This is a genomic window from Paraburkholderia sp. BR10141 (assembly GCF_056155635.1).
In genome coordinates this window covers 115344-171897 of record NZ_JBMIQH010000015.1, presented here as the reverse complement: position 1 = coordinate 171897, position 56554 = coordinate 115344, and the positions used below count along the sequence as shown (strand labels likewise).

The window sequence follows — 56554 nt, the reverse complement described above, 5'->3', positions numbered from 1 at the left end:
CTTTCACATCGCCGCCGTCGGAGAGGAAAACATTGGCGGGCTTGAAGTCGCAATGCACGAAGCCGCGCTCGTGCGCGTAGGCCAACGCCTGCCCCATCCCGGCAATGATGGGCCGCGCCTTTTCGAATGGCACGCCCGCGAAACCCGGCGCGCGCAGCAGCTTGCTGAGCGGCTTGCCCGAGAGATATTCCATCGTGAGGTAGACGAGCGGCCCGTCGCGGTCGAAGTCGTACACCGTGACGATATTGCGGTGCGCGAGCGTCTGCGCCTTGCGGGCTTCACGCTGCAATGCGATCAGCGAAGTCGGCTGGCCGCGGAACTGCACGTTCAGCACCTTGATCGCGATATAAGGCTTGCGATCCGAAGCTTCCAGCTTGCGCAAATCGAGCGCCTTGTATACGGTGCCCATGCCACCCACACCCAGACATTCTTCGAGCACGAAGCGACCATTGAGCGTATCGCCGATTCCCTTCACGTGGTCCGCATCGTCACCTGTGGTGGCGCTACGCGCAGCGGCCAGGGCTTCGTGAATGCGAGTGGAGTCGTCGACGGCCGCCGCGTTGTCCTGGCGATGTTCGATGCGGCGCAGGACCTCGGCATACACGGCATCGGGCAGCGGATGGACCGTTTGCGTCGCGTCCACCGCTTCGCGCAGGCGAGCGCAATTGGCCGCGTCGACCGCGAGCACGTGGTCGATCTCGGCGAAGAACGCCTCGCGTGAGAGCGCCCCGCTCTGGAATGTCTGGATCAGCTGCGCAAGGCTCATCATTCGTATGCCTTCAACTCAGCTTCAGGATGGCCGAGGCGCTTTGCGTCACACGTTCCCGGCGCACGATCGCGCCGCGTGTAGCTGCTGCCGCGATCCCCGTCGAGTCCGCTGCAGCGCGGTCTCGTCATCTTTAAAGCATACAGAGTCGCCGCCGGACCTGCGCGCACCGTGATCTCAGCCGGCGCGCGCCTGCAACCATGCAACAAGGTCTGATGAGAGATTAATCTGCGGCACGGCGCAGTGCAATCGGTGCCTGAACCAGGCCTTTGGCTCGCACGTGTTGCAGCGAATCCAACGAGCGCGCCACGCGCTGTTGGGCTTCCACCATCAGCGTTTTCGCGCGCAAGTGCCGCCACCTGTCCCGCACACACCGGCTGGCTTGCCGCAAAGCCCCGTCGCACAAGGCGTCGAGCGGTTCGTGAGGCTGGCGCGAAGCCGCTGGCACAGCCTGTGCATCAGGAGGAGCGAGCCCGCAAGATACTGCAGCTCAATCGCCAACTACACCGTACTGCCCTTCTGGAGAACTGTCATGAGCAAGCTGATGATCGCCGACTTGAGCGTCGCGCAAGAACTCGACCGCAAAGCAATGAGCGCCGTTCGCGGCGGTGGCGGCCTGAGCCTCTGGCCCGGCTACTACCCGGCGCCGTCGTTCAAGTACGACACGACGAACTTCACCGCCCAGCAGTTGATCGGCCAGACGAACACCATCGAGAACAACGTGGGCAACGACGTCGCCTTCGCGCAGAACATTCACGCGACGGTCAACCCGGTGCAGACCGCCCACAACACGATCAACTTCTGATCGTCCCGCCGGCGGCGCGGCCGCACGCTGCGTTCATTCGCGTGCCGCGCCCGCCCGGGTCCACCCGCCCTATTCATCAGCAACTGGAGGCTCATCATGAGTTCCCTCGTTATCCGCGAGCTGGCTCCCGGAACGGCACTCGACCGCCGCGCCATGACAGCCGTACGCGGCGGCAACGGCAGCTCTTACGGTGGCTATGGCTCGATTGCCAACATCACCGTCTCGCCCAACATCGTGCAGAACATCTCGCAGGTTCAGGTGGTCGACGTCGCCGCGCTCAATAACATCGGTTATATCGGCGCTGGCTTCGGGCCGCTGAATCTCAAGGTCAATCCCTCGCAATACGCGAACACCGGCGTGACGTTCTAGCCGCTGCCGCGAAGGGAAAATGTAGACGGCGCCGTGAGGCGCCGCCTGCTTGTTTACGTGCGCCGCGCGCCACCGCCTATACTCGAACGACACCCCTCGAGCCCAATCCGCTATCGTGGAGCAGACCATGAGCATTATCGTCATCAAGGACCTTCCGGAAAGCGTGGAACTGGACAGGCAGGCAATGGCCGCGATCGTGGGCGGCGCCCGCGTCGCTTCGCAGCGCACGCTACTCGTGCCGCGGCCGTTTATCGGCGTACGTGTGGAGATCGAAGGCTCGCCCGCGCAGCGAGGGCCGGCAACCGTCCCCGCGGCGCGGCCCCGCCCGACGCTGCTGCGTTGAGTTCACGCAGCGCGTGCGGTCATCGCCGGACGCGTGCTGGCAGGCGGAAATACGCACCACGTGCCGTCGTCGTGACGGAAGAAGAAGATTGCAATCGTGCGCGCCGGATGCACTGCCTCGACGCAAACATAGCGCAGCCGTTGCTCCTGCGTGCGGCTGAAACGTACTACACGGGCCGGCACGCGCGCGTTGGGTGCAAGCCACTTGTCGACGAGAGTGCGCAGCGAGGTTTCGGCGGAATTCATGGTGATCTCCGATGCAAGTAGCGGCGATACGTGTCGTATTGGTCTCGACTGGATATGGCGCTTACACCGCGTGCGCGACGTACGTGTCGCGGCTGGCCTGCACGCGGCGCGCGTGAACCAGCGCGCGCACCGCGCGCAAGCCGGCCAGCGGATGGGCAATGCAGGTGCGGACCTGGTCGCTGCGGCCCTTGCCGTCCACGCACCAGGTGCAGAAGTGTTCGCAGTTGTTGCTGAGCAGTCGATAGCGGTCTTCGCCGAGACGCGAGCGCGCCCGCGCGACGGCTTCGCGGCCCACGAAAGCTGCGCACGGATGCGCGACAACGGCGACTTCGTAGCCGGCGGCGAAACGTTCGAGCGTGACCTCTTCGATCGGACCGCGATGCAGCGATACGCACAAGCCGGCGTAATGAACGACCCGCCCACCGCCGACATAGATGCCGTGATGGCTGTAGCCCGCGCGACGCGATACGAGATGCGCGCCGAGCGGCGGTTCGTCTGCGTGCATCGTCGGTCGAAGGTCGGGGCTCATGGCTGCATCCGTCTGGCGGGTTGCCGGCTTCCTGTGCTGCTCGACGTTTGCCGGTTGCCAACTACCCTGCATCAGATATGCCAGGCGGCCGATCACGGTTCTATAAGGCGGAGCGGGATAATGTGCGCGCTGGAGGCGCTCGTGTGTCGGCGTTGCACCAACTCGTGTGCTTCGATTGTGTCGGCGTCGAACCATCGGGTCGCCGCCAATCCGGCTCAGGAAGCGGCACTGTGTATGTGTCGGAGTCCTGATGACGACAGGCACGCAACGTGTTGGCGAGCGCACGACCATCGCACCGCGACCGCACGAGACGCGGGCACGCGCGGACCGCGCTCCGTGAGTGCGATGTCATATGGGGCAAGCCTCACGGGGAGATGGCGCGCGAGCGCCGCGTTTCGCCGAAAAATGGCATGCTGCTTGCAAGGTATGGTCGGAACGCCGCGGACCTGCGGCTATCATCTTGACGGAGACCTGTCATGACCTCGCTCGCCATCACCGACCTTCATCTGCAATGCGATCTCGACCGCAAGGCCATGTCGTTTATCCGGGGCGCAGGCGCGCCGTGGGTATTCGGCTGGATACAGCCTTACGAGCCCGCGCAGCCTTCGCCGCTCGGTCCGATCATCAACCTCTATCAGACCAACAACACGTTCTACGCGAATCAGGTCGTCAATCAGTACCAGACGCTCGATGTGACCAATTCGGCGTCGAACTCGAACGTTGCGGTAAACGTGGGCCAGAACGGCAGGAATAACGGACTCGTCGCGTAGCCTATGGAGGCTCGATCGTGACAGGCGGATTGTTATGGAGCTCGGCATCGCGCACGGACGTAGGCCGTGTGCGCGCGCTCAATGAGGATGCATGTCTCGATCAGCCCCAACGGGGCTTGTGGGCAGTCGCCGACGGCATGGGCGGGCACACGGCGGGCGATCTGGCCAGCGGCATGATCGTGCGCGCGCTTGGGGCGCTTGCCATACCCAACACCCTCACCAGTTTCTCGGCCACGGCGCGCGGTACGCTGCAAACAGTGAACCACCAGCTGCGCGAAGAAGCCGCGCGGCGCGGGGTTCGCATGATAGGCAGCACCGTTGCCGTGCTGATAGCGAAGGGGCGCGAGTTTGGCTGGCTATGGGCGGGCGACAGCCGCATCTATCTGTACCGTGATGCACAGTTCGAAGCGCTCACGACCGACCATAGTTACGTGGCGGAGCTACAGGCGCAGGGGCATTTGAGCGCCGAAGCGGCGCGCCACCATCCATCGCAGCATTTGATAACACGGGCCGTCGGTGCGGCAGACTGGCTTGATCTGGACGAAGGCCGCATCGTCGTGCGCGACGGAGACCTCTTTTTGCTGTGTAGCGACGGCCTGAGCAATGAAGTGCAGGTTCCCGAGATGGTGCGGGCGCTCGAGGCTGGGGATTGCCAGCATGCCACTGATTTGCTTGTTGAAATGGCCTTGCAGGCTGGGGGGCGGGATAACATTACCGCTGTCGTTGTGAGGGTGGATGATCCGGCTGCGTCGGATCGGACGCTCGTTAATCCTGCTGTCGGGCGTTAGTTTTTTGTTTTTGTTTTTGTTTTTGTTTTTGGTTTTTGGTTTTTGGTTTTTGGTTTTTGGTTTTTGGTTTTTGGTTTTTGGCCTTTCCTTGGTTCCGCTTCGGTACCCCGGCGTCGCCCCTGTGTGGGGCCGCACCTCCTTTCTTTGCCGCGGTCGTCACGCCCAGAAGCTCTTTGCACTTTGCAGTTCGCACGCGGCCAGACCTCCGTCCGGCTCGCGCGGATGGCGTGCGAGCCGGCGCGAACACCGGCGAACGGTTCGCACAGCCCCCCTGTACCTGGCAATCCTTGACGATTTATCTGGCTGTTCCTGGGAGCCCGGTCAAAGATCGGGCGATTGAGCATTGCTGGCCAGCTCCGTTCAGTGTACTTCTTGCGTCCCAACGCCTTTTTCGCGACGTATCCGGGAGGTTTTCGATGTCGTGGCTCATGCCGTTACAGGCTTATGAATTGAAGCTGGCGCCCCATCCGGCGCCATTCTCGATAGTGAAGTTCGCGGGCCATGACCGGATCAGCCAGCTCTACGAGTACGAGATTGAATTCACAAGCCCGATAGCGGGTCTTCCGATGGATCAGGTACTCGGGCGTCCAGCCCGGTTCATCATCGATCCGGTCGACCCGAACATGGGCCACCTGCAACGCATGTTTGGCGAGAACGCTGAAAAGTTCAGCAAGAAGCCGCCCGCACAGGCCGCCCACGGCATCATCACGAAGTTCGATGAGCACGAGACCTCCGCCGACGAGACGCGCTACCGCGTCAGGCTCGAGCCTGCGATGGCGGACCTGAACCGTGGCAGGACAAGCCGGCTGTTCCAGAAGCAGTCGGTCGAAGAGATCATTACCGACACGCTGCGGCACTACGGTTACCGGGCCGGTGTCGATTTCAGGTTCAACCTGCGCGGTACATACAAGCGGCACGAGTACATCACCCAGTACCACGAGACGACGTTCGCGTTTATCCAGCGCATCTGTGCGGAAGAAGGCATCTGGTTTCGGTGGGAGCAGAAAAAGGATTACGCGGTGATGGTGTTCGGCGACGATCTGGATGCGTACGCGCGCAAGCAGCGTACGGTGCCGCATCGTCGTGATTCGGGCCTCGAGAGCGTGGGTGCCGACTCGATCAAGTCGCTGCGGCGGCGTACCCGGCGCGTGCCACAATCCGTGCGCCTGCACGACTACAACCATCGCCAGGCCGACGTCTCGCTGCTGGTCGAGGAGAACACGGCGCGTGGCGACAAGACCACCAACGCCGTCGACTATCACTGGGGCGAGCACTACGAGACGCCGGAGGAAGGCCAGCGCGTTGCCCGCCTGCGGCACGAGGCTCACCTCGCGAGTCAGGTGACGTTTATCGGCACCGGCAATCCGTTCTGGCTGGAAGCCGGGGAGGTCGTGCTGGTCGACCCGGTTCAGGTCGATGCGAAGCACGGGATCTTCATCACGTCGGTACGCTCGCACGGTGGGCGCAACAAGTCGTACCGCGTGACGTTCGAGGGGATTCCTTCGGATCGGGTCTGGCGAACATCCATGGACACGATCGCCAAACCGGAAATCAGGGGCGTGCTCCCGGCCCGGATCACGTCGCCCGGAAACTACAAATATGCCTATCTGACGGAAGAAGGCTGGTACGTCATCAAGCTGCCGTTCGATCTGGACGAATGGAGCCCGGGTGGCACGAGCCGGCCGGTGCGCTTTGCCAAGCCCTACAGCGGCGACAACTACGGTCACCACTTCCCGTTGATCGACTCCGCCGAGGTCGTGCTCGAATTTACGGCCGCGGATCCAAACCGGCCCATCATCATCGGAGCGCTGCATGACAGCCTGCATCCCGATCTCGTCAACAACCTGAACAATACCCGCAATCTCATTCGCACGGCCGCGCAGAATGAGATGCGCATGGAGGACAAGGAAGGTGTCGAGCATATTCACCTGACGACGCCGTTTCAGACTAGCGAGCTCAATCTTGGGCATATGGTCGACGGCAGTCGCAAGGAGCGGGGAAAAGGTGCGGAGTTGCGCTCCGATGAGCACGTCGCCGTGCGCGGCGCGAAGGGGGTGCTCATTTCCGCTGAGGCACAGCCCGCCGCGAACGGGCAGCAGTTGAACATGCAACGAGCCGTTGGCCTGCTGGAACAGGCGATGCAGCAGATGGAGGCACTATCCGAAGCTGCCACGACTGCACAGGCGGTTGCCGCCGACTATGAGCGTCAGCGAGAACTTCTTGACGGGACGCTGAAAGATCTGAGGCAGGCTGGGGTTCTGCTCAGCGCGCCAGATGGGATGGGTCTGGTGTCGGGTGACAGCCTTCAGTTTAGTGCCCAGAGAAACCTGATCACGACGGCCGGCGGTAATGCCGACATCGGTGTGCTAAAGCGGTTTACGGTTGCGGCAGGGGAACTGATCTCTCTCTTTGCCCAAAAACTCGGGCTGAAACTAATTGCGGGTAAGGGGAAGGTGGAAATCCAGGCACAGAGCGACGACATGGACTTGATTTCCGACAGGAACCTGCAGATCAGGAGTGCCAATGGACGTGTCACTATCGAGGCAAAGGAAGAGCTCATTCTCAAATGCGGTGGATCGTACGTCCGGATTTCATCGACTGGTATCGAGGACGGAACGAAAGGTAACCGCACCATCAAATCGGCGGCCTTCAGCCGGCAGGGGCCCAGTTCACTCGCGCAAACCGTCAACAGCTGGAAGCACGCGCCCTTCGACGAAGAGTTTACGTTGAAGTGGCCCTTCAGCGATGAACCTGTGCACAACCAGAAGTTTTCGATTATTCGTGATGACGGCAGCGTTATCCAGGGAAGCACGAATGCTTGGGGCAAGATGAGCCTGCAGCGCGGGCTGGCTGCTGAAAACGTGCGCCTTCGGATTGACGGTGAGTCAGCATGATCCTGACCACGCGTACAACGCCGCATGCCAACATTTGCTTTGACAAGGGAACACCTGGACATGGCCACAACTGAACGTATCATCCCCGCGACCATATCGGACGACGGATCTGTCCACTACTCATCCGTCATGTCAAGGCCTGACGACAGTACGGCTGTGTGCTACATGGTCCCTACTCGGGCTATTCCCGTGATCTTCGTCCCGGGGGTAATGGGAACCAACCTTAAGGCTGTGAAAGGACCGAAAGCAAATAAGCCGGTCTGGCTGGTCAATAGCAAAGGAAGCGTTGGAGCTGATTGGTTTCTCCGCGGGCCAGAAAAACGGAAGTTGGAACTCGATCCGGCAAACACCGACGTCTACCAAGATGGTGAAATTCCGACGGGGACCGCACAAGGTGCGGCGGAACTGCATCGGCGAGGCTGGGGCACCGTGGCGAAGATGAGTTACGGAACGTTCCTTCCCTTCCTGGAGAATACACTGAACGATGCGCATGAGTGCAAGGGAGGGTTCCGGGCGGCCCTCATGAAAGAACTTGTAGCTGAAGCACCGGGCGTCAGTGTGCTCTCACATGATGAAGTTGCGCTGTCATACATGTATTACATGCCAGTTCACGCGGTCGGATACAACTGGCTCCAATCCAACTCGGATTCGGCAAAATATCTTGCGGCCAAGATTGCAAAAATTACCGACTACTATAAAGATCAGGGGAAGGTTTGTGAGAAAGTGATTATCGTCACGCACTCCATGGGGGGGTTTGTCGCACGCCATTACTCGGAAGTCGATGGACATCGTGACAAAGTATTAGGAATTGTTCATGGCGTCATGCCGACAACGGGTTCAGCAACGGCGTACAAGCGGGTCACGAGCGGCACCGAAGGGGAGTTTTCGTTGAGAGAGACGCTAGGAGGAGATCGTGCAAACATGACCGCCGTCTTCGCGCAGGCACCGGGCCCGTTGCAGCTCCTGCCAAGTGTGGAGTATGGCATGGGGTGGCTCAAGATCCGGGACGGAGCCAGTCTCTTCACCCTGCCCGAGTCCGATCCCTATGAGCAAATCTATCTGCAACGAGGGAAGTGGTGGGGATTGGTCGATGATACGTTAATCAATCCGCTGGATCCGAAAAAGACAAGCATCGATGCGGACTGGACGGGATACCAGCAGTTAATCAACACCAAGGTCAAGCCATTTCACGAGGCGATGCGCGGCAAGTTTCATCCTGCTACTTATGCGTTTTATGGTGATGATGAAAAGCACAGGACATGGGGGGACGTGGTCTGGAAAAGAGCAGCGAGCCCGCAAGGCGCATTTGGCAAACAGAATGACCCGATAACCGATCTGCTTGACCGAAAATTGCTCAACGATGATGGGACGGGAACGCAATATATTGACAACATGACTGGTCCTTACCACGTACGCGAGAAGTTCGCTTTGCAGGATGCGGCGGAGAATGGAGACGGCACGGTTCCGATCCGATCCGGTCGGGCTCCTGCGGGGCAATCCGGTGTGCAGGCCTGCGTGGCCTATCCGGATGTTGACCATGAGGGCGCATACAAGAACCGGCCCCAGCAACTCTTCGCATTGTGGGCGATTACCCGAATTGTCGGGAACGTCAAGGGAACGTTACTGGAATATAAATGTTGAATATTCGCGCGGGCGCATGGCTGTTCGTGCTTCCAATTCTGGTCATTTCCGCCTGTGGGCGTCAGCCAGCCACGTTGAATGAACAGGAGAAACATAAAGTGAATGAACTGACACTGAACCTCAAGCCCCGGTGCATTGGCCGATATGTGATTGATATGCCGATGGACGCGCTCGTCTCGGGCGGAGCGAAAGTTCAGGGCGTTATTATCGAGCCGAAGGCCATGACGCACGAAGAGTATCTGGGTGAGGTCGCGAGGCGCAAAGTTGAACTCAGTGGCACCAAAAGTATCGACGCGTATCCCTTCCTCTACGCCGATGATCAGGTGGATGGTCCGGATACGCACTACTTTCTATATCGTGGGAACGTGAGCGACGGTCCCGCGAATCGCGTTTTTGAGGTGTACAAGTGGGATCACGGCTACCGCTTCAAGCTGGGTATCGTGGGCATTGACTTTCTTCATCCCGATCAAACGGACGCCCCGTCAATCAAGGCGATGGCGGTCAAGAACGATGTGCCCCAAAAAACTCGCCTCATTTTCGACATCGTTAAAAGGCTACGTTGGCGGGCCGAGGATGAGATTCCCGCAGAGCAAGGTCTATGCTTTCTCGGTGCATTTCTACCGGGGAAAGCGCGCGCCGAGGAATATGCCTGGGCGCAGTACGTGTTGATCGGGAATCGCGACGTGAGCATTGGATTCGACAGCGATTCCAGTATTCAGGAACCCAACACGCTCCTGCAACGTGGCGATCAGATTGATGCCGGCCTGAAATCCATTGGAGGAGGAACCATACGGAAGGGTAAAGTCGCATTGCCTGGCATCGACGCTGAGGAATGGCTCGTCTCCGATAAGTCGGATAGGGGTGTACCAAGAAGCACGCTGACGCTTGAGGCGAATTCGATGACGAGTAGCGTCGAGGCGCCACTTCTGACGCTCGATTTTCAGACAGGTTCGCCAAACGCTTTTACTGATAGTCCAGTCGACGCGGCATCCATGAGCGAAGGTGAAGCGGTTGCCTTGTGGGATGTCATTTCCCGCTCCCTGCGCCCGCGTCCCAATGGCTTCTAAGGGGGCGACGATGGGCATCGACTTTTCACATTTGCCACCTGAGGAGCCTGTACCCGATAACGCACCATCGCGCCTGCGCTGGACCCTTGTCTTTTTTCTGATCGTGATCGCCGGCGTTTTCGTCGTGCTGTTTCTCTGGCCAAAGGGCGAACCGACCCAGACGCTCTGGTTCTGGACCTGCGTGTCGGTCTATCCATTCGGTATCGCCGCATTCGTGGTCTTGCGCCGCTATAGCGTTTACGAGGGGCGCCGGCTTGACGCCATCGCGTGGAACGACGCCCGCGAAAGCTACGTGAACGATGTATTTGAGCGGGCCAGCCGACCGCTGGGAGTTCTTGCTTCGACCGTCAGGTTTGCTAGCGAGGCGAAGGACGACGAATTTGGCAAATTGCTTGACGGATCCGTCAAGCTCGAGCCGCAGACTGCCCTTAAGCCGGACGCGCCGCTGGTCAATGCTCGCTGGTTCGAAAAGCCGGACAGGAACAAGGACGGAGTCCCTTTCAGGAACGACGACGAGCGCCGCTGGTATGTCCTCGCATGGGCATTCAGCACGGTGACCGATACGGTTGCTGCAGCGATACGTTCGCTGCCACCGGATTTGGGGTTGAAAGTTCAGGTGATGCTGCCGGACATTGTAGACACAGACGAAGCGCTGGCGATCTGGAAGAGGCAATGGACGTTGTCGGACCTCCGCCCGGTTCAGGTCAGATTCATGCCAGAGCCGTCCGACCTGATGTACGCCGACGCGTGGCTTGACCGGGTCAACCGCAGGCTCGACGAGGAGGCACGGCTTGTCGTTTGCGTGAACCTGAACGCAATTTGTCAGGCGCTCCCTCTTGACGGGAGTGCAGAAGTCGTTGTTGCGCTTCTCGTTGCGCCGGAAGCGATATGCCAGAAATTCGCACTCGCGCCGATCGCGATGTTCCATCGGCCGAACGGGACAGATGACTGTGCCATAGACGACGCGCTTGCGCGTACCCTGCGATGGGGATGCAGCAAGCCCGCAGAGATGAAACGGATCTGGCAGGGCGCACTTCATGGTGCCGGCGCCAATGCGGTAGTCAAAGCTGTCGTCAAGGCAGGTATTGGCGCAAAGATGGCGGATATCGACTACATGGTTGGTCATGCCGGGACGGCGGCGCCGTGGTTTGCAGTGGCGTGCGCGGCCATTGGCGCGATGCACGATGGTGCGCCCCAGCTTGTTGCGACGGCTGGGAAGACCGGAGCCTGTTTTTCGGTTGTTCGAAACACGGGTTGACGAGAAAGCGTCTATGAGACTTCACGTGTCCGGCCCGGTAACGACCTGGCACGCCTCGCAATTGACCCCATCAATCTGGAATCACATCATGGTCAGGCGGTACGACATTCTGCAGGGCGACAGGACGACGGCGGATGGCACTGTAGTGTGTGGCGATCGCAACGACAGGGTTGGCGAGCGCGAGCAGACCTACGAGAGAGACAAAAGTATGGTTTCCTGAATGACAGTCGACAGGTTACATTGTGTGCGATGGTCCGCGCGGGTCAATGAGGAGACCCGATGGCAGGGAAGGCGCACTGAGCGATGACCTGTGCGTGTGCAGGTGTGACCCTTCCCCACGTCTGCTTCCATCGCAATCCTCATCTTACATGGATGTTTGAGCGTAGGCCAATACTGCCGGTGCCGCTTCACTTCTGACGACAGACCATCGGCTTCGCCGTCTGGCACTGCAACTTCACCTTCGACTGTAACGAGATATGCTACGCAAGTTCCAGTCCGACTTTCTAATTGCCCGCGCGCATCTTTCTGACCGGCAGCGCGAAGGCTGGGCCGAAGGCCATGGCGAGCAGTGCGCCGCCGCTGCCGCCGGCAGCCATCGCCGCGGCGAAGCACGCTGCAATGCCCCTGCCGCAAGGCATTGTCCCGGAGGCGCAATGATGCTGGGCGAACTGTTCAGGAGCCTCTTTCCGGCTGGAGACCGCACGGTGAAAAAACTGCCCGCCGCATCAGCCAGGCTAGAGGCTCCCGGGCATGAACGGCCAAAAGCGCCAAGAGCCACGACAAAAAGCACCGCTCGGCACCCAGATCAAGACCCCTTCTCATGATTCACCTTCTCGGCATGCCGAAAATCCTTGGAATGAATCCCATGCTTCTTGAGCAGCATCTGCAAGTGCGACCGATTCATATCACAGCGCCGCGCCAGCTCCGCGACCGTACCTCCGGTCTCCTGCAAGCCGCGCTCGAGAAACGCCCTCTCGGCCTCATCGCTAGCAGCACGCTTGGCATCGCTCAGTGAAAGAGGCGCGCCTGCCGCCTCGGCCTCCGCCACCCGCAAAGCCAGTGCAGCGGACTTAGGCCGAATATCATCGGGCAGATGCTCGATATCGGCCGTCTCACCCGCAAGACACGAAAGCCGATACACGAGATTACGCAGCTCGCGAATATTCCCCGGATAAGCATACGTAAGCAGAAAATCGCGCAACTTGGGCGTCAGCTTCATAGGCCGCCGCTTGAGCTGCGCAGCAGCCTCGTCGCCGAAATAGGCAATCAACAGCGGAATCTCGTCGCTGCGTTCTCGCAGCGCAGGCAGCGTGACATGAATCACGCTCAACCGATAAAAGAGGTCCTCGCGAAACTGCCCCTGCGCCGCGAGCTCGCGCAAGTTGCGATTCGTCGCGGCGACGATGCGCGTATCGACCCCGATGGGTTCATCGGAGCCCACCCGCTGAATCTCGTGCGATTCGAGCACACGCAGCAGCTTCACCTGCCCCTGCAGCGGCAACTCACCGATCTCGTCCAGAAAGATCGTCCCCGTATGCGCGCTTTCGAACTTCCCTTTGCGATCGCTCGACGCCCCCGTGAACGCCCCTCTGCGATGCCCAAACAGTTCTGATTCGAGCAGGTTCTCGGGTATCGCGCCGCAGTTCACTGAGATGTACGGTCGGTCGGCGCGTGCACCGTTGGCGTGGATCACCTTCGCCATCAACTCCTTGCCCGTCCCGCTCTCGCCGTCGATCAGCACGGGCAGATCGGTGGGCGCCGCCTTTTCCGCGATCTCCAGCGCTGCGATCAGCTTCGGGTTGTCGCCGAATATGCCTTCGAAGATGAAGCTGCGCTCGATCAGCGCCTCGCGCCGCCGGTGCGCTGTGGGCGCGAGGGCATCCGGCCTTGCCAGCGCATCGAGCGCTTCGGGCGCCTCTGCCGCCGCTTCGACGAAGCGCTCCTTGCGCGAGAGTTGCATGACTTCGTCGCGCAGCGCGTTCGACTGGTTCAAGAGCTTTTCGATATCGGTGCGTTCGAGCCGCGGCGCCCAGCGCAGCGTCGAGCGCAGGATCTCGATCTTCTCGAGCAGCCCCGCATATGACACAACGGAGCTGCCGAATCCGTGCGGATCGAAGAGTTTCATGACGCCCCCAGCTGCTTTTGCACGAGCTGGTAATACATGCCCTTGCGCTCGACGAGTTCCTCGTGCCGCCCCTGCTCCACGATCGCCCCTTCGTAGAGCACGAGGATCTTGTCCGCCCGCATGATGGTGCTCAGCCGGTGCGCGATAATGAGCGCCGTGCGGCCCTGGAGTATGTCGTGCATGTTCGAGAGGATGTTGCTTTCCGACTGCGTGTCGAGCGACGAGGTGGCTTCGTCGAACACCAGCAGGCGCGGGTCGTGATAGAGCGCCCGCGCAATGCAGAGGCGCTGGATCTGCCCGCCCGAAAGGCCCATGCCGCGCTCGCCCACCACCTGCTCGTAGCCGAGCGGCATCTTGCTGATGAACGCGTGCGCATCGGCCATGCGCGCCACTTCCTCCATGCGCCGCCAGTCCGGCGTTGCATCGCCGCACGCGATGTTCTCGGCAATCGTGCCGGAGAACACGAGGTTCGTCTGCATCACGTAGCCCACCTGGGCGCGAAAGTACGCGTGATCGATCGCGCTCATGTCGTAGCCGTCCACGTTGATCTTGCCTTCGGTCGGCGCGTAGAAGCCCACCAGCAGCTTCGCGAGCGTCGTCTTGCCGGAGCCGCTGCGCCCCACGATCGCCACCATCTGGCCGCGCCCCACCGAGAAGCTGATGTTCTCCAGCACATACGGCGTTTCGTTGCCGCCATAGCGGAAATACACGCCGTTGAATTCGATGTCGCCCTGCAGGTCGGGAAGCAGCACGCGCGAACCGAGGTCGGCGGGCTTCTGCTCGGGCTCGATGTCGAGCACATCGCCTAGCCGTTCCATCGCGACCGCCGCGTCGTTCATGAGGCTCCAGAGCCCGACGAGGCCCATGAGCGGCGCGAGCACGCTGCCCATGAACGCATTGAACGCAATGAGCTGGCCGATGCTCAACTCCTGATCGAGCACGAGCGTGGCGCCCGCCCAGAGAATCACGATCGTGGTCGCCGCGTTGAGCAACTGGCTGCCGAGACCCACGAGAATATTGAATGCCTGCGCGCGATACTGCACTTCGAGCGACTTCGCGTACTTGCGCTCCCACTTCAGGCGCACCGCTCTTTCTATGCCCATGCCCTTCACGGTTTCGACGCCGCCAAGCGTCTCCATCAGCATGGAGCGCGCATCGGTGGACACGGCAAAGACCTCGCGCGCGTAGCGCTTGATGCGCGGCGTGGCAATGGCGGTGAGCGCCATGATGGGAATCACGAACGCGATCAGCAGCAGCGTCAGCTTCACGTTGTAGAGGAACATGATCGTGAAGTAGATGAAGATCATCAGGAGGTTGAGCGCCGTGGTCACCGTCGATTCGGTCAGAAACGCGCGTATCGTCTGGTTTTCCTGAAAGCGCGCGAAGATGTCGCCTGTTTTGCGGCGCGCGAAGAACGAGAACGGCAGCGACATGGTGTGCTTGAAGAACTGCGACATCATCGCGAAGTCGAGACTGCGCACCATGAAATTCGACAGATGCGCGCGTATCGTCGTCATCAGCTGCGTAAACAGGTGCGAAATGATGAGTCCCACGATCAGGAGATGCAGCAGGCTCACGTTCTGGTGGACGATCACGCTGTCGAGAATGTTCTGGATGATGAGCGGCGGCACCACGCCGAGCAACTGGATCACGAAGGTCGCGAGAAACAGGTGGGCGAGTATTTTCCGGTAAGGCAGCAGGTAGCCGATGAAGCGCACCCACGGCGAGCGCGTCGCCGCCTGCGCGCCCGTGGTCTCGACCTCGGTGAACAGCAGGCACGTGCCGTTCCAGCCGCGCTCGAACGCTTCGACGCTCAGCTTGCGAAAGCCGAGCGCCGGGTCGGCCACCCTCACCCACTGCTTCGACACGCCGTACACGACGATATAGTGGTAGCCCTCCCAGTGCGCGATGAACGGCAGCTCGAACCCTTGCAGCGCCTCAAACGTGCACTGCACGCCCCGCGTCGTGAAGCCGAGCGCCTCGCCGGTGCGCGCGAGACTGTCCAGCGTCGCGCCCTGCGTCGTCACGTTCGCGAGGTCGCGCAGCTTGCCGAGCGTCATGGGTATGCCGTAATGCCGGCAGATCATGGCGAGGCACGCTGCGCCGCAATCCATCTCCTCGGCCTGCTCGATGAGCACGAAGCGCTTGACCACGCGTTCGCTAAATGCAGCATCCGCCCCGCTGTCCACGGCAACGGCCCGGCTGCGGCGCTCGGCGAGCTTCTTCTGCCGCTGCAATTCGCGCTCGCTGAAGCGCACGCGCTCTTCCAGCACCTCGCGCAGCTTCGGGTTGCGCTCCAGCATGAAATGCACAGTCTTCTCGGGAATCACCAGGAGCCGTACATCGGTGAGTGCCGTGACGGTCGCGGGCTGATTCTGGCGCAGCAAGCAAGCGCGTTCGCCGAAGATCTCTCCCGCGCCGAGCGTCGCAATCTGATAGACGCTGCCGTCTTCCTCGCGCGCAATACTGACCTCGCCCTGCCGCACGACATATAGGCGCATGTCACCGCCGGCACCCTGATGGATGATCTCCTTGCCCGCGCTCACGCGCTTGACGCCCACGCTCGACACATACTCTTCGAGCTCGGCACGCGAAAGCTTGCCGCGCAGGTCGAAAAGCCGCGTGACGAAGCCGCCCGCGGAGCTGATCGCGACATAGCTCGTCACGAACGACTGCGCGGCCGGATTCGCAGCCAGCAACGGCTCGAGCGCCGCGCGGGGGATGCAAAGCACCTCGGTTTTCGCGGAAGCGCGCACCGACACTTCGTGCCAGTAGTCGCGCAGCATGGCGATTTCGCCGAATACTTCGCGTTCCTTGCGCACGCCTAGACTCATTTCCTTGCCGCGCTCTTCGGCGATGATCCGCACGGAGCCCGAGCGGATCACATAGAGTCCGGCTGCGGGCTCGCCGCGCTTGCACAGCGTGTCGCCAAATGCGTAGTTGCGCGTTTCGACCTGCGCGGCAAGACGGTCGAGTTCCTCGCGCGAGAAGAGCGAGAGCGGTTCGACCGATGCGAGAAAATCCACCAGCGACGGTGCGCTGGCAGGTAGGGGCGCCTGGGTGTCCATCTGCGTGGCTCTGCGCGCTCAGTGCGCGTCGATGATATGTTCTTGTGCGCGCTCCGCGAGCCATTCTTCGCGCAATAGCCGCCGCACCTCGGACGAGACGTCCGCTTCGAGCGACGCCGGATGCTTTGCCGTCACGCAAAAGATTTCGAAGAACGAGCCGTCCGGCGCGGGAAACGGGCCGAGCAGGTCGCCGACCTGCGCGTTGAACACCTTCGCCTCGATGTCCGTCTTCAACGACCCACGCAATACCTTGCCGATCACGCCGCCGCGCTCGCTGGTATCGGCGATCGAATGCTCACGCGCCATTTCGCCGAACGCCTGCGGCTCGTCCTCGAGAATCGACATGACCTCGCGCGCCTTGCCTTCCGAGTCCACCACGATGTGGCTCACTTCGATGCTGTCGAATTTCGGCGAATTGAGCTTGAAGTAGCTTTCGACCGCCTCGTCGTTGCAGATCAGGTTGAAGGTCTTCTCCTGATAGAGCGTGTCGGTAATGAAGTGCTCGAATTCGTCGAGGCTGATACCGAACACGTCCAGGTAGCGATTCATGTCCGCCGCGCGGTGCAGCCCCCGCACGCGGCGAAACTGGTCGGCGCGTTGCTGGATTTCGTCGGGCTCCACCTTTACGCCCATTTTCTTCGCGGCGATGACCGTGAGCCGGTCGCGCACCTGCTGCTCGACCAGGCTCTCGAACTGCCCCGTGAGTTTCAGCACGCGGATGAAATCTTCCGTGTCGATCGCTTCGTCGTCGATCCGTACGATTGTCGTCATTGCGTTCCCCTGATTTCCGATTCCCGAAATCTGAACTGGTGAATATCTTCAGCCAGCGACCTGCCGGAACGGGTCCAGCGCGAAATCGATCAGGCGCCGCTCGCGCACTACGATTTCGGCGGTTGCCGTCATACCGTAGCGCAACGGATACGTCGCGCCGCCAATCGAAAAATGATCGCGCGCGAGACGCACGCGACCCTCGTAAACCGGTTCCTTCGTCTGCACCTGCGGCTTCGTGGTCGGCGAAATATATTCGAGCGTGCCGTCCACCACGCCATAGCGCTGGTACGGAAACGCGTTGAACTTCAGCTTCACGGGCAAGCCTTCATGCAGGAACGCGCGGTCCTGCTCCGCAATCGCCACCTTCACGACCGGGCGCGCGTTGGCCGGCGCAATGCCGCCTAGCGGCGTGTTCGCCTGGATCTTGTCGCCGGGCTGCGTCGTCGTCACGTCCGTGATCACGCCCGAGACCGGCGCGAGCACGAGCAGGAAGTTGTCCTTGTCGATGTTCTCGAAGCGGATGCGCGCCGCTGCGTCGGCGGCAAGGCGCGCGGTTTGCACCTGCAGGCGCAACTTGTCCTCGGTATTGGCGATTTCGCGCTCCGTCGCGTCGTATTCGATGCGCAGTGACGTGAGCTGCCCGGCACTGCCTTCGAGCTGCGCCTTCGCCTGAGCGAAGTCGTGGCTCGTTTGCGCCTGCAATTCGCTGAGCCGCGCCTGCGCGATCCGGTAGTTGTTATCGGCCTGCAGGAACGCGCTGCGCTTTTCCTCGACCTGGCTTTGCGAGACCCCGCCGCCGCCGGGCAGCGCGAACAGCCGCTCGTACTTGTCCTGGTCTTCCTTCGCGAGGTCACGCACGTGGCGCGCGTTGTCGATATTGCCGCGCGCTTCGTCGAGCTGGGCGTTCTCGGCCTGCTGGAGCTTGCTCGTGCCTTCCGCCACGCGCGTTTCATGCAGATGCGTTTCCACGTCCATCTGCGCCTTGAGCGCCTCGGCCTTGCGCTCCATAAGCGCCTTCTTTTCGGGGAACGCCTTCCAGTCGCGTTCGGCGTCGTCGAGTTTCAGGCGCGCGTCGAGCGCGTTGGTCGCCGCCTGGATCGCGCCGCGTGCATTGATGCGGCCAATGACGTCGTCCTTCTCCACGGGCTGACCTTCGGCGATGTAGATATCCACGAGTTCCCCATCCACGGGCGCGTAGATGCGGCGCACCTCGGACTCCGGGGCAAGCGCGCCCTGCGCGCTCACGATGACGTCGGCGCGGCCGACGAACGACCACAGGAGGCCGCACACCACGAGCGCGACCATCGTGATGATCGTCGCTTCGATGAGGCGCCACGGACGCGCGGTGAGGATCGCCACCCCTTCCTCGCTGTGGTCGCCCAGCGCCTCGCCGAGCGGCCGCGGCGGTTCGGGCGCGGCACGCCCATCATGCATGCCGAGCGCCTTGCGCAGGCGCTCAATGAGCTGGCGCGGATTCACCATGCCCTCCCGCTAGCGCAAGCTTTTCGAGCGCGCCCGCATGGGCCGCGAACGGCGGCGTGGCGAAGTGAGCGGCGGCCAGGCGGTCGTGCACGGCCTGCACATGGCCCGCGTGCGCCTCGCTGTCGATCTGCTGATACTGGTCGACGTCGGCGCGCACGGCATCGAGCCCCGAGAGGCGCGGATAACGCTGCGCATAGTCGCTCAGCATCGCGGTGAGCGCGTCGAAGCGGTCGCTCGCGAGTGCGCTGTCGATTGCCTGCTGGATGCGCTCGAGCGCGGCCACATACACCGAGTCGTCGCTCTGCAGCTTGCGCAGGTGGCTGAGGGAATCGGCATACACGGCGGCAAACGCCGGCACGTAGGCCGAAATCCGGTCGAATGCACGCTGATGCTCGCCGGGGTCGTCGTTCCAGCGGCTCGTCAGCGCATGGATCGGCGCCTCGTCGCGATAGATGCGGATCGGCGCCTGCGGGCCGCCCCGTCCCTGCACGAACGATTGCAGCGCGCCGATCCAGCCGATGTTTTCCACGAGCGACGCGGCGTCCGGGTTGTGGCGCGCGAGCGTACGCATGTCCTCCACGATGGCACGCGCACGATCGAACGCGCGAGCGTTGATCGCGGCGACCCAGTCGGGCACGTCGGCCTTGATGAGCGCTTCCGTCCCCATCGCGCGCCACGTGCTGTCGTTCGGGTGGCGCGTGAGATATTGATCGGCCATGCGCGCCGCACTTTCGAACTGTCCGCTCGTGAGCAACGCCTGCATGTCGCGCTGCGGCGCACCCTGGAAATACGTGAGCGCAACGAGCGCGACGATCACGGCAATCGCGCCGCCGCCCCAGCGCGCGAACGCGCCCATGTTGATCTTTCCGCTGCCGCCCAGCGCTTCGCTCAACTCACTCAGGAAGACCTCGATCCTGCCGCGCCGGCGTCGCGCGTCGTGGCCCGGCTCCGGCGCGGGTTGCGGCGCATCGGGATTGATTTCGTCGTCCTGGGCAGGCGCGGGCGGCGTGCAGAAAATATCGAGAAACGAGTGCGCGCTGCCAATGAACGTCGTGCGGTCTGCATCTTCGGCGAGCACCGCGGCGCGGCGCTCGCGCGTCGCCGTCACGGTGGCATCGCTTCCACTCGTGCTTTCGAGGCCAACCCGGTAGACGAAGTGCTCGCCGCCAAAGGCGATCCGCTGGCCGTCTTCGAGCTTGACCGCATGATCGTCGAGTCGCTGTCCGTCAAGGAACGTGCCGTTGGTGCTGCCCAGGTCTTCGACGTACATCGCATCGTCTTCGGCGTAGATGTGCGCATGACGGCGCGACAAATAGTTCACCTGGTGCGGATACGCGTCGTGATACTGCGAAAAGGTCTCGTCGGCCTTGCTGACGAGGAACGGAAAGCTCGTCACGACAATCTGCTGCAAACCCAGATCGGCGCGCACCGGCGTGAGCGTCACCACGGTCGCCCGCGCAGGCGCCCGCACCGTACGCGGCGCGAAGCTCACGCGAAACGCGAGCGCGCCGGCAAAGCTGAGTTCGTCGCCGTCTTTGAGAACGTGAGGCTTCTGGGTGACTTCGATGCCATTGACCGCCGTGCCGTTCTTGCTGCCCAGGTCGGCCACGTAGGCCGCCGCGCCCTCGCGGAAGATGCGCGCATGACGGCGCGAGACATCGACCACGACCTCGGGCTTCGCCTCGGCAAAAGGCGGCTGGGTCCGCCCGACTGCGAAAAGATCCTTGTCGATGCGGATCTCGCCCAGCTCTGCATGCGATATCGGCCGCAGCACGATATCGAACGTTCGGTCGAGCGATGTCTGGCTCTCGGCAATGGAAGCGGCGTCAGGCACCATGATTCCGCCAGCGATCAGCAGTTGTGAGCCGGGACGCGCGTGGCGCAGGCGCCGCGTGCGCACTGACTCTCCGTGTGGAGCCGCGCGCCTTGCACATGGCGATCGGGGTGTGAGAAAAGTGTAGGCGACTGTTGGCTGGAGTCAAACAACTGACGCGGCCCGCTGCGACCAGCGCGCTCACTTGACGGGCGCTGCCGACACAGCGGAATTCGAGGCCACGCTGGCGACATCGACGTCGGGCCAGCCGCCGCCGATTGCCTTGTAGAGGGTGACGGTGTCGCTCAGGATCAGCTCATGGTTGGACAAAAGCGACTGTTCTGCGTTTGCGAGCGAACGTTCGGACTCCAATACTTCGAGCTGCGACACCAGCCCCTCCTTCAACTGCGCCTCGACCTGCGCCGCGACGGTGCGCAGCCGCTCGTTCTGCTGCAGCAGTTCGATGCGCTGCTTCTTATGCGCGTCGAGGTTCACCAGCGCATTTTCGACTTCTTCGAACGCCGTGAACACCACCTGGCGATACTGCTCTTCGGCAACCTTGCTCTGGGCCTCGGTCGTCTTGATGTGGGCATGCACGCTGGGGTCGAACATCGGAAAGTCGATGCTCGGCATGAAGCTCAGCGTGAACACCTTGAAGAGGTCGGAGAGCGAAAACGCGGCTGTGCCGGCGCGGCCCGTGAGACTGATGGTCGGCAATTGCGCGAGCCGCGCGGAACCGACTTCGTCATATGATTCGAGAATGCGGTACTGCGCGGCCACCACATCGGGACGGCGCCCCAGCAGCTGCGCGGGCAGGCCCATGGGCACATCCGGCAACTTCACGCGCTCGCGCAACTGGCCCGACGGCATCTTGAACTCGCCGGCGGGCACGCCGACCAGCGTGGAAAGCGCGTTTTCGGCGGTATCGCGCTCGCGGTGCAGTTCGAGCAGTTCGTTCGTGACGCCATTGACTTCCGCGCTCTGGCGCAGCACCTCGGTCTTGGGCGCGACACCGTTTGCGTACATCTGCTGGTAGATGGTGAGAATCTGCTTGTTCCGCCTGAGCGTGTCTTCCTCGTCGCGGATCTGATCGTCGAACTGGAGGATCTGGAAATAAGTGCTCGCCACTTTCGTAACGAGCGTCAAATAGCCTGCGCGCCAATCCGCTTCGCTAGCGTGATACTCGGCCTTTTGAGCCTGCACGCTTTTTTCGACTTTGCCCCAGATATCGATGTCCCAGTTGACCTGAGTGGCGACGTTATAGGTCTTCGAGAGCGCTAGCCCCGTGCTCTTCTCATAGTCGATACCCGCGCCCGCGTCGACCGTGGGAAGTGCACCGGCCTGCACTTCCCCGATCTGCGCGCCGGCTACGCCAATGCGCGCCGCCAGCACCCGGATATCGATATTGCCCGCAATCGCCTTTTCGATGAGTGTATTCAGGTAGGGATCGTCGAACTCTGTCCACCACTGCGGATTGACCGTATCGGCCGCGGAAAACGTGCGGCTCGTATGCGCCCAGGCGTCCTTCTCAGGCATGTCCGGGCGCCGATACGCAGGCGTGCCCAGATCCGTGCAGCCGCACAGCGCCACGGCACACAACCCGGCCGCTCCGACGACGCGGGTCAGCCAGCGCGACGCGCCGCGACATACGTGCGCGGCGGACGGCGAGAGCAGTGTGTTCACGATCGACTCCTTAAGGGAAAGGCGGCGAAGGACGCGACGAAGAAGCGGTGTGCAGCGGATGCGGTGGAGGGCGGCGCCGTGGAGGCGGGTAGGCCTCCACGGCTGGCAGCACGATCAGAAGTTGATCGTGTTGTGAGCCGTTTGCACGGGGTTGGTCGAAGCGTGGAGGTTGTTCACGAACGCCACGTCGTTGCCCGTGTTGGACAGGATGGTGTTCGTCTGGCCGATCAACTGCGATGCGGAGAAGTTGGTGGAGTCGACCTTCACGCTCGGCATCGTCGGGTAGCAGACGGGCCACAGGCCCAGGCCGCCGCGCACGGCGCTCATTTCACGGCGGTCGAGTTCTTGCGCGACGCTCAGGTCGGCGATCATCAGCTTGCTCATGGCAGTTCTCCAGGAATGGATGCAACACTGTTGGGATTGTGAGCTGCATGGTTGCGGGCTCGGGTCCAACAAGGCATGAGGCGTGCCAGATGCACGAGTGCGCGTGCGCACGGCGCGCATCGCCCGTCGCATAAGGACTGTTCTGGAATTCCCGGAGTCTCACGCGCGGCGCGTGGCGCGTGCGCGTCGTGCGCGGTGATGGGCGCGCGCCAACGCGTCGATCGGCTTATGTTGGCGCGCTACGAACACTGTTTGCTGGGGGAAAGTGAAAGCGTCGCAAACGTTCGAATCATCCCGCAACATTCGCGATCGATTCGTATGGATCACTTAACGTAAATGGTGATCTTCTTCGAGTACACCGGCGGGTTGTGCGGCACGTGGTGGGCGTCGCCCATCAGCAGCTGCAGCGTATGTTTGCCCGGCGGCAACTGCAGCATCGTTTCGGTCTGGCCGGCGCCGAAGTGAAGGTGATTGCGATCGGATGGAATGGGCTGATCCATCGGCGGCAAGTCCGTATCGACGAGCAGGTGGTGGTGGCCCGTATTGGGAAACTCGACTTCCGCGGGCGCCACGCCCATGTTGCGCAGGCCGAACCAGACGCGAAATGGCCGCCCGGCCGGCATGACCTGGCCGTCGTTGGGCCAGCCGATATAAACGTGCGCGTTCGGGTCGACCGGCGTCGTGCCTGCTTGCGCCGCACCGCCCGCGAGCAGCACGAGGCTGGCAGCAAAAACGAGGAACCTGTTCATGGCGTGCACTCCCGCTTCTTTTGCGCTGCGGCCAAAGCCGGATGTCCTTCGCTACTTGACCGTGACCGTGATCTTCTTCGAGTAGACCGGAGGATCGTGCGGCACGTGATTGTAGTCGCCCATCAGCAACTGCAGCGTGTGCTTGCCCGGCGCAAGCTCGACCCGGGCTTCCGTTTCGCCCGCGCCGAAATGCAAATGATTGCGATCCGACGGGATCGGCTGATCGAGCGGCGGCAGGTCCGTGTCGATGAGCAAGTGATGATGGCCCGTGTTCGCCTTGTTGATCCCCTTGGGGCAAACGCCCATGTTGCGCAGGCCCATGCGAACCCAGAACTTGCCGGTGGGAATCGTCGCGCCGTCGGGCGGCCAGATGATGTAGACCTCCGCGCCGGGCGGCGACGGGGTGCGCTCGGCAAACGCGAGGCGCGGCATCAGAACGGCCGCTGCCAGGGCCAACAGGGTTGCTCTTCGTTGCATCTTCGTGCTCCTTGTTCGGCAGACGGCGCGCCGCTTTGGAGTTCGGTGCGTGTTCTACAGCTTAGGACGGATTCAAGCGGACGGAGATAAATCGGCGCCGCGCGTGCGGGTGCCACCGAGTTACTGCATCGCGCGGCGTGCGTGCTATTTTGTAGTTGTGCGCAGGCAGTGCCTGTGCCGGCGGCGGCCCGCGTTTCATGCGAGCGCGGCTGGCGACTGCAGCGGGGTAGCGCACCGTCGGCATTGAAAGGCGATGACGCCTGGGTATGCACCCGGGTTGGCACCTGATAGGGAGAACGAACATGTGGCGGCTAGTGTTGCCTGTGTGCCTCTTGATCTCGCTAGGCCTGACTTCGACGCTACGTTCGGCCGCGCCGGCAGCGCATGACCGTTCGGCTCCGGCACGCGAGCAGCCGCGTCTCGAGCCGCAAGCTCCTGGCCGGTACGCAAGCGCCCACGCCGGACATGAGCGCCTCACCGCGGCCGGCGCAGCGCGGCAACGCTATGGCGTCGCGATCGTGCGCGTTGGCCTGATGCCGAAAGACACCTCCCAGGAATACGAAATCACGTTCTGGAATTCGATCAAGGACAGTCAATACGCGAGCGACTATGAGGCGTATCTGAAGGCCTATCCGAACGGACGCTTCGCGCCGCTCGCGCAAGCCCGCCTGACGCGTTTGCGTGCGGAGGCATCGAAACCCGCTGCGGCGTCCGCCACGCCCGCTGCTTCCACCCCGCACCCGGCTAGCAACCCCGCGGCCGCCGCTCCCACCCCGGCACCCGCGCCAGCGCCTCAGGCAAAGACACCGCCGCCCCCACCCGCGCAGACCACGGCAGCGCCCGCCTCTGCACCGCCGGGCGCCGCGACGACCGCGGCAACGGCTGCAGCTGCGGCGGCAGTTGCTGCCAAGGGCAATCCGGCCATTTCGAAGCCGGGTCCCCACGACATTCAGGACTGCCCATCTTGCCCGGTGCTGGTCGCGGTGACGCCCGGCAACTTCACCATGGGCATCGACACCGACGACGCCTCGGAGCGGCCCGCGCACCACGTGACGATCGGCCATAGTTACGCGCTCGCGAAGTATGCGGTGACGGTGGCGCAGTGGAACGCGTGCGTTGCCGCGAGCGCCTGCCCGCGCCTGTCGAACGAGAACAACGCCTCGCCGAACGCCCCCGTGCGCGACCTGAGCTGGGACGACGCGCAGCAGTACGTGAAATGGCTTTCGAAGATCAGCGGCAAGCCCTACCGTCTGCCGACGGAGGCAGAATGGGAATATGCCGCGCGCGCCGGCACCGAAACGCGCTACTGGTGGGGCAACGACATGCGCAAGGGCACGGCGAACTGCAAGGACTGTGGGCCGCCGTGGCACGTCGAGGCGCCCGACGACGTCGGCTCGTTCCCGGCCAATGCGTTTGGCTTCTACGACATGGCCGGCGGCGTTTGGGAATGGGTCAGCGACTGCTGGCACAACTCGTACAAGAACGCGCCGAACGATGGCCACTCGTGGGACGAGCCCAACTGCCAGACGCGCGTGATTCGCGGCGGATCGTGGCGTGACGGCGCGGGCTATATGCTCGCCGCCACGCGCTTCAAATACGACAGCAGCGTTCGCTACGAAGCCAATGGATTTCGCGTAGCGCGCGACATGAAATAATGCGGATCGCGCTGCGGGTCTCGCCTGGAGACGCACATGGCTTGCGATGTTCCGATCACTCGCCGGACATTCCTCAAGGCCATGGGGAGCGGCGCGGTCACGATGTCGGTCAGTTCCATCACCGCGTTCACGGCCGCCAGCCCAACCGTACCTGGCGCGACGCGCGCCCACTCCGCACTACCGCCGCCGAACGGCACACCCGACTGGGCGCCGGAGCCCGGCAAGGCGCGCTGGCGCATCGAGGGCGTGAGCAAGGTCACGGGTGCGAAGATCTACGCGCGTGATTACAAGGCGCGCGACTTCGAAGGCTGGCCGAAAGAAGAAAACTGGCTATATGCGCTGAGATGCAATTGCGTCGACAAGAATTTCGAAGGCTTCGATCTGAGCGTATTGCCGCGCAATCTTCGCCCGATCGCCGTGGTATCCAACCAGACGTTGAATGACAATCGCATCTATCTCGCGGCCGAAAAGGATCCGGTCGCTAGCCAGGATATCTATCTTTTCGCGCAGAAGGGCAAACCTGCCAATTGCTACGGCCAGCCCGTCGCCTTGTTGATCTTCGAAGACTTCGATACGTATCGCCGCGCAAAGAAACTGCTCGATTTCAACGAGTCCGTGATCCGTTACGGCGCAACGGTACCGGAAAGCGCCATCACCACTTTGTATCCGTCCGCATCCAAGGTTTATGTGCGCGACGACGCGAGGTCGTTTTCGAACCTCCAGCGTAGCAGCCTCCCCTTTGAGAAGTTCACCAAGGCACGCGACAGCGCAAGTAAAGAAATTTACGATCTGGCCAGCGCCAGGGTCGACAGCAAGGCCTGGCACCAGTTCGATGGCGCCTTCAGAACGCCCGCAATCGATCCCGTCTTCATGGAACCGGAGTCGGGACTCGCGTGGTTTCAGGCGGATTCCGGTTGTCTGAACCTGGTGCTCGGCACACAATCGCCGCGCGGCGACTGCATATCCGCATGTAAGTTGTTCAAGGACAGCAATATCAACGTCAAGCACGTTCACGTGATCAGTTGCTACCCAGGCGGCGGATTCGGCGGCCGCGACGAATCGTATTTTCCCGTTTATCTCGCGCTCGCCGCGCCCTTCGCGAAGGGGGCGTTGCGCTGGCAGCAATCGCGCTATGAACAATTCCAGGTCGGATTGAAACGCGCGGAGACGGATTTCACGGAGTCCATCTGGCTCGACGAGAGCGGCAAGCTCCAGGCGCTCGTCAGTTCCTTCAGCTTCAATGGCGGCGCCAAGGAAAATCTCACAGGCCCCGTTGGCGACCTTGCTGCCATGAGCGCCATGAGTTGCTACGACATTCCGCGCGCCATTGCGCAAAGCTCCGTGAGTTATACGCCCGCGTTGTTCGGCGGCTCGCAGCGCGGCTTCGGCGGTCCTCAGGCTTACCTCGCCATCGAAACGCTCATGGACGAGGCCGCCCAGGCGCTGCACAAAAGTCCATTCGACATCCGACGCACTAACCTGCTCCGCAAGCAGCACGGCAAAACGCTCACTGGCGCACCCATTCTGTTCCATCTGCAACTCGCCGAGCTGCTGAACCAGCTTGAGGCCCACGAGTTATGGCGCAACAGGGAAAGCGTGCGCGCGCAACGCCACGCGCTCGGCTTACGGTATGGTGTTGGGCTCGCCATGTCGAACCAGGCCTACGGTACCGGCAAAGACGCCGTATTCGCGATGGTGCAGATTCAGCCGAACGCGGGCCTGCATGTGCTCACGCATTACACGGACATGGGCAATGGCGCGGCGACGACGTTGGCCCTGGCGCCTGCGGCGTGCCTTGGGCAGAACGCGCAGAAAATCACCATGAACGAAGTCGAGGCGTTTCAGATACCGGGTTTCGATTACACAAAGCTGGGCATCCTGGATGCCACCGGAAGCAAAGCGATTTCGGCCCCCTTCGGTTCTTCGAGCGCCTGCCTCGGTGCGTTCCATCACTTTCAGGCCGTAGATCGCGCCGCGATGGTGTTGATGCTGCAAAGCGTGCTGCCTGCCGCACGCGCAATATGGAACAACCCGCACATCGAGCGGCATGACCTCACGTGGACAAATGGCAAGCTGACCGCGGCCGGTCACCCGGCAATCAGCTGGCCCGCGTTGCTCGACGAGATCAACCGCCAGCAGTTGCCTACCGTGGCCGCCGCCCATGTGACCTATGCCGGCGGATTCTGGAGAAGCCGGTACACGTTCGCCTCGGGCGCCGTCGAGATGGACTGCGACTTCATAGCCGTTGGCCCCGATACGCACCATCTCGAGGGCTTGCCTCACGGCAAGTTGCTGCCGCCACGCGATACGTTCAATTTCGGGCGCACGAACTATGCGCCTTCGGCAGCGCTCGTCGCGGTGTCCGTGAACCCCGAAAGCGGCCACGTAAAGGTCGAAGAGGTCGTCACGACACTCAGCGCCGGCCGCCTGATCTGTCCTGAAATCGTGCAAGGTCAGTCGCAAGGCGCGGTGGCCATGGCGATGAGCAATGTGCTGAGCGAAGCGTGTCCGCTGGGCAATCACGGCCCCGGCGACGGCACGTGGAACCTCGACCGCTACCTCATCACGCGCATGACCGACGTCCCGCGGCAGGAACTGATCGCGCTGCCGCCGCCGGAAGGGGACCTTCACAGCGCGCGCGGCATCGGCGAGGCCGTGATGTGCCCCATTGCGCCGGCACTGCTGAATGCGCTGGCCATGGCAACCGGGCATCGCTTCAGGGAAACCCCCGTCACGCCCGACAAGATACGCGAGGCCCTGCAGTGAACGAAGCCGACGTCAAGATTCACGTGAACGGACGCGCCGTGACGGTACCGGCCGCCGATACCGACATGAGCCTCGCCGAATTCCTTCACGAACGCCTGGACCTGACAGGGACCAAGGTGTGCTGCGGCATTGGCGCGTGCCGTGCGTGCACCGTGGGCCTGCGCAGCAGCCAGGACACGCTGATGGAGAAGACTCTGGCGTGCGTCACACCAGTAAGCGCTGTCGCGAATCAATATATCTTTACCGTGGAGAGCCTCGCGGACGGCGACAAGCTTTCGCCGCTGCAGCAGACTTTCCTCGAATCTTTTGCGTTTCAGTGCGGCTACTGCACGCCCGGTTTTCTGATGGCCGCAACCGCCATGCTCGAACATGTGAAGGCGTACCGCATCAGCGGAGACCAGCTAGAAACGGAAATCGACACCTGGGTGGGCGGAAACCTGTGCCGATGCACAGGCTACGTGAAGTATCGCGAGGCGATTCGCAAAGTTGCGCAAATGCAGATGAAAAGCGGAGGATGACCATGTCTGTCCGCGTCCGCCTGTTCGCTCTGTGCTTCCTCTTCGCCGTGCCGCTTGCCGCTTTTACGCATGAGCAGACCTTGCTCGAATACGCCGATCAATGCGTGAAGGAAATTGGCGAAATCCCGCCGTTCAACTGCAATGACGGAACGGATATTCCCATTACGATCGATGGAAAGCCGCCCGGGCCAAACGAGTCCCCGACGCGATGCGACAAGCCTTCATTGCTGAGTCCAACTTCGGAAGCAAAAGGTCAATGCATCCCGTTTTCGAAGATCCTGAATCTATCGCGCGGCAACACGCAAATTTCCGCGTATTGCCGGCGCGACGCGCTGCGCCCCGATAACGACCCGCACTATGACGGCGTAGTCGTCGTGATGCATCACTCAGGCAACGGCAAGACCTGCTGGTTCGAGGCGAAGCCACAACCGAAATCGCAAGCCAGCGTGTCCGCGAGTGGTGGATTCGTGGCGACCCGCGTGCCGCCGCCGAACGAGAGAAAGCCACCTGCAGGACACACCTCCGCAGTCGAATTCTGGGCGACACCCGCAGTGGTCGCCTCCGAAAAGCCCACCTGCCTCCAATGCCACGACGCAGGCCCCTTCATCTTCAGCCCGTATATCGGGCAAGTGTGGGACAAGGTGCCCACCGACCCATGGGGTAAGTATTCGAGCATCGGGCAGGCTTTCTCGTCGTTTCACCTCATGACGATGAGCACACCGGGCAACACCTGCATTGGCTGTCACCGCATCGGCAGCGAGCAGAGCTGCACCGCCTTTCTCGGGCTCTCTGTGGGCAATCAGAAAGCGCCTGGCAACGACCGGCTCGCCAACAGCTATCCATGGGACCACTGGATGCCGACCGACAACGCCATGAGCAATGAACAATGGGACAAGGCAAATCTCGCGTCGGTCAAGGCCTTGCTGGACTGCTGCAAAGACGCGGCGCACAAGGACCCGAATTGCACGTTCACACCCATGCCTTCGAGTTCGAACAACCGGTCATTGCATTGAGCGCGCCCGGTTCAGGTCGGCATGCCGGCCCAGTAAGACACGGCGTCCTGCCGATCGAACACGAACGTCTTGAGCGCGACCTGGCTCTCGGGAGAAAGCGTGTCGAATTCGAGTCCGTGCAGGGTGAGTCCTGCCTGCGGGTTATCGGCGCGCAGATTGCGAATCACGGCGACGGCCTGGAACGTCGCCCCGACGTTCCCCGCTTCGATCGGAAACACCACGCATATGCGCTCGCCGACCTCGCCGATCTTGCGCCCGGCGGCGAGCGACATCCCCAGCACGCTGATATCGCAGCCAATGCCGAGCCGGTCCAGTTCCGAGCCCGTCAGGTCCACGCCATAGCGCACCGCGAGTTGCGTGCGCACGCGCACGGCCCGGCGTTCGCGCAGCCGGCGTATCGTGCCCGGTTCGGAGAGCACGAGATAGCGGAACGGATGCGTGCAGACCGCCTCGACGGTGCAGACGAGCCAGAACACGGCTTGTGTTGCGATCGCAACGATCTCGACCTGTTCGCCCTGAAACGGCTCCCACGCGGGTTTGGCCGCGGCGGGCGGCGTGACGAACATCGCGCCGCCGGGCCGGAAACCGATCAGCCGGCACGGCAGCATCTCGCGCCCCATGCCCGCCTGGCTGCGTATGCCTAGCAGCGCGCCAATGGCGAGATTCATGTCGTCCAGCGTCAACGGCCCTTTGCCACGCTCGCCACGGTCGGCCAGGCTGTCTTGCGTGCTCGCTAGACTCGCCTCGTCTGCCGTGTTGCGATAAGGCTGGAAGTGCGCGAAGAGGAAGTCGCGCTGCTCGCCGTTCAGCATCCCGCCTTGCGGCAGCAGCATCGTTCCATCATGGTGAAACACCGCCAATGGCAGCGGCGTTTCGAGGGGCAACTGCCCGGGGTCCGCGAGCAGTTCCAGCGTTTTAGACGCAGTACCGCTGCCAGGCTCGTGAAGGTGCATGACCGATAGCGTGTGAATTTGTTGGTTTTGTTCGATGCTGCATTGTGACCGAAATATAGTGACAGATGTCAATAAATATGCGGCTATCTCGGGTCTTGTTTAACGAAATATCCATGCCACATAAAACCCGCGATTACGCGCCACAATATTTCTATTTCCGGATCGTCTACACGGGTATGGAACCGCCGCCCACCCCCAGCCCGCCGAGTACGCAGGACCGCGAAATCGCCGACACCGTCGCCCGCGAGCGCCCCAGGCTGCGCAATTTCATCCGCCGCCGCGTGATCGACCAGGACGAAGCCGACGACATTCTTCAGGACGTGTTCGAAGAACTGGTTCAGGCGTGGCGGCTGCCTGAGCCCATCGAGCAGGTTGGCGCGTGGCTCTTTCGCGTGGCGCGAAATCGCATCGTCGACCGGTTTCGCAAACGCAAGGAAGTGCCGCTCGTCGAGCCGCAAGAGGGCGAAAGCGAGTATCGCCTCGACCTCGCGCTGCCCTCGCCCGACGCCGGCCCTGAGGCCGCTTACGAACGCGCAGCGATGCTCGACGCACTGCGCGCCGCGCTCGACGAATTGCCCGCCAGTCAGCGTGAGGTGTTCATCGCGCACGAACTGGACGGGCGCAGTTTCAAGGAGCTGGCCGCCGCGAGCGGGGTGGGCGTGAATACGCTGCTCGCGCGCAAACGTTATGCGGTGCTGCATCTGCGCGAACGTTTGCGCGCGTCATGGGACGACCTCGAGATTTGAACCGAAGGAGAATGGAATGAAGTTTCGCCGCAAAATATTCGCCAAGGCGCTGCTGATGGTAGCGGTCATCGCACTGCTGGGCGCAATCGTCATGGGCCTGTGGAACTGGATCGCACCGGCGATCGTCGCCAATGCACATGCCATCGACTATCCGCGCGCAATCGGACTGCTGGTGCTGTGCCGGATCCTGTTCGGCGGTTTCCGCGGGCATGGCGGCTGCCGCCGACGCATGCACTGGCACCAGTGGCAACAATGGCAGCACATGACGCCGGAAGAGCGCGAGCAACTGCGCAATGGCGCCACGCCGCCCGCGCGGTAAGCCAGCCCATGGCCAACCTCGCCTCGCCGCAGGCTGGCACAATCCCGTCATTGTCGATCCGCCAGGAAGCTCCATGCCAGATGTCGCCGCCCGCCGCCCTACCCGCGTCGCGCCCCTCTTCGCCCTTTTGCCCTTCCTGCGCCCCTATGCGGGACGCTGGGCGCTTGCTTTCCTCGCGCTCCTGACCTCGGCGGGCGCGACGCTCGCGCTGCCGGTGGCATTCAAGTACCTGATCGACCGTGGCTTCGCGAGCGGCGATCGCACGCATATCGACCGCTATTTCATCGCGCTCTTCGTGGTTTCGCTGATCCTCGCCGCGGCGACGGCGCTGCGCTTCTACTGGGTCTCGTGGCTCGGCGAGCGGGTGACGGCCGACATGCGGCGCGCCGTGTACGACCACGTGATACGCATGAGCCCGCAGTTCTTCGAGACCACGCAGACGGGCGAAGTGCTCTCGCGCCTCACCACCGACACGACCCTGATCCAGACGGTGGTGGGCACCAGCCTCTCGCTGGGCCTGCGCAACGTGCTCCTCACGGTCGGCGGCGTGGCGATGCTCGTCGCGACGAGCCCGGTGCTGTCCGGCTACATCATCGCGACACTGGTCGTTGTGGTCGCACCTATCGTCATCTTCGGGCGGCGCGTGCGGCGGCTTTCGCGCGCGAGCCAGGACAAGGTGGCGAGCGCAAGCGCCCTGGCTGGCGAAGTGCTCAACGCCATGCCCACGGTGCAGTCGTATGCCCAGGAGTCGTTCGAGGCAAAGCGCTTTGGGGGCGCCGTGGAAGCGGCCTTCGAAACGGCGCTCACACGCATTCGGGCGCGTGCCGGATTGACGGCCGTGGTGATCGTGTTCGTGTTCGCCGCCGTCGTGTTCGTGCTCTGGCTCGGTGCGCAGGCGGTACTGGCCGGGCAGATGAGCGCCGGCCAGCTCTCGCAGTTCATTCTCTACGCGGTGTTCACGGCCGGCGCCGTGGGCGCCGTTGCCGAAGTGTGGGGCGATCTGCAACGGGCCGCGGGCGCCACCGAACGGCTGCTGCAACTGCTCGCCGCGCGCTCGCCGGTGGCGCAGGCGGCGGCAACCGTGCCGCTGCCCGCTCATGGCGCGGGCATCCGCTTCGACAACGTTGGCTTCTCCTACCCTTCGCGCCCTGGCATTGCCGCGCTCGACGCCTTCTCGCTCGACGTGCGCCCGGGCGAACATGTCGCCCTGGTCGGTCCGTCGGGCGCGGGCAAGACCACGCTCTTTCAATTGCTGCTGCGCTTTTACGACCCGCAATCGGGCAGCCTCAGCATCAACGGTGTGCCGACGCAACAGGTGTCGCTCGCGGCGCTGCGCCAGGCGATCGGCGTCGTGCTGCAGGAGTCGGTGATCTTCTCGGGCAGCGTGCTCGACAACATTCGCTACGGCTCGCCCGACGCGACGCTCGAAGCCGTGCAGCGCGCCGCCTCCATGGCGGCGGCAGCCGGCTTTATCGAGGAACTGCCGCAAGGCTACGACACGTTCCTCGGCGAGCGCGGCGTGCGCCTTTCAGGCGGTCAGCGTCAGCGCATTGCCATTGCGCGCGCGATCCTCAAGAACCCGCCCATTCTGCTGCTCGACGAGGCCACCAGCGCCCTCGACGCCGCGAGCGAACGCCTTGTGCAAACCGCGCTGGACAACGCTGCCCAGAACCGCACGACGCTCGTCATCGCGCATCGCCTCGCCACCGTGCAGCAGGCCGACCGCATCATCGTCATGGAGCAGGGCCGCATCGTGGCGCAAGGCCGGCATGCGGACCTGCTGCAGAGTTCGCCGCTTTATGCGCAGCTCGCGGCGCTGCAGTTCGGCGCGCAGCACGCGAATACCGTCACGTAACCATCAACCGGGCCGCCTGGGCGCGATTCGCGATTGCCTGCCTGCGTTGTCGAACGTTCGCAAATCGAAGCGCCGCCCAAGCGTGGGTTAGCGCACATTCAAAGCTTTCAGAAAAATTAATCCTGCTTCCTGTCAATCCGCCCTCTCCGTTTGCGGCGATCGTCGCCGCCATCACCTCAAAATAATCCACTCAGCCTGAAGTCGAACGGGGTCCTTCGCCAGCATGCTTGCGAAGTGTCTTTTCTGCGATGAATTACTTAGGAGAACGATAGTGAATCCCCAAGGTACACCGCGCAACCTCGTCGAAGCCCATGCGGGGATGAGCGGCCTGAACGAAGAGTTGACTTCGATTTTCCCGCCGCGCTTCAATCACTATGACCCTGCGCACCTCGCCGTACTCGCGCGAGGCATGCAGTCAGCAGCGGACACCGTATCGAACGATCCCGACCCGGAGGAGAACCTTTATGTACCGGCCGGCTACACGTATTTCGGCCAGTTCATCGATCACGACCTGACGCTCGATACCACGTCGCAGCTAACCTTGATCCAGGCGCGCAAGACCGGGCAGTTGCCCACGAACCTGCGCACGCCGCGCTTCGACCTCGATAACGTGTACGGCCCAGGACCCGACGACGCGCCCTACATGTATGCGGACGAAAACCACCCGCACAAAGGGATTTATCAGGGCGCCTCGCTGATCGAAGGTCACGACGATCTGCCGCGAACCGGGAATGCCTATAACGCTCGCGCGATTATCGGCGACAAGCGCAACGACGAGAATTCGATCGTCTGCCAGATCCAGATGCTGTTCCTGCGTTTTCATAACCGCGTGGTCGCGCGGCTCGCGAAAGCCGACGTCACGCTGCGCGGAAGCGATCTGTTCGAAGCGGCGCGCGCACAGGTGCGCTGGGCGTATCAGCGCGTGCTGGTCGAAGACTTCCTGCATCGGATCGTCGATTCGTCCGTCGTCGATGCATTCGTGACCGCGCACGAGCAGGACCGCGCGCATGCCTACAAGCTTTATGGTCCGGGCCCGGCGAGACGCAACCTGCCGCGCGAATTCACCGGGGCCGCGTACCGGTATGGCCACTCGGGCGTGCGCAACGGCTATGTGCTGAACGACAACTTCAGTGCACCGATATTCGACGGCACGAATGCCAACAAGGACAGCCTCGTCGGTTTCGACCGGCTGCCCGAAACACACGTGATCGACGACTGGCAGCGCTTCTTCCCGCGCGAGCATCCGTTGCCGGGCGAGAAAGGCGGGCCCGGACTCGATGGCGCAAACAAGGCCGCCACCGGCGTTGCCGACAATGCCTCGAACGACGTCAAGCGTCTGCAATACGCGTACAAGCTCGATCCATCGATCGTCGATCCGCTTTCGAAACTTCCGCACAGCGTGTCCGATGTGCCGATTCCCGACGCGGCAAACAATCTCGCATCGGCGAAGGGCTTTCGTTCGCTGGCCATGCTCAACCTGTTGCGCGGCAACGTCTATGGCCTGCCAAGCGGTGAAACGGTGGCGAGCGCGCTCGGCGTGACGCCGCTCGGTCCCGACGAACTCGTGGTGCGCACCCAGGTTTCGAGCGATCCGTCGAAGACCTTCCGCTTCGATCGCATTGCCTCGCTGAATGCGGATGGCGCGAGCCCGGCGCTTGGCGACACATTCAAGGACGATACGCCGCTATGGTTTTATATCCTCGCTGAAGCGCAACGGCCGGTGCTCGAACTCGCGACCATCGGCGAGACGTTCAGTGAGGACGACATGCTCGGCACGCAGGACGGCAAGCTCGGCGTCGGCGCATTGACGCGCCTTGGCCCAGTGGGGGGCCGCATCGTCGTCGAGGTGTTTTACGGGCTGCTGGACGAGGACCCGGATTCGATCATCCATCGCATTGGTAGCGCGCCCGCGCTCGAAGCCGAGATCTTCAGCAACGCGCCCGCCACGTTCTCGCAGATCATCGCTTTCGCGACCGCCGGCGAATGGCGGCTGATACCGCTGAAGGCGGTCGTCGACCTGGCGGCCTGAAGTCCCCGCTACCGAGGGGCGGCCAGGCGCGCGACGCTGCGCACCTGGCGCGGCAGCACGATATACATGCCCCATGCCACGAGCAGTATCGCGCGCAGTGCGTTTGCAAGTGGCTGCGCAGAGGAGACCCCTACATTGGTAATGGCGAGGCTGGCCGGCAAGGTCCACGCATACGTGATCAAGCCGAGCAGCGTGGCGCGCCAGAAGCCGAAACGCCTGGGTGCGGGCATGGCGTGCGCGGCCAGTCCGCGCCGCACCATGTACCCCACGAGCGGCAGGCTGAGCAGCAAATACGCGAGCATGGGCACGATGAAGGGCATGCCGGCAATCGCAAGCGAAATGGCCGGCGAAGATTGCGCGAGGTCGTGCGGCACCCGGTTCGCGGCGAACGCCATGAGCGGCGTCGCGATCTTTCCGAGCGATAAGCGCAACACGGAGAAGGCCACCACGAAGAGCAGCGCGCTCGCGAGCCACTGACGCCAGGCGCAGGACCACCAGAGATAAAGACGCCGGCCGAACGACACCCCGGGATTCAGCGTAAACAGCGCCCACTTGTCCCGGCGCGCGCCGATGCACGCGAGCACGACGAACAAAATGCCGGCGACGACGAATACGTGCTCATTCCATACCGTCAATTGCGCGTGCTGATCGACACTCGCCGAAGCCGGCGTGTTCGAGGCGAAATTCTGCAGATGCCGCGCAATATACTCAGAAGGGCTGAGGGCCTGCGAGGATAGCGGTGGAGTCATCGCGCCTCCGTCTTCCGTGATGCACTGCCGCATGGCGATTTCGTTCAAAAGCGCACACTGCATCACAACGTGACATATCATCGAGCTGTATCACGACGTCTCAACCCGTGCCGATCAGGATGGAGCGATACCGAGGGACATATCATTTCCACCCGATCCGGCGAAGCCAACATCCCGGCCGATCGGGGCACGTTTTTTGCGCACCACCGGGACCCTGGTCATGCGTTTTGCATTGGCCATATCGCCCTTGCCTTGGGGGTGCGAAATGAATGCCGATCAACCGGGAGCCACGCTCCTTTCGGACGAAGACGCCCAACGCCAGTTGCGCCGCGCCGTAATTGCCAGCACCATCGGCACGACGATCGAATGGTACGACTTTTTCCTCTACAGCATTGTCACCGGGCTTATCTTCGCGAAGCTGTACTTTCCTGAATCCGACCCGCTAGTCGGCACCCTGCAGGCCTTTCTGATCTATGCCGTGGGCTTCGTCGCACGGCCAGTCGGCGCGGCCATTTTCGGCCACTATGGCGATCGCGTCGGCCGCAAAGCCACGCTGATCGTCACGCTGCTGCTCATGGGAGTCGCCACCTTCGCCGTGGCCTTCGTTCCGACCTATGCCTCGATCGGCATCTGGGGCGCCGTTCTGCTCACGGTGCTGCGCTTCATCCAGGGCGTGGGCGTGGGCGGCGAATGGGGCGGCTCGGTCCTGATGTCGATGGAGTGGGCGCGCACCAATTCGCACCGCGGCTTCGTTGCTTCCTGGCCGCAATTCGGCGTGCCGGCGGGACTCTTCATCGCCAATCTCGTGGTGCTCGCCGTCAGCGCGTTCTCCGGAGACGCCTTCATGACGTGGGGATGGCGGGTGCCGTTCCTGCTGAGTATCGTGCTCGTCGCGATCGGCCTCTATATCCGGCTGAGCATTCTCGAAACGCCGATCTTCGCGAAGCTCCTCGCCGAGAACAAGATCGAGAAAACGCCGATGCTGGAGGTCATTCGCCGCCAACCGAAGGACATTCTCCTCTCGGCGTTGGCGCGCATGGCCGAACAGGCGCCGTTCTACATCTACACGGCCTTCGTCTTCACGTATGGCGTGAAGACACTGCACGTTTCGCGCGACCTCATGCTCACTGCGGTTCTGGCTGCCGCCGTGCTGCAGTTCGTGACCATTCCGTTCTTTGGGCACGTGTCCGACCTGATCGGACGCAAGCGCATGTACATGATCGGCGCGTTGGCCGCGGGCATCTTCGGCTTTATCTACTTCGGCATGCTGGATACGAAAAACACGGCTTTGATTTTCGCGGCCGTGGTGCTTTCGCTCGTGCCGCACGCCATGCTCTATGGTCCGCAGGCGGCCTTCATCGCCGAATCGTTCACGGGGCGGCTGCGGTACAGCGGCGCCTCGCTCGGTTATCAGCTGGCTTCCGTGATTGCAGGCGGCCCGGCGCCGCTGATCGCAACGGCGCTCTTCGCGTATTACCGCACGGGTTATGCAATCGCGATCTATATCGCCGTGTGCGGTGTGATCAGTCTGCTCGCCGCCTGGCGCATGGGCGATTACACGAACAAGGATATTTCGCGCGAATACGACGACGCGCGCGGAACAGGCGATCACGGGCACGCTTCCCGCCCCGCATGATCGGCTGCTGAAAAACACAGCGCGCCCCTTCCCGACGAATCTGGCAGGGGCGCGCTTCTTTCTACCGATCAACAACGATCAGCGATCCTCAACGGTCAAACCTTCGGTGCCTTGTCGAGCACCACGCCCGTCGTCGGATCGAGGTACAGTCTGCGATCTTCGTGGCCGCGGCCGCGGCGGTCGAAGTCGAACATGCTCATGATGCTGCCTGCCGTCGCATCGAACGAACCGCCGCCGATGCGCTGACCGTCAAGCCAGTTGTCTTCGATGAAACGCACCACGGACGCCTGGTCGATCAGCGTATGGTCGACGTAGTTCTCGCGCGCCCACGGCGAGATCACGACGAACGGAATGCGCGTGCCCGGACCGCAGCGGCCGTTCACGGGCTTGCCGTTCAGGCCGGCGGGCGCCGAACCCGTGCCGCAGATGCCGGCGGCCGTCAGCTGGTCGGCCACGCTGTCGTACGAAGCGCTGGTGGGCTGCGCGTAGGCATGGTCGTACCAGCCGTCCGAGTCATCCCATGCCACGATCACGGCCGTATCTTCCCAGTCATGCTGATCCTGCAGGAAGTTCACGACCTTCGTGACGAAAGCCTGCTCGTCGAGCGGATCCGAATAACCGGCGTGGCCGTCCTGGTAGGCCGGAGCCTTCAGGAAGCTCACCGACGGGAAATTGCCCGCCTTCACGGCAGCGAAGAAGTCGTCGGTATCGTACTGGTGATTCGCCGGGTCGGGGTTGCCGTTCTTGCCCTCGGTGTGACCGATCGCGGCGAGCGAGCTCGGACGCAGATGCTGCGGGTTCGAGGTCGAAGCATAGTACTGGAACCAGTTGTGGTGCGGAATATAGTCGGCGGTAGCCGAGCCCACCACCGGCGAGACCGTGCTGCGCTTGCAGCCGGTCGTGCCGTTGCTGTTCGTCGTCGCGAGGTTGAAGCCTCCCATGAAGCCGCCCCACGAAACGCTACGCGCGTTCAGCAGGTCGCCGATATTCTTGCCGGTCATCTGCGCCTGGTCGGTCGCGCTCGAGCAGAGGTCGTAGGCCGGATCGACGTCGTTGATCATCGTAAAACCGTTCTGCCCGTCGTTCACATAGTACGAACCGGCCGTCGAAGGCTTCTTGGTCGTGAGCACAACCTTCATGCCGTTGGTCTGGCCCGAGACCACTTCGAGCGCACCGGGCGTCGACGGACCGTAGGTCGACGTATAGGCGTTATCGCTCATCGCGAAGTGCTGCGCGTAGTTCCACAGCGCCGTGACGGTGTTGCCGTCGTAGTAGCCCATCACCTGGCCCTTCGTGCCGAACGCGCCGGCGCCGCCGCTCGTGCCGTTACCCGTGTACAACGGGAAGAGGTCGGCATGGCCGTCGTCGTACGCCTGCTGCTCGGCCGTATAGGCGTGGTTCTGGTCGGCCGTGGCCGCCTGGGTCCGATCCAGGCGGAACGGATTGGCAGCGCCCGTGCCATTGGCCGCATTCGTGAAGTTCGGATTCTTCGTCAGCAGCGTGCCCGTCAGACCGTTCACTTCGGGCGTGCCCGGTTGCGCCTTGAATGCTGGCTCGCCGGACGGGTTGGTCGCATGCGGGTAGGTCGCGAAGTAATGGTCGAACGAGACGTTCTCGCCATAAATCACGACCAGGTGCTTGATCGGAGTGGCGGTGTGATTGTGTTCCGGATGATTCTTGTCGTGATCGTCACCAGCACTCCACGCAATTGTCGATGCGAATGCTGCGGCTGTGAGCGAACCAACTGCGACGTGACGCCATTGCATTTTCGGCTCCTGGTTGGTTTCGTATTGTCGGGATCACCGTGAAGCCGGGTGAAGGCGTTATGCAGCTCGCATCGTGGCGCTCATGCCAGCTGAATGCGGAGGCTACACGGCATGAGGATTAAAGCATCGGGTTATGAATGCTCAGCGTCAGACTCCTTACGAAATATTTTCGATTGGAAAGTTTGGCGCTGAATCGGGACTCGGCATTCGATTGGCACGCTCAGTTGCCGACGCAACGATAAAGGCCACCGGGATTTCAGGTATGAAGATTGCTCACCGGGCGCGCCGGTTAGCAAACGAGCTGAATAAAATGAATTGAGCCGCAGTGCGGCGGCCGGCAATGGAACAGGCGGCCTAGATGAAACTAACGCCGCCGTTGACGGCAATGGTTTGCCCCGTGACGAAGCCGTTGCCGACCACCATCAACACGACCTGTGCGACCTCATCGGCTTCACCGAGGCGGCCGACGGGCAGCCGCTCGGCGATGTTCGCGGCTTTCAGCGGCGCGGCCATCTCCGTGTCGATGGCCCCGGCGCCACGGCGTTCACGGTCACGCCTTCCCGTGCCACGCGTGAGGCGTAGCCACGCGTCAAGCCTTCGAGGCCCGCCTTCGAAGCGTTGTAATGAACGCCGACGAGGCCTGCGCCGCGCGCGGCGACGGACGAAAGATTGACGATGCGGCCCCAGCGGCGTGCGCGCATGCCGGGCAGCACCGCCTGCGTGCAAAGAAACGCCGACTTGAGATTGACGGCGAGCGTATGGTCGAATTCGGCCTCCGTAATCGACTCGATGTCGCTGAACGTGCCCGTGCCGGCGTTGTTCACGAGCACATCGACCGCGCCGAGGCGGCGCTCGATCTCGCCAATCATGCTGGTGACCTCACTCGCCGACGACACATCGGCGCGCACCGCGAGCGCGCGGCCGCCGGCGCTTTCGATCTGCGCGACGACCTGGTCCGCTTCGTCAGCGCGCTGCCGGTAGTTCACGCCAACCGCCGCGCCAGCCGAAGCCAGTGCCAGGGCAATGGCCCGCCCGATCCCGCGCGAGCCGCCGGTCACGAGCGCAACGCGATGATTCAGGTCGGGCAACAGAGCGGACATGGTGGACTCCTTCTGCGGTCGGTTTGCATTTTACAGCCGCCCTTGCGCATGACGCTCGCCTCGACGCGATCACGGCGCCGTGCCAATGCCGCCGCCCGGGCCCGCCAGTTCGCCGTCTACGCCCAGCTCAGCCGCGTGGCCGTGGGCGTTCACACGGCCGCCACGGCGCGAAAACGGCGGCGTGCGCAGCTTCGCGCGGCGACGCGGCCCGGAAACCGGGTCCAGATAAAACATGACGAGCGTGCCTGCCGCGGCGGCCGCTGCGAGATGGAACAGTGCCTTCATGGATGCCTCTCGATAGTTGCAACGCATGCAAAGCGCGGAATGCGGCGCGGTCGACTTGATTGAGTCGACCGGCCATTGCATCGATCCGCGCAGCCATTATGCCGCTGACAACTGTGCGTGAGGCGCCTGCATGGCTTCCGCTCTCAGGAAAAGCCCTCATCCCAGCGTGTATCGCGCACTTGCACCATGCCCGCTTCCACGCGCACTGCAAACACCGCGACGTCCTCATACGCGGGCGGCGCGAGAACCTTGCCCGTCTTGATGCAAAAACGGGCGCCATGGCGCGGGCAAATCACCTCGTCGCCCTCCACGGCGCCGCCCGTCAGCACGCCGCCGTCGTGCGGACAGGTATCCTCGATCGCATAACAGGTCCCTTCGAGATTGAATACGGCGACCGCCGTGCCGTCCACATCGACGCTGCGTACGGAACCCGGTTCAAACTCGGCGTATGGCGCCACGTCCACCCAGTCGGCCATATCAGAGCATCCCCAGTTGCAGCAGCGCCGCTTCGGACATGCGCGCTCTCGTCCACGGCGGGTCCCAAACCAACTCGACGTTCGTTTCGCTCACGCCTTCCACTTCGTTCACGTATTCTTCGACCGTGCCAGGGAAGGTTTGCGCGACCGGGCAGCCCGGCGCGGTCAGCGTCATGCGGATCATCACGTGCCCCGTTTCGGCATCCACGTCGAGTTGATACACGAGCCCCAGATCATAGATGTTCACCGGTATCTCCGGATCGAACACCGAGCGTAACGCGTCGATCACGCGTTCGCGCAAGTCGTTGCTCGCCGTTTGCGTATTCATCGTCATATGCCTCCAGGCCCGCGCGGCCTCATTCCGTCGATACGGTTCCGCGCTCGTCGCGCAACGCGGCGTGCAGCGTGTGCCACGCCAGCGTCGCGCATTTGATGCGCGCCGGAAATTCGCGCACGCCCGCGAGCACCGCGAGCTTGCCGAGACCTTCGGCAGAGGCCGGGCGGTCCGAAGGCGCCGTCGCCATCGCGTGGAAGCGTTCGAACAGCGCCTCGACTTCCGCCTGCGTGCGGCCCTTGAGCGCTTCGGTCATCAACGAAGCCGAAGCCGTGGCGATCGCGCACCCCGCGCCCTCGAACCCGGCTTCCTTGACCACGCCGTCCTCGATACGCAGATACAACGTGACGCGGTCGCCGCACAACGGGTTGTAGCCTTCGGCGCTATGCGTCGCGCCGGGCACCGTGTGGCAGTTCCGCGGCCGCCGGTAGTGGTCGAAGATCGTTTCCTGGTACAGGTCGCGCAAGTCGCTCATAGCGGGAACACCTCTTCTACACGCGCGAGGCCGTCGACCAGCGCGTCGACTTCGGCGCGTGTGTTGTACAGCGCAAACGAAGCGCGCACCGTGGCCGGCACGCCATAGCGGTCCATCACCGGCATCGCGCAATGATGGCCCGTGCGCACCGCGACGCCGCACTGGTCGAGTATCGTGCCGATGTCGTGGGCGTGCGCGTTCTCCATGACGAACGAGAGGATGCCGAGTTTTTCTTTCGCCGTTCCGATCCTTCGCACGTTAGGCATCCCACGCAATGCTTCGTCGGCATATGCGAGCAGATCGGCCTCGTGCCGTTGCGCTACTTCCAGGCCAATTGCACTTATATAGTCCAGTGCGGCGCCGAGCCCGATCGCCCCCGCAATGTTCGGCGTGCCCGCTTCGAACCGCCATGGAATCACGTTGTACTCGGTCTTCTCGAACGTCACGGAGCGGATCATGTCGCCGCCGCCCTGCCATGGCGGCATGGCTTCCAGTAGCGCAGACTTCGCGTACAGCGCGCCAATGCCGGTCGGGCCATAGATCTTGTGACCCGAGAACGCATAGAAGTCGCAATCGAGCGCGACTACGTCCACGGGAACATGCGCGATCGCCTGCGCGCCGTCGACCAGCACCGGCACGCCGCGCGCATGCGCAAGTTCGATCATCTGTGCAAGCGGATTGATACTGCCCAGCGCGTTCGACGCATGCGACACCGCCACCATGCGCGTGCGTGGGCCGAGCAGGCGCGCGTAGGCGTCGAAGTCGAGCGTGCCGTCGTCGTCGATCGGCGCCACCTTCAGCACCGCGCCGGTCTGCTCGCAGACAAGTTGCCACGGCACGATATTCGAGTGATGCTCCATCGCGGTGATGAGCACTTCGTCGCCGGGCTCAAGGCGCGGCCGCGCGTAGCTTTGCGCCACCAGATTGATCGCTTCCGTGGTGCCGCGCGTGTACACGATCTCCTTCTCGTGCGTCGCGTGAATAAAACGCGCAATGCGCGCGCGGGCGCCCTCGTAGGCATCGGTCGCGCGCTGCGATAACAGATGCACGCCGCGATGCACGTTGGCATTGTCGTGCTCGTAATAGGCCTGCTCGGCGGCGATCACGCTCGCGGGCTTCTGCGTGGTCGCCGCGTTGTCGAGGTACACGAGCGGCTTGCCGTGCACGCTTTCCCGCAGAATCGGAAAGTCGCGGCGCCAGGCCATGACCGCTTCGGCGTCGGGAATGCCCACCGGTTCGAGTAGATTCATGACAGTCCCCGCAGGTACTCGCCACCGGGCAGGCGCGCGAGCAGCTGTTGCGTGAGCCGGCCGCGCAGCGCGGCGCTTTCCACGCGATCCACGCACGCGCGCGCGAACGACCACACGAGGAGCGCGCGCGCCATGCGCTCGTCTATGCCACGCGAGCGCAGGTAAAAGAGCGGGCTCTCGTCGAGCTGGCCGACGGTCGCGCCGTGCGTGCACTTCACGTCGTCGGCGTGAATCTCCAGTTGGGGCTTCGTGTCGATCTCGGCGTTGCGCGAGAGCAGCAGATTGTCGTTGCCTTGATGCGCATTCGTCTGCTGCGCGTCCTGATGCACGATCACGCGGCCGTCGAACACCGCATGCGACGCGCCGTCGAGCACGCCGCGATAGTATTCCCGGCTGGTGCCGCGCGGCATCTCATGGTCGATGCGCGTGTGATGATCCACGTGCTGCCGCGCGCTCACGAAATACAGGCCGTTCAGGTCGACTTGCGCGTCTTCTGCGTCCAGACGCGTGTCGATCTGCGTACGCGACAACGCGCCGCCGAACGCAAACGAGTGCGAGGTGAAGTGGCTCGCCCGCCGCTGCGAAACACCGACGTGCGCGATATGAAACGCGCTGCGCGCCTCCTGCTGGATGCGGCAATGCTGAACGTCGGCCTCTTCGTCGGCGACGATTTCCGTGGCGGTGTTGACGAAATAGGCTTCGTCGGTAATGCCCGCGAACTGCTCGACGATCGAGCAACGCGCCCCGCGCTCCGCGACCACCGCGTTGAACGGGTGCATGGCAAGCGCGGCCTCGCTGCTGAAGAACAGCACGTGCAGCGGCCAGTCCAGCGCGCAGCCGGGCGGCAGCACGACCATGTAGCCGTCGCTGCGAAACGCGCCGTTGAGCGCCGCAAAGCCGTCCTCGGGCGCACGCCGCGCCATGATCGATTCGACCCGCTCAGGAATCCTGCGCATTGCCTGCGCGAGCGTGCCGACGAACGCGCCTTCTGGCAAAGGCGGCAACGACGAGAGCTTCGGCACGTGGCGGCCGTTCACGAACACGATACGCCCGCCCGCGTCGGCGGGCACGAGGTCGTCGATCAGGCGGGCGTAGTCGGTCTGCTCGCCGTCCGAAGGCATGAAATGCCAATGCGGCTTCGCAATCGGCATCACATTGGTGTATTTCCACGCTTCGAGTTGCGTGCCGGGAAAGCCCAGCGTCTCGAACCGGTCGAACGCGTGCCGTCTCGCCTTGCGCAACCACGGCAGCTCGACGCCAGCCAGCGTCCCCGCCATCGTGCGGAAGGCGTCGCGGTAATGCTCGCGCGTTGATTCGCTCATCGTTGCTCCCTGGCGGCTGCCGTGTGTTGCGTGCCGGCGCCCTGCCCCGCTGCCGGTTCGTCGCCATCCTGCCCGCCGAGCCAGCCATAACCCTTGCGCTCCAGCTCGAGCGCAAGCTCATGCGAACCCGAGCGCACGATGCGCCCCTGTGAAAGCACGTGTACCTGGTCCGGCACGATGTAGTCGAGCAGGCGCTGATAGTGCGTCACGAGCACGATGGCCCGGTCCGCGCTGCGCATCTGGTTCACACCACGGGCGACGAGTTGCAACGCGTCGATATCGAGCCCGGAATCGGTCTCGTCGAGAATGGCGAGACGCGGCTCCAGCACCGTCATCTGCAGCACCTCGTTGCGCTTTTTCTCGCCGCCCGAAAACCCTTCGTTCACGCCCCGGTAGAGCAGGTCTTCCTTCATCTCCATGGCCGCCATTTTTTCCTTCACCAGTGCGAGAAAGTCCATGGCGTCGAGTTCCGCCTCGCCACGATGCTTGCGCTGCGCGTTGAGCGCGGCCTTGAGCAGATAGATATTGCTCACGCCCGGTATTTCCACCGGATACTGAAACGCGAGAAAGAGCCCGCGGCGCGCGCGCTCGTCGGGCGCCAGCGCGAGCAGGTCGCAGCCGTCGTACTGCACGCTGCCCCCCGTGACCGCGTATTGCTCGCGCCCCGCCAGCACATGGGCGAGCGTACTTTTGCCGGAGCCGTTCGGCCCCATGATCGCGTGAACCTCGCCCGCATTCACGCGTAAATCCACTCCGCGCAGAATCGGCTTGCTTTCCACTTCGACATTCAGATTGCGGATTTCCAGCATCCTTTTCTCCCTCTCAACCTACACTGCCTTCCAGGCTCACGCCCAGCAGCTTCTGCGCTTCCACGGCGAATTCCATCGGCAATTCCTTGAGCACGTCCTTGCAGAAGCCGTTGACGATCATCGACACCGCGTCCTCTTCACTGAGCCCGCGCTGGCGGCAATAGAACAACTGGTCTTCGCCGATCCGCGACGTCGATGCTTCGTGCTCGACTTTCCCGCTCGGGTTCTTCACCTCGATATAGGGAAACGTGAAGGCGCTGCAGCGATCGCCGAGCAGCAGCGAATCGCACTGCGTGTAGTTGCGCGCGTTCTCGGCCGAGCGAGCCATTTTCACGAGGCCTCGATAGGCGTTCTTGCCGCGGCCGGCCGAGATGCCCTTCGAGAGAATCGTGCTGCGCGTGTTGCGACCGATATGCACCATCTTCGTACCGGTATCGGCCTGCTGATAGTGATTGGTGAGCGCCGCCGAATAGAACTCGCCGATCGAGTTGTCGCCCTGCAAGATCACGCTCGGATACTTCCACGTAATGGCGGAGCCGGTTTCGACCTGGGTCCACGAAATCCGCGCGTTCGCCTCGCGACAGTCGCCGCGCTTCGTCACGAAGTTGTAGATGCCGCCGCGCCCTTGCGCGTCGCCCGGATACCAGTTCTGCACGGTCGAATAGCGGATTTGCGCGCCTTCCAGCGCAACGAGTTCCACCACGGCGGCGTGCAGCTGGTTTTCGTCGCGCATCGGCGCGGTGCAGCCTTCCAGGTAGCTCACGTAAGCGCCCTTGTCGGCCACGATGAGCGTGCGCTCGAACTGGCCCGTGTTGCGCGCGTTGATGCGGAAGTACGTGGACAACTCCATCGGGCAGCGCACGCCCGGCGGGATATAGCAGAACGAGCCATCGCTGAAGACAGCCGAGTTGAGCGTCGCAAAGAAGTTGTCGGTGTACGGCACGACCGAGCCGAGATACTGGCGCACGAGGTCCGGATGGTCGCGCACCGCTTCCGAAAGCGAGCAGAAGACGATGCCAAGCTCGCCCAGCTGCCGCCGGAACGTCGTGGCGACCGACACGCTGTCGAACACCGCGTCCACGGCCACCCCCGCGAGCATCTCGCGCTCCTGCAGCGGCACGCCGAGCTTTTCGTAGGTGCGCAGGAGTTCCGGATCGACTCCCGCGAGGCTCTTCGGGCGGTTTGCCTGGGTAAGCGGCGCCGAGTAGTAGGCGATGTCCTGGAAGTCGATGGGCGGGTGTTCGATGCTCGCCCAATGCGGCTCGGTCATCGTGAGCCAATGCCGGTAGGCGGCCAGCCGCCATTCGAGCATGAAGTCCGGCTCCTGCTTGCGCGCCGAGATAAGACGGATCACGTCCTCGGACAAACCGCGCGGCAACGTGTCCGACTGCACGTCCGAAACGAAACCGTGACGATATTCCCGCCGCAGCAATTCCTCGAATGTTTTCGCTTGTGTATCCATGACGTTATTACGGTCTCCTTTACACTCATGACCTCATTCTAGAACCCCTGGCAAAACCCTGGCATGGCCGGGGTTTAAGCAGAGCACATGAGGCGCGAAGCAGGCACGCGCGATGCGGAAGACCCTGTTGACAAGAGAGAAATGACAACGCATCCGCGTGAAGCCGACCCTTCCACTACTGGCCGTCAGTTTCTTCGCCGCGGACGTGCAGGCGGGCGCGGGCCCCTTTCTCGGCATCTATCTCCAGGCGCATGGCTGGACGCCGGAAACGATCGGCACCGTGCTGACCATGGGCGCGGTGATCGGCACGCTCGCGACAGTGCCCGGCGGCGCGCTCGTCGACGCCATTTATCACCGCCGCTCGGTGGTCGTCGGCGCCAGCCTGTTGACCATCGTGGCCGCTTGCGTGATCTGGCTTTCGCACGGCTACTGGCCGATCGCGTTTTCGCAGATCGCCACAGCCATCGGGGGTTCGGTCATGGGCCCCGCGTTGACGGGATTGACGCTCGGCATGGTCGGCCGCAAGAACTTCGACCGGCAATACGGGCGCAACCAGGTCGCGAACCATGCCGGCAACATCATCGCCGCGGCGTTGTCCGGCGCGCTCGGATGGTGGCTCGGCATTGCCTATGTGTTCGTGCTGGGCGCGGCATTCGGTCTCGCGTGTATCGCGTCCGTGCTGCTCATTCCCCCACGTTCGGTGCACCGGCACTACGCGCGCGGCCTCGTGCACGACGACGAAAAAGATCGTTCGCAGGTGCGCGCCGAACGCATGCGCATGTTGTTGCATTGCCGCCCCCTGCTGTTGCTCGCGGCGTCGCTTGCCGCGTTCAGTCTCGGCAATTCCGCCATGCTGCCGCTCTATAGTCTTGCCGTCGCGGCAGCCCATCACGGCGACGCTAACCAGATCACCGCCGCCAACATCATCATCTCGCAGATCGTGATGCTCACCGCCGCGGTCTTCGCAAGCCGCATCATTCGCCGCTGGGGCTTCTGGCGGGTCATTCTCGCGACGCTCCTCACGCTGCCGCTGCGCGGCGTGTTCGCCGCGTGGCTGGCGTCGCCGTGGGGCATCCTGCCCGTGCAGGTCCTCGACGGTCTCGGCTCCGGTTTGCAGAGCGTCGCCATCCCCGCGCTCGTGGTGCATTTGCTGCATGGCAGCGGCCGCGTGAATCTCGGTCAGGGTGCGGTGCTCGCGGTGCAGGCAGCGGGCGGCTGCCTGAGTCCGCTGCTGGGCGGGTGGCTCGCCAACCGCTTCGGCTATCCAGCGGCGTTTCTCGCGCTCGGCAGCCTCGCCGTCGTCGCGTTGGCCATCTGGGTCACGCAGGGCGCGACCATCCGCCGGTCGTGCGACACGCGCCGCGACGAACTGGAACAACTCGCCGACGTCGACACGTCGGCGTTGTTTCACTGACGACGATGGCCGCACGTCCACGCTTGCGGGCACGCGATTCGCGGCACCTTGCAGGGCATGACGATGAAGACCAGGGAGGAGCCATGAAGCCACTGCATGTTCCCGTCTGGGGCGCGATCGCCTGTTTGGCGCTCGCCGCCTCCTCGTTGTCCGTCAACGCACAGACCCAAACGCCCGCTCATCCCCCTGCGCCGCCGATGGTGAAACCGCCGGCAGCCGTGCCAGGCACGGCAAGCGAATCGAACCCCGCCAACCCCGATAACATGCCTGTGAAGAAACCCAAGGGGCCCGCCACCCACGACAAGATGATGCGCAGCGACCCCGCCAGCGACGCTCAGGCCAAATAGCACAAAAAGAAGCGCAAATAGGACTCACCCCTGGCTGCGCCAGGCTCTACCCTTTAACAATAGAACTCACGGAGGACCAGGATGAGAATCGAATTCACGAGTCGCCGTCACGCTGTGGCTGCCGCACGCGTCGCGTTCGAAGCCAACGTGGACAACCGCCCGGTATGGTGCAGCGTGTCGCTCGACGCGCTGAACGACCGCTTCGGCAACACCGGCACATCGGCGCATGCGCTATTGAGCGCCTTCGAGGCAAACCGCCCGAGCATCGAACTGGCCGCGCGGCACGCGCTGGAGAAAAACGGGGGCCAGTCCGTGGAGCTCGAAACGCGCGATCTCGAGTAAGCGCGCCGACGCAAGCGCAATGGCAATCGCAACCGGGTTCGAGTCGTCAGCCGAACGGGCCTGCTCCCGGCAGGGCTCGAGACTTCCCAAAGAACTGAAGAGCGCTCGCCCGAGTGCAAGTCTGGCGAAGCCGAGGTGTCCATAATGGCTGGCATCCGTACACTGCCGCTCGGTTCAATTGTGCATCGCAATCGGCTAATCTTTTCTTGCGTCCGCGACCAGCGCCACCCTTTCGTGTGCGTCGCGTTGTTTCCCCCGGCGCTTGCCGCGGAACGCACCTGCCAGCCGCACTACGCTTGAACCCGTTCGCCTCGACGCGACGGCCCTGACGTGACAAGGAGGCAGACATGGACGCATTACAGTGGGGAACCGCCATCGGCGTCATGGTATTGGTCATCGCGGCCACGGCCGTGATTGCGCACTATCGCCGCGAACGGCGCCGCGCAAGTCTGTTGCGCAACCTCCACCACCACAACGGCATCCGCTCTTCGCACCTGCGCTAGCCAGTCATACGCCAGCCGTCTTGCGCGCACATCTGGAGCATGGTGCGCAGCCGTCCGATATCGGCGGGCTTCGCGAGATGCGCATGGAAACCGGCCGCCAGCGCCGCCGCCCGGTCGCTGTCCGAAACATGCCCGCTCAGCGCGACCAGCATCACGTTGGCGTGACCCGGCATGGCGCGCATGCGCTCCGCCAGTTCGTAGCCGTTCATGCCCGGCATGCCGATATCGACGAGCGCAAGATGCGGCTTCCATTGCCTAAGCATAGTCAGTGCGCTCGCGCCGTCGCCGGCCGTTCTGACTTCATGCCCTTCCAGTTCGAGCAACGCGCCGAGTGCGAAACACGCGTCGGCATTGTCGTCGACGATGAGCACGCGCGCCGGGCCGTTGCCCGCCAGCACGGCGGGGAGCGGCTTGACGGTTTCGGCGCTGCCGGTTCGCACGGGAATCGAGAGGCGCGCCAGCGTGCCGCGTCCGATTCCCTCGCTCGTCACGAGAATCTCGCCGCCATGCAACTGTGCGAGACGCTGCGCAATGGGAAGGCCGATGCCGAGGCCCCCTTCCAGCCGCGCGCTCTTGCCCGCGAATTGCGCAAACGGCTCGAAAATGCGCGAGAGCACGGCCGGGTCGATCCCGATGCCGTTGTCGCGAATCGAGATCTCGACACAGCGCGCGCCGCCCGTGCTCTTCTGTTCGACGACGAGCGTAATCTCGCCGCCGTCAGGCGTATAGCGCACGGCATTGGAAAGCAGGTTCACGATCACCTGCGTGAGCCGCGTCGGGTCTGCGAACAACCGCAGGTCGCCGGCAAGCGGCCGCACGCTCAGCGTATGCCTGCGCGCCTGCACACGCTCGCGGATGGAGGCGAGCGCGTCGGAGAGGATTTCGTTCAACGACGCGTCGGTGGGATCGACGTTCAACTTGTCATGGTCCAGGCGCGACGCATCCTGTAGTTCGTCCATCAGACGTTTGAGCTGCGCGATCTGGCGCTGCGCAACCGCGAAGTATTCGCGCTGCGGCGCGCGATCTTTGCAGATCATCTGGAGCGCCTGAAACGCGTTTTCGAGCGGCGCGAGCGGATTGCGGAACTCGTGTGCGAGCACGGCGATCACTTCCGAATAGCGCTGTGTCTGCATGCGGCTATGGTCGCGCGCCTCGACCAGATCGAGCGCCGAGCCGGCCACGGCGGCAAACTCGCCGAGCACCCGCTGGTCTTCGCGGGAGAAACGCGATCGTTCCTCGAGCGAGGCGACCCAGATCGCGCCCAGTGGCCGCCCTTTCGAAACGATAGGCAGAATGAGCGCCTCCTGGACGTCGGCGCATGCGGGGGCGAGAATTGGGAAATCGTCGCTCAACGCGGTGAAAAGCAGCGGCTTGCCGGCTTCGAGCACGGCGGCGCACGGACAGTCGCTCCAATGGATTCGGCTTCCGCACAGGTTCGCGAACTTGCCGGCCACGCTGTGCCAGCGAAAGTAGCGCTCTTCGCCTTCGCGCTCCAGCAAACTGATGCCGGCCGATTGCGCGCAGCACAAACGCATCGCAAAGTCTGCAATCCTCTGCAACAGCACTTCGCGCGAGTCCAGTTGCGCGGTGACCAACGCGAGAAGCGCCTGGTTCTCGCGCGCATGGTCGGGCGCGCGAGACGGTCGCGCATCGATATCGGCGATGGCGGGCGACCTGCGTTTCGGTGCCATTGCGGTCTCCTCCGGTGGCCCGATGAAGCTATTTATGTCGTGGTAATGGGGCTGAGACATTTTATGCACCGCCGAAGAGAATGTTAATTGCCGCAGGATGTTCGTAATGGCAGCATTCCGGACAGGTGCTCACTGCACACCGCAGCGCGAATGACGCGCAATACAGCGGACGAAAAAAACGGAAACAGTGACGGCGAGTGACAAAAACGCCCGGAATTCCGGGCGTTTTTTCGAAGGGGACGCTGCTGCTTCAGACCTTGCGCGCGCGGAGATATTTGAAGAACTCTGCGCCCTCCTGCAGGCGCCGCTTCATCATTTCCCAACTCACCAGCATCTCGCGGACGATCTCCCAGATCTTCGACGGCCGGAAATAAAAGCGCTTGTAGAACTCCTCGACGCCAAGGTAGATCTCTTCGCGCGACAGGTGCGGATAGCCGATCGTCGAGGCCTGCGTACCGGCCGAATTGATGAGCGTGATGACCTTGGTATCGTTCAGCCAGCCATTTTCGACCGCCTGCTTATGAAGCACGGTACCGGGATAAGGCGCGGCGAGCGAGACCTGAATGGTATGGGGATTGATCTCTTTTGCGTACTGAATGGTCTTCTGGATCGTTTCGTGCGTCTCGCCCGGCAACCCGAGGATGAAGGTCCCGTGAATCTTGATGCCGAGCTTGCGGCAATCCTCGCTGAACTGGCGCGCGAAGTCCGTGCGTACGCCCTTCTTGACGTTCACGAGAATCTGGTCGTCGCCGGATTCGAAGCCCACGAGCAACAGACGCAAGCCGTTGTCCTTCATCACCTTGAGCGTCGAGTACGGTACGTTCGCCTTGGCGTTGCACGACCACGTCACGCCCAGCTTGCCCAGCCCGCGCGCGATCTCTTCGGCGCGCGGCCTGAGATCGGTGAACGTGTCGTCGTCGAACATGATCTCCTTGATTTCGGGCATGTTGTCCCGAATCCATTTCACCTCTTCCAGCACGTGCTCGACCGAGCGCGTGCGATAACGATGCCCTCCCACTGTATGCGGCCAGAGGCAAAAGGTGCAGCGGGACTTGCAGCCGCGCCCCGTGTAGAGCGAGAGATACGGATGCTTGAGATAGCCGCTGAAATAATGCTCGGGCGTGAGGTCGCGCTTGTAGATCGGCGAGACGAAAGGAAGCTGATCCATGTCTTCGAGGATCGGCCGCGCGTCGTTGTGCATGATGCCGCCGTCGGGCAGCCGATAGCTCAGGCCCAGGATCGATTCGAACGGCCGCCCCTGGGAGATCTCGAGGCAGGTGAAATCGAATTCTTCGCGGCACACGAAATCGAGCGCGTCGCTCGCAGTCAGTGAACCATGCGGATCGACCGCCACCTTGGCGCCGATCATGCCGATGAGGACCGTGCTCTTGCGCCGCTTCAGGTGCTCGGCGAACTGGATGTCGCTCTGGAACGAGGGCGAACTCGTGTGAATGATAATGAGTTCGTATTCCTGTGCAATATCCAGGGTCGCTTCGAGCGTCAGGTCGTCTGCGGGGGCATCCACCACGCGACTGCCTTCGACCAGCGCGGCGGGCTGAACGAGCCACGTGGGATACCAGAACGAGCGGATTTCGCGCTTCGTTTGAAAGCGCGAGCCCGCGCCGCCATCGAAGCCTTCGTAGGAAGGTGCCTGCAGAAACAGCGTTTTCATGAATGCCCTCGGAGAAAAATCGTGAATTTGTCTCGAAGCCTACAAAAACATGACACTTTGCTGGATGGCAGCTTTGCCCGGGTCAAGAATACTACGACTTGCTGCCGCGGCACGTCGAAATAATGTCTGTACCACTTATCGAAACCCCCACTTAACAAGGCCGCCGCCGGTTGGAACACTGCAGAACAACCGCATTCGTCGGCATGAGCGATGCTTTCTGTACTATATTTTTTGACAGCCGCAGCAGCATTCACAGCGCTCCAACGCGGGAGGCGAAGTATGTCGCGATATCACGACATGCCGGAAGGCGTGCCGGTTGGCAATGGCCACCGTATCAGCCCAGCGGACTTTCTGTTGATGGCGGGCTTTCTCGCCTACCGCGCCCCGCTCGCGTCGGTCGATGCCCGCGCGGCGGCCCGGCGTATTCTCGATGCGGTTCTCTGTGCAGCGGCCGCGCACGGCTTCGCGGACTCGGCAGCGCTGGAATCCATGATGGCGAGTGCAGAGAAGTCGGCAGATGTGCGCAGTCTCGCGGAGCAAGCCAGCGCTGCAGTGGGTGACACGTTCGCTTACATGCAGGTGATCCGCGGGGCGGGCGTCGCGCTGGAAGCCGACCCTTATACGCTGATTACTTGAGATCCGGCGTTCCCGCGGCGGCGCGTATGCGCAGAACCGTCTGCCGCGAAGTGCCGAAGCGCCGTGCCACTTCGCTCACCGAGAGTCCGCTGCCCAGCGAACTCATCACGCGCGCGCGGTCGTGCGCCGAAAGCGAGGCGGGCCTGCCCGTGGGACGCCCGCTGCGCTGCGCGAGCTTCAGGCCGTTGCGGCTGCGTTCGCTGCGGGCGGCCGCCTCCATGCGGACCACCGCGCGCAGCATCTTGACCGCTTGCGGCTCGGGGCGCCCCGTGAGATCGACGCCGCCCAGTTCGACACAGCGCACGCCAATTTTCCCCTTGCGGCAGTTGAGCAGCGTAGCGAGCACGTCGCGCGCGTTGCAGCCCAAAGCGGAAAGCTGCAGGACCACCAACTCGTCCTCGGCATCGATGCGTCCAAGCAGCCTCGTCAACGCGGGCCGTTCGGCGGCGGCTACATACGGCGCCACCGCGTCGATGGCCACGCGGCTGAGCGCCACGGTGTAGCCCGCCTTGTCGAGCTGGATCAGCTCCCGCTCGGGAAACTCGCCGTCGCTCGCGCCGTTGATGTAGAAGAACGTCCGTTGCACACGTGGCTCCCGTACTCGCCCGGAGGCTCGCGAACTAGCGTCTCAAGCGCGCGAAAGTCGCCAGCAGATCTTCGAGCTGTACCGGCTTTTTGAGGTGCGCGTCGAAACCCGCCTGCTCGGACTGCTCCACATCGGCCTCCTGGCCAAAGCCGCTCAGCGCGATGCAGATCACGGATTCGAGCGCGGGCTGCGAACGCAGCTTGCCAATGAACTCGTACCCGTCCATGCCCGGCATGCCGAGATCGGACAGCACGAGATCCGGCGCGTTGCCGTTGAGCAGCGTCAGCGCTTCCTCGCCGCTCGTGGCCGTCTGCACATTCGCGCCTTCGCTCTCCAGCAGCAGCTTGAACGTCTCGACCGTGGTGGCGTCGTCGTCGACCATCAGGATATGGAGCCCCTGCAGCGACGCCACGGCCGCGCCGTCGTGGCTTTCCGCATGCGCGAACGAACGCTGCATCGGCAGCGTCACCGTGAACGTCGCGCCGCGCCCCAGGCCCTGCGACTCCGCGCGCACGCTGCCGCCGTGGATCGTCACGAGTTCCCGCACGAGCGCGAGGCCAATGCCGAGACCCGAGCGCCGCGCGGCGGACTGCCGGCTTTGCTTGTACATGTCGAAGATATGCGGCAGGAGCGCCGGTTCGATGCCGGTGCCGGTGTCTTTCACGCGCAGCACGGCTTCGTCTTCGGCGACCTCCAGCGAGACGTCCACCGAACCGCGATGGGTGAACTTCATGGCATTGCTGATGAGGTTCCAGACAATCTGCTCGATGCGCGTGAAATCGGCATGCAGGATCACCGGCGTCTGTGTGACCGAGACGTTCAGCGCAATGCCGCGCTGCTGCGCCTCGAACTGCACGGCGTGGCAAACGCGCTGCACGATCTCGCGCATGTCCACCGCCGAGCGCATGACCGAAAGCTTGCCGGTACGCACGCGCGAAATATCCAGCAGGTCGTCGATGATCTGCGCCTGACCGACCACGGTGCGCCGGATTGTGTCCGCCGCGCGCGTGAGGTTCAGGCTCTGGCGCGTTTCCGGCGCCCGCGCAATGAGTTCGGCGCTCGCCGAGATCAAGTTCAGCGGATGCTTGAGTTCGTGCGACACCACCGCGAGAAACTCGTCCTGGCGCCGCTGCCCGTCGCGCTCGCCGGCGTCGCGCACCTGTTCGAGCGTGGCGTTGTGCAGGTCCGCGTCCGCGGGCACGAGCTCGCCCAGGTCGCGCGCGATCTTGGCAAAGCCGCTGACGCCCGCTTCGTCGAGGCGCGAGAGCACGCCGCTCGCGAAAAAGCGCGTGCCGTCCTTGCGCAGGTGCCAGCGTTCCTCGTCGGTGCGGCCATGCTGGCGCGCGAGCGCGAACTCGCGGTCGGCGACCTTGTTCACGCGGTCTTCTTCGGTCGAGAGCAGATCGGCGGACTGACCGATCATTTCGGCCTCCGTATAACCGAAAATGCGTTCCGCGCCCGCGTTCCAGCTCGTGATGTAACCTTCGTCGTCGAACGTGATGATCGCGTAGTCCTTCGTGCCCTCGGCGACGATGCGCATGCGCCGCTCGCCTTCGCGCAACTGGTCTTCGGCCTGGCGGCGCCCGGTGATGTCGATGAACGAGAGCACCGCGCCGTCGATACGGTCTTCGGTCGTGCGATACGGCACGAAGCGCGCGAGATACCAGCGCCCGTCGTTGCTCTTGAGCTCGCGCTCGATCAGGCGCAGCGAGTCGAAGGCTTCGGCGGCGTCGTCGGCGAGCTTGTCGTATTCGAGCCGGTGCGTGATGTCGAGCAGCGAGCGGCCGATATCCGAAGGAATGATGCTGAACACGTCGG

The 56554-nt window shown here is 63.0% G+C and carries 52 protein-coding genes and 1 pseudogene (2 of these 53 only partly in view); 24 read left to right on the top strand and 29 right to left on the bottom strand.

Annotated elements, in window-relative coordinates:
* Positions 1-769, bottom strand: the 5' end (the start) of a protein-coding gene (locus ACOJB8_RS21645) for a serine/threonine protein kinase (protein ID WP_475014123.1). The gene continues 1331 nt to the left of window position 1, outside the view; 769 of the gene's 2100 nt are visible here — the first part of the coding sequence; it begins with the start codon at positions 767-769; its stop codon lies off the left edge, out of view.
* Between the two features lie 529 nt (positions 770-1298).
* On the opposite strand from ACOJB8_RS21645, the gene ACOJB8_RS21640 reads away from it, so the two are divergent.
* The 3 genes from ACOJB8_RS21640 (at position 1299) to ACOJB8_RS21630 (ending at position 2283) form a co-directional block, all read left to right on the top strand.
* On the top strand, positions 1299-1571 hold the full coding sequence (locus tag ACOJB8_RS21640) for a hypothetical protein (RefSeq protein ID WP_069262244.1): 273 nt from the start codon (positions 1299-1301) through the stop codon (positions 1569-1571).
* Positions 1572-1667: 96 nt separating this feature from the next.
* The gene (locus ACOJB8_RS21635; RefSeq protein ID WP_042267637.1) at positions 1668-1940 is read left to right on the top strand and encodes a hypothetical protein; all 273 of its coding nucleotides are present in this window, start codon (positions 1668-1670) and stop codon (positions 1938-1940) included.
* 127 nt (positions 1941-2067) lie between these two features.
* The gene (locus ACOJB8_RS21630) at positions 2068-2283 is read left to right on the top strand and encodes a hypothetical protein (RefSeq protein ID WP_069262245.1); all 216 of its coding nucleotides are present in this window, start codon (positions 2068-2070) and stop codon (positions 2281-2283) included.
* 2 nt (positions 2284-2285) lie between these two features.
* Here the strand turns inward: ACOJB8_RS21630 and ACOJB8_RS21625 are convergent, their stop codons facing one another.
* Positions 2286-2528 carry a hypothetical protein gene (locus ACOJB8_RS21625; protein ID WP_028204751.1) on the bottom strand — a complete coding sequence of 81 codons (243 nt, stop codon included), beginning with the start codon at positions 2526-2528 and terminating at the stop codon, positions 2286-2288.
* Between the two features lie 61 nt (positions 2529-2589).
* Positions 2590-3057: a lecithin retinol acyltransferase family protein gene (locus tag ACOJB8_RS21620; RefSeq protein WP_475014121.1), complete on the bottom strand. Its 468-nt coding sequence runs from the start codon at positions 3055-3057 to the stop codon at positions 2590-2592.
* Positions 3058-3533: 476 nt separating this feature from the next.
* Here ACOJB8_RS21620 and ACOJB8_RS21615 point away from each other — a divergent pair, with 476 nt between their 5' ends.
* Positions 3534-3827 (top strand): hypothetical protein, encoded by a 294-nt coding sequence (locus ACOJB8_RS21615; protein WP_069262248.1) that lies wholly within the window; start codon positions 3534-3536, stop codon positions 3825-3827.
* Between the two features lie 68 nt (positions 3828-3895).
* The gene (locus ACOJB8_RS21610; protein WP_475014119.1) at positions 3896-4615 is read left to right on the top strand and encodes a PP2C family protein-serine/threonine phosphatase; all 720 of its coding nucleotides are present in this window, start codon (positions 3896-3898) and stop codon (positions 4613-4615) included.
* On the opposite strand, the gene ACOJB8_RS21605 is transcribed toward ACOJB8_RS21610, so the two are convergent.
* Positions 4612-4959 carry a hypothetical protein gene (locus ACOJB8_RS21605; RefSeq protein WP_475014117.1) on the bottom strand — a complete coding sequence of 116 codons (348 nt, stop codon included), beginning with the start codon at positions 4957-4959 and terminating at the stop codon, positions 4612-4614. The genes ACOJB8_RS21610 and ACOJB8_RS21605 overlap by 4 nt on opposite strands.
* 72 nt (positions 4960-5031) lie before the next feature.
* On the opposite strand from ACOJB8_RS21605, the gene ACOJB8_RS21600 reads away from it, so the two are divergent.
* From ACOJB8_RS21600 to ACOJB8_RS21585, 4 genes are all read left to right on the top strand, one after another.
* A complete protein-coding gene (locus tag ACOJB8_RS21600) occupies positions 5032-7509 on the top strand; it encodes a type VI secretion system Vgr family protein (protein ID WP_475014115.1) in 2478 nt (825 codons plus the stop codon).
* A gap of 189 nt (positions 7510-7698) precedes the next feature.
* Positions 7699-9150 carry an alpha/beta hydrolase gene (locus ACOJB8_RS21595; protein ID WP_342948254.1) on the top strand — a complete coding sequence of 484 codons (1452 nt, stop codon included), beginning with the start codon at positions 7699-7701 and terminating at the stop codon, positions 9148-9150.
* Positions 9144-10217, top strand: coding sequence for a T6SS immunity protein Tli4 family protein (locus ACOJB8_RS21590; protein WP_342948255.1), 1074 nt, complete (start codon positions 9144-9146; stop codon positions 10215-10217). Before ACOJB8_RS21595 ends, ACOJB8_RS21590 begins: the two co-directional genes overlap by 7 nt.
* A gap of 10 nt (positions 10218-10227) precedes the next feature.
* Positions 10228-11475 carry a hypothetical protein gene (locus ACOJB8_RS21585; protein ID WP_342948256.1) on the top strand — a complete coding sequence of 416 codons (1248 nt, stop codon included), beginning with the start codon at positions 10228-10230 and terminating at the stop codon, positions 11473-11475.
* A gap of 805 nt (positions 11476-12280) precedes the next feature.
* Here ACOJB8_RS21585 and ACOJB8_RS21580 read toward each other — a convergent pair.
* The 9 genes from ACOJB8_RS21580 to ACOJB8_RS21540 form a co-directional block, all read right to left on the bottom strand.
* Entirely contained in the window at positions 12281-13600 is a 1320-nt protein-coding gene (locus tag ACOJB8_RS21580; RefSeq protein ID WP_342948257.1) for a sigma-54 interaction domain-containing protein, read from the bottom strand.
* On the bottom strand, positions 13597-16668 hold the full coding sequence (locus tag ACOJB8_RS21575; RefSeq protein WP_342948258.1) for a peptidase domain-containing ABC transporter: 3072 nt from the start codon (positions 16666-16668) through the stop codon (positions 13597-13599). Before ACOJB8_RS21575 ends, ACOJB8_RS21580 begins: the two co-directional genes overlap by 4 nt.
* 18 nt (positions 16669-16686) lie before the next feature.
* A complete protein-coding gene (locus ACOJB8_RS21570; protein WP_069262259.1) occupies positions 16687-17439 on the bottom strand; it encodes a peptidylprolyl isomerase in 753 nt (250 codons plus the stop codon).
* Positions 17440-17487: 48 nt separating this feature from the next.
* Complete coding sequence (locus ACOJB8_RS21565) at positions 17488-18873, bottom strand: beta-barrel domain-containing protein (RefSeq protein ID WP_406951462.1); 1386 nt, start codon at positions 18871-18873, stop codon at positions 17488-17490.
* Between the two features lie 22 nt (positions 18874-18895).
* Positions 18896-20821: an FHA domain-containing protein gene (locus ACOJB8_RS21560; protein ID WP_475014112.1), complete on the bottom strand. Its 1926-nt coding sequence runs from the start codon at positions 20819-20821 to the stop codon at positions 18896-18898.
* 114 nt (positions 20822-20935) lie between these two features.
* The gene (locus ACOJB8_RS21555) at positions 20936-22408 is read right to left on the bottom strand and encodes an efflux transporter outer membrane subunit (RefSeq protein ID WP_475014141.1); all 1473 of its coding nucleotides are present in this window, start codon (positions 22406-22408) and stop codon (positions 20936-20938) included.
* 123 nt (positions 22409-22531) lie between these two features.
* Entirely contained in the window at positions 22532-22801 is a 270-nt protein-coding gene (locus ACOJB8_RS21550) for a hypothetical protein (RefSeq protein WP_069262261.1), read from the bottom strand.
* 323 nt (positions 22802-23124) lie between these two features.
* Positions 23125-23550 carry a DUF4399 domain-containing protein gene (locus ACOJB8_RS21545; protein WP_069262262.1) on the bottom strand — a complete coding sequence of 142 codons (426 nt, stop codon included), beginning with the start codon at positions 23548-23550 and terminating at the stop codon, positions 23125-23127.
* Between the two features lie 51 nt (positions 23551-23601).
* A complete protein-coding gene (locus ACOJB8_RS21540) occupies positions 23602-24027 on the bottom strand; it encodes a DUF4399 domain-containing protein (RefSeq protein WP_069262263.1) in 426 nt (141 codons plus the stop codon).
* A gap of 302 nt (positions 24028-24329) precedes the next feature.
* Here ACOJB8_RS21540 and ACOJB8_RS21535 point away from each other — a divergent pair, with 302 nt between their 5' ends.
* From ACOJB8_RS21535 to ACOJB8_RS21520, 4 genes are read left to right on the top strand one after another with little or no spacing between them, the layout of a single operon-like run.
* Complete coding sequence (locus tag ACOJB8_RS21535; protein WP_475014110.1) at positions 24330-25682, top strand: formylglycine-generating enzyme family protein; 1353 nt, start codon at positions 24330-24332, stop codon at positions 25680-25682.
* Between the two features lie 36 nt (positions 25683-25718).
* A complete protein-coding gene (locus ACOJB8_RS21530; protein ID WP_368727950.1) occupies positions 25719-28448 on the top strand; it encodes a xanthine dehydrogenase family protein molybdopterin-binding subunit in 2730 nt (909 codons plus the stop codon).
* On the top strand, positions 28445-28966 hold the full coding sequence (locus ACOJB8_RS21525) for a (2Fe-2S)-binding protein (protein ID WP_475014108.1): 522 nt from the start codon (positions 28445-28447) through the stop codon (positions 28964-28966). Before ACOJB8_RS21530 ends, ACOJB8_RS21525 begins: the two co-directional genes overlap by 4 nt.
* Entirely contained in the window at positions 28894-29979 is a 1086-nt protein-coding gene (locus ACOJB8_RS21520) for a hypothetical protein (protein WP_342948366.1), read from the top strand. Before ACOJB8_RS21525 ends, ACOJB8_RS21520 begins: the two co-directional genes overlap by 73 nt.
* An 11-nt stretch (positions 29980-29990) precedes the next feature.
* On the opposite strand, the gene ACOJB8_RS21515 is transcribed toward ACOJB8_RS21520, so the two are convergent.
* Positions 29991-30932 (bottom strand): flagellar brake protein, encoded by a 942-nt coding sequence (locus ACOJB8_RS21515; RefSeq protein WP_342948262.1) that lies wholly within the window; start codon positions 30930-30932, stop codon positions 29991-29993.
* A gap of 176 nt (positions 30933-31108) precedes the next feature.
* Between ACOJB8_RS21515 and ACOJB8_RS21510 the strand changes: the two genes are divergently transcribed.
* The 4 genes from ACOJB8_RS21510 to ACOJB8_RS21495 all read left to right on the top strand — a co-directional run bounded on the left by ACOJB8_RS21510 (position 31109) and on the right by ACOJB8_RS21495 (position 35881).
* On the top strand, positions 31109-31678 hold the full coding sequence (locus ACOJB8_RS21510) for an RNA polymerase sigma factor (RefSeq protein WP_342948367.1): 570 nt from the start codon (positions 31109-31111) through the stop codon (positions 31676-31678).
* 16 nt (positions 31679-31694) lie between these two features.
* Positions 31695-31997, top strand: coding sequence for a hypothetical protein (locus tag ACOJB8_RS21505; RefSeq protein ID WP_342948263.1), 303 nt, complete (start codon positions 31695-31697; stop codon positions 31995-31997).
* Between the two features lie 73 nt (positions 31998-32070).
* Complete coding sequence (locus tag ACOJB8_RS21500) at positions 32071-33852, top strand: ABC transporter transmembrane domain-containing protein (protein WP_342948264.1); 1782 nt, start codon at positions 32071-32073, stop codon at positions 33850-33852.
* 271 nt (positions 33853-34123) lie between these two features.
* Positions 34124-35881 carry a peroxidase family protein gene (locus ACOJB8_RS21495; RefSeq protein WP_475014106.1) on the top strand — a complete coding sequence of 586 codons (1758 nt, stop codon included), beginning with the start codon at positions 34124-34126 and terminating at the stop codon, positions 35879-35881.
* An 8-nt stretch (positions 35882-35889) separates the two neighbouring features.
* Here ACOJB8_RS21495 and ACOJB8_RS21490 read toward each other — a convergent pair whose 3' ends face one another.
* Positions 35890-36630: a hypothetical protein gene (locus tag ACOJB8_RS21490; protein ID WP_141710579.1), complete on the bottom strand. Its 741-nt coding sequence runs from the start codon at positions 36628-36630 to the stop codon at positions 35890-35892.
* Between the two features lie 265 nt (positions 36631-36895).
* Here ACOJB8_RS21490 and ACOJB8_RS21485 point away from each other — a divergent pair, with 265 nt between their 5' ends.
* The gene (locus ACOJB8_RS21485; RefSeq protein WP_069262271.1) at positions 36896-38266 is read left to right on the top strand and encodes an MFS transporter; all 1371 of its coding nucleotides are present in this window, start codon (positions 36896-36898) and stop codon (positions 38264-38266) included.
* Between the two features lie 95 nt (positions 38267-38361).
* Here ACOJB8_RS21485 and ACOJB8_RS21480 read toward each other — a convergent pair whose 3' ends face one another.
* On the bottom strand, positions 38362-40032 hold the full coding sequence (locus ACOJB8_RS21480; protein WP_475014104.1) for a phospholipase C: 1671 nt from the start codon (positions 40030-40032) through the stop codon (positions 38362-38364).
* A 133-nt stretch (positions 40033-40165) separates the two neighbouring features.
* On the opposite strand from ACOJB8_RS21480, the gene ACOJB8_RS21475 reads away from it, so the two are divergent.
* Positions 40166-40351 carry a hypothetical protein gene (locus ACOJB8_RS21475; RefSeq protein WP_475014102.1) on the top strand — a complete coding sequence of 62 codons (186 nt, stop codon included), beginning with the start codon at positions 40166-40168 and terminating at the stop codon, positions 40349-40351.
* A gap of 35 nt (positions 40352-40386) precedes the next feature.
* On the opposite strand, the pseudogene ACOJB8_RS21470 reads toward ACOJB8_RS21475, so the two are convergent.
* The 9 genes and pseudogenes from ACOJB8_RS21470 to sufB all read right to left on the bottom strand — a co-directional run bounded on the left by ACOJB8_RS21470 (position 40387) and on the right by sufB (position 47545).
* Positions 40387-41132: pseudogene (locus ACOJB8_RS21470) on the bottom strand (SDR family NAD(P)-dependent oxidoreductase).
* A gap of 69 nt (positions 41133-41201) precedes the next feature.
* Positions 41202-41417: a hypothetical protein gene (locus tag ACOJB8_RS21465; protein WP_069262273.1), complete on the bottom strand. Its 216-nt coding sequence runs from the start codon at positions 41415-41417 to the stop codon at positions 41202-41204.
* A 143-nt stretch (positions 41418-41560) separates the two neighbouring features.
* On the bottom strand, positions 41561-41893 hold the full coding sequence (locus ACOJB8_RS21460) for a non-heme iron oxygenase ferredoxin subunit (protein ID WP_069262274.1): 333 nt from the start codon (positions 41891-41893) through the stop codon (positions 41561-41563).
* 1 nt (position 41894) lies between these two features.
* Positions 41895-42221, bottom strand: a complete 327-nt coding sequence (locus tag ACOJB8_RS21455) for an SUF system Fe-S cluster assembly protein (protein WP_368604657.1) — start codon at positions 42219-42221, stop codon at positions 41895-41897.
* 28 nt (positions 42222-42249) lie between these two features.
* Positions 42250-42702, bottom strand: a complete 453-nt coding sequence (gene sufU / locus ACOJB8_RS21450; protein WP_368617414.1) for a Fe-S cluster assembly sulfur transfer protein SufU — start codon at positions 42700-42702, stop codon at positions 42250-42252.
* On the bottom strand, positions 42699-43952 hold the full coding sequence (locus ACOJB8_RS21445; protein WP_475014099.1) for a SufS family cysteine desulfurase: 1254 nt from the start codon (positions 43950-43952) through the stop codon (positions 42699-42701). Before ACOJB8_RS21445 ends, sufU begins: the two co-directional genes overlap by 4 nt.
* A complete protein-coding gene (sufD, locus tag ACOJB8_RS21440) occupies positions 43949-45274 on the bottom strand; it encodes a Fe-S cluster assembly protein SufD (protein WP_475014097.1) in 1326 nt (441 codons plus the stop codon). Before sufD ends, ACOJB8_RS21445 begins: the two co-directional genes overlap by 4 nt.
* Positions 45271-46083 (bottom strand): Fe-S cluster assembly ATPase SufC, encoded by an 813-nt coding sequence (gene sufC, locus ACOJB8_RS21435; protein ID WP_475014095.1) that lies wholly within the window; start codon positions 46081-46083, stop codon positions 45271-45273. The genes sufD and sufC overlap by 4 nt, the downstream gene beginning before the upstream one ends.
* A gap of 13 nt (positions 46084-46096) precedes the next feature.
* Positions 46097-47545, bottom strand: coding sequence for a Fe-S cluster assembly protein SufB (gene sufB / locus ACOJB8_RS21430; protein ID WP_475014093.1), 1449 nt, complete (start codon positions 47543-47545; stop codon positions 46097-46099).
* A gap of 157 nt (positions 47546-47702) precedes the next feature.
* Between sufB and ACOJB8_RS21425 the strand changes: the two genes are divergently transcribed.
* The 4 genes from ACOJB8_RS21425 (at position 47703) to ACOJB8_RS21410 (ending at position 50151) form a co-directional block, all read left to right on the top strand.
* Positions 47703-48959 (top strand): MFS transporter, encoded by a 1257-nt coding sequence (locus ACOJB8_RS21425; protein WP_475014091.1) that lies wholly within the window; start codon positions 47703-47705, stop codon positions 48957-48959.
* Between the two features lie 83 nt (positions 48960-49042).
* Positions 49043-49306 (top strand): hypothetical protein, encoded by a 264-nt coding sequence (locus ACOJB8_RS21420; RefSeq protein ID WP_069262282.1) that lies wholly within the window; start codon positions 49043-49045, stop codon positions 49304-49306.
* Positions 49307-49387: 81 nt separating this feature from the next.
* Positions 49388-49648, top strand: a complete 261-nt coding sequence (locus ACOJB8_RS21415) for a DUF1488 family protein (protein ID WP_028204289.1) — start codon at positions 49388-49390, stop codon at positions 49646-49648.
* Positions 49649-49995: 347 nt separating this feature from the next.
* Positions 49996-50151 (top strand): hypothetical protein, encoded by a 156-nt coding sequence (locus ACOJB8_RS21410; RefSeq protein ID WP_169739106.1) that lies wholly within the window; start codon positions 49996-49998, stop codon positions 50149-50151.
* Here ACOJB8_RS21410 and ACOJB8_RS21405 read toward each other — a convergent pair.
* Complete coding sequence (locus ACOJB8_RS21405; protein ID WP_368727943.1) at positions 50148-51842, bottom strand: hybrid sensor histidine kinase/response regulator; 1695 nt, start codon at positions 51840-51842, stop codon at positions 50148-50150. The genes ACOJB8_RS21410 and ACOJB8_RS21405 overlap by 4 nt on opposite strands.
* 250 nt (positions 51843-52092) lie before the next feature.
* Positions 52093-53514 (bottom strand): hopanoid biosynthesis associated radical SAM protein HpnJ, encoded by a 1422-nt coding sequence (hpnJ, locus tag ACOJB8_RS21400; RefSeq protein WP_342948275.1) that lies wholly within the window; start codon positions 53512-53514, stop codon positions 52093-52095.
* Between the two features lie 279 nt (positions 53515-53793).
* Here hpnJ and ACOJB8_RS21395 point away from each other — a divergent pair, with 279 nt between their 5' ends.
* Entirely contained in the window at positions 53794-54150 is a 357-nt protein-coding gene (locus tag ACOJB8_RS21395) for a hypothetical protein (protein WP_342948276.1), read from the top strand.
* On the opposite strand, the gene ACOJB8_RS21390 is transcribed toward ACOJB8_RS21395, so the two are convergent.
* Complete coding sequence (locus tag ACOJB8_RS21390) at positions 54143-54736, bottom strand: recombinase family protein (protein WP_069262286.1); 594 nt, start codon at positions 54734-54736, stop codon at positions 54143-54145. The two genes, ACOJB8_RS21395 and ACOJB8_RS21390, sit on opposite strands and share 8 nt — an antisense overlap.
* Before the next feature lie 34 nt (positions 54737-54770).
* On the bottom strand, positions 54771-56554 hold the end of the coding sequence (locus ACOJB8_RS21385) for a CheR family methyltransferase (RefSeq protein ID WP_342948277.1). 2296 nt of this gene lie beyond the right edge of the window; only the last 1784 of its 4080 coding nucleotides appear in the window; its start codon lies off the right edge, out of view — the gene reads right to left on this strand; it ends in the stop codon at positions 54771-54773.

What these genes read in the sequence shown, in the direction of transcription:
- ACOJB8_RS21500 (WP_342948264.1), top strand. Translation starts at nt 32,071, where the DNA reads ATGCCAGATGTCGCCGCCCGCCGCCCTACCCGCGTCGCGCCCCTCTTC.
- ACOJB8_RS21405 (WP_368727943.1), bottom strand. Translation starts at nt 51,842, where the DNA reads ATGGCACCGAAACGCAGGTCGCCCGCCATCGCCGATATCGATGCGCGA.
- ACOJB8_RS21420 (WP_069262282.1), top strand. Translation starts at nt 49,043, where the DNA reads ATGAAGCCACTGCATGTTCCCGTCTGGGGCGCGATCGCCTGTTTGGCG.
- ACOJB8_RS21485 (WP_069262271.1), top strand. Translation starts at nt 36,896, where the DNA reads ATGAATGCCGATCAACCGGGAGCCACGCTCCTTTCGGACGAAGACGCC.
- ACOJB8_RS21600 (WP_475014115.1), top strand. Translation starts at nt 5,032, where the DNA reads ATGTCGTGGCTCATGCCGTTACAGGCTTATGAATTGAAGCTGGCGCCC.
- ACOJB8_RS21475 (WP_475014102.1), top strand. Translation starts at nt 40,166, where the DNA reads ATGAATGCTCAGCGTCAGACTCCTTACGAAATATTTTCGATTGGAAAG.
- ACOJB8_RS21520 (WP_342948366.1), top strand. Translation starts at nt 28,894, where the DNA reads ATGCACAGGCTACGTGAAGTATCGCGAGGCGATTCGCAAAGTTGCGCA.
- ACOJB8_RS21540 (WP_069262263.1), bottom strand. Translation starts at nt 24,027, where the DNA reads ATGCAACGAAGAGCAACCCTGTTGGCCCTGGCAGCGGCCGTTCTGATG.
- sufD (WP_475014097.1), bottom strand. Translation starts at nt 45,274, where the DNA reads ATGAGCGAATCAACGCGCGAGCATTACCGCGACGCCTTCCGCACGATG.
- ACOJB8_RS21395 (WP_342948276.1), top strand. Translation starts at nt 53,794, where the DNA reads ATGTCGCGATATCACGACATGCCGGAAGGCGTGCCGGTTGGCAATGGC.
- ACOJB8_RS21445 (WP_475014099.1), bottom strand. Translation starts at nt 43,952, where the DNA reads ATGAATCTACTCGAACCGGTGGGCATTCCCGACGCCGAAGCGGTCATG.
- ACOJB8_RS21490 (WP_141710579.1), bottom strand. Translation starts at nt 36,630, where the DNA reads ATGACTCCACCGCTATCCTCGCAGGCCCTCAGCCCTTCTGAGTATATT.
- ACOJB8_RS21415 (WP_028204289.1), top strand. Translation starts at nt 49,388, where the DNA reads ATGAGAATCGAATTCACGAGTCGCCGTCACGCTGTGGCTGCCGCACGC.
- hpnJ (WP_342948275.1), bottom strand. Translation starts at nt 53,514, where the DNA reads ATGAAAACGCTGTTTCTGCAGGCACCTTCCTACGAAGGCTTCGATGGC.
- ACOJB8_RS21410 (WP_169739106.1), top strand. Translation starts at nt 49,996, where the DNA reads ATGGACGCATTACAGTGGGGAACCGCCATCGGCGTCATGGTATTGGTC.
- ACOJB8_RS21570 (WP_069262259.1), bottom strand. Translation starts at nt 17,439, where the DNA reads ATGACGACAATCGTACGGATCGACGACGAAGCGATCGACACGGAAGAT.
- ACOJB8_RS21565 (WP_406951462.1), bottom strand. Translation starts at nt 18,873, where the DNA reads ATGCATGATGGGCGTGCCGCGCCCGAACCGCCGCGGCCGCTCGGCGAG.
- ACOJB8_RS21530 (WP_368727950.1), top strand. Translation starts at nt 25,719, where the DNA reads ATGGCTTGCGATGTTCCGATCACTCGCCGGACATTCCTCAAGGCCATG.
- sufU (WP_368617414.1), bottom strand. Translation starts at nt 42,702, where the DNA reads ATGAGCGACTTGCGCGACCTGTACCAGGAAACGATCTTCGACCACTAC.
- ACOJB8_RS21640 (WP_069262244.1), top strand. Translation starts at nt 1,299, where the DNA reads ATGAGCAAGCTGATGATCGCCGACTTGAGCGTCGCGCAAGAACTCGAC.
- ACOJB8_RS21460 (WP_069262274.1), bottom strand. Translation starts at nt 41,893, where the DNA reads ATGGCCGACTGGGTGGACGTGGCGCCATACGCCGAGTTTGAACCGGGT.
- ACOJB8_RS21605 (WP_475014117.1), bottom strand. Translation starts at nt 4,959, where the DNA reads ATGCTCAATCGCCCGATCTTTGACCGGGCTCCCAGGAACAGCCAGATA.
- ACOJB8_RS21515 (WP_342948262.1), bottom strand. Translation starts at nt 30,932, where the DNA reads ATGCACCTTCACGAGCCTGGCAGCGGTACTGCGTCTAAAACGCTGGAA.
- ACOJB8_RS21510 (WP_342948367.1), top strand. Translation starts at nt 31,109, where the DNA reads ATGGAACCGCCGCCCACCCCCAGCCCGCCGAGTACGCAGGACCGCGAA.
- ACOJB8_RS21575 (WP_342948258.1), bottom strand. Translation starts at nt 16,668, where the DNA reads ATGGACACCCAGGCGCCCCTACCTGCCAGCGCACCGTCGCTGGTGGAT.
- ACOJB8_RS21620 (WP_475014121.1), bottom strand. Translation starts at nt 3,057, where the DNA reads ATGAGCCCCGACCTTCGACCGACGATGCACGCAGACGAACCGCCGCTC.
- ACOJB8_RS21615 (WP_069262248.1), top strand. Translation starts at nt 3,534, where the DNA reads ATGACCTCGCTCGCCATCACCGACCTTCATCTGCAATGCGATCTCGAC.
- ACOJB8_RS21535 (WP_475014110.1), top strand. Translation starts at nt 24,330, where the DNA reads ATGTGGCGGCTAGTGTTGCCTGTGTGCCTCTTGATCTCGCTAGGCCTG.
- ACOJB8_RS21625 (WP_028204751.1), bottom strand. Translation starts at nt 2,528, where the DNA reads ATGAATTCCGCCGAAACCTCGCTGCGCACTCTCGTCGACAAGTGGCTT.
- ACOJB8_RS21505 (WP_342948263.1), top strand. Translation starts at nt 31,695, where the DNA reads ATGAAGTTTCGCCGCAAAATATTCGCCAAGGCGCTGCTGATGGTAGCG.
- ACOJB8_RS21465 (WP_069262273.1), bottom strand. Translation starts at nt 41,417, where the DNA reads ATGAAGGCACTGTTCCATCTCGCAGCGGCCGCCGCGGCAGGCACGCTC.
- ACOJB8_RS21455 (WP_368604657.1), bottom strand. Translation starts at nt 42,221, where the DNA reads ATGAATACGCAAACGGCGAGCAACGACTTGCGCGAACGCGTGATCGAC.
- ACOJB8_RS21550 (WP_069262261.1), bottom strand. Translation starts at nt 22,801, where the DNA reads ATGAGCAAGCTGATGATCGCCGACCTGAGCGTCGCGCAAGAACTCGAC.
- ACOJB8_RS21580 (WP_342948257.1), bottom strand. Translation starts at nt 13,600, where the DNA reads ATGAAACTCTTCGATCCGCACGGATTCGGCAGCTCCGTTGTGTCATAT.
- ACOJB8_RS21590 (WP_342948255.1), top strand. Translation starts at nt 9,144, where the DNA reads ATGTTGAATATTCGCGCGGGCGCATGGCTGTTCGTGCTTCCAATTCTG.
- sufC (WP_475014095.1), bottom strand. Translation starts at nt 46,083, where the DNA reads ATGCTGGAAATCCGCAATCTGAATGTCGAAGTGGAAAGCAAGCCGATT.
- ACOJB8_RS21585 (WP_342948256.1), top strand. Translation starts at nt 10,228, where the DNA reads ATGGGCATCGACTTTTCACATTTGCCACCTGAGGAGCCTGTACCCGAT.
- ACOJB8_RS21480 (WP_475014104.1), bottom strand. Translation starts at nt 40,032, where the DNA reads ATGCAATGGCGTCACGTCGCAGTTGGTTCGCTCACAGCCGCAGCATTC.
- sufB (WP_475014093.1), bottom strand. Translation starts at nt 47,545, where the DNA reads ATGGATACACAAGCGAAAACATTCGAGGAATTGCTGCGGCGGGAATAT.
- ACOJB8_RS21630 (WP_069262245.1), top strand. Translation starts at nt 2,068, where the DNA reads ATGAGCATTATCGTCATCAAGGACCTTCCGGAAAGCGTGGAACTGGAC.
- ACOJB8_RS21635 (WP_042267637.1), top strand. Translation starts at nt 1,668, where the DNA reads ATGAGTTCCCTCGTTATCCGCGAGCTGGCTCCCGGAACGGCACTCGAC.
- ACOJB8_RS21545 (WP_069262262.1), bottom strand. Translation starts at nt 23,550, where the DNA reads ATGAACAGGTTCCTCGTTTTTGCTGCCAGCCTCGTGCTGCTCGCGGGC.